Raw genomic sequence first — 57,098 nt, 5'->3', positions numbered from 1 at the left:
CCGCGACCTCGGCCAGCACCGTGTCGACCTGTGCGGGCAGGAAGATCACGCCGCGCACCTTCACCTGGTCGTCGGAGCGGCCCTCGATGCGCCCGATGCGCGGATACGGGCTCCCGCACTGACACGGCTCGCCGTAGCGAAAGGACAGGTCACGCGTGCGGTAGCGCACGAGCGGGGTGGCCTCCTTGGTCAGCGTCGTCACCACCACCTCGCCCGGCGTTCCGTGCGGCACCGGCTCCAGCGTCTCCGGGTCGACGATCTCGACGTGGTAATGGTCCGACCACACGTGCATGCCGTCGTGCTGGGAGCACTCGATGCCGGTGCCCGGCCCCCACAGCTCGGTCATGCCGTAGATGTCGAACGTCTCGATGCCGAGCCCCGACTCGATGCGCCTGCGCGTGGCGTCGCCCCAGCGTTCCGAGCCGATCACGCCGACGCGCAGCGACAGCTCGTCGCGCAGGCCCTCGCGCTCCACCAGCTCCGCGATGAGCAGCGCGAACGACGACGTCGCGCCGAACACCGTCGTCCCGGCCTCGCGCATCAGCTCGAGCTGCAGGTCGGTATTTCCCGGCCCGCTCGGCACGGTCATGGCTCCGAGCCGCTCGGCACCGGCCTGGAAACCGACACCGGCGGTCCACATCCCGTAGCCGACCATGAGCTGCACCCGGTCGGCCTCGGTCACACCCGCGAACGAGTAGCAGCGGGCGAACATCTCGGCCCAGTCGTCGAGGTCCTTGGCCGAGTAGGCGCAGATCGTGCGCCTGCCCGTGGTGCCGGACGACGAGTGGATGCGCACGATCCGCTCAGCGGGCACGGCCGCGTAGTCGAGGAACGGCGTCTCGCGCAGCTCCTGCTTGGTGGTGAACGGCAACCGCGCGAAGTCCTCGGCCCCGCGGACCGGGAGGTCACCGAGCTTCTCGCGCAGGAACGCCGAGCCCGCACGAGCACGATCGACCGCGTCGGCCAGCTCGGCCACCGGCGTGTCGACAACGTCCACCCCAGTCATGCGCTCACCTCACCAGCAGGCGGTTCGGACCACGGAAGTCGAGCGTCGGCTGCCATTCGATGTGCTCCTCGGCGAGCCGCAGCCGGGGGAACCGCTCGAACACCAGCGGCAGCACCACTTCCATCTCGGCCCGCGCGAGCGCGGCACCGAGGCAGAAGTGCATGCCGTGCGAGAACGCGAGGTGCCCCTTCGGCGCGCGGGTGATGTCGAACCGGTCCGGCTCGGGGAACACCTCGGGGTCGCGGTTGGCGGCGCCGAGCAGCAGGATCACGGCCTGCCCTCGCTTGAGGTCAAGTCCGCACAGCTCGCGGTCGCGGTCGGCGATCCTGGCCGCGATCTGCACCGGCCCCTCGAAGCGCAGCATCTCCTCGGTCGCGGAGCCCAGCAGCGAGAGGTCACTCCGCAGCAGTTCCAGCTGGTCGGGGTGACGCAGGAGTGCGAGCAGACCGTTGCTCAGCATGTTGGTCGCCGTCTCGTGGCCCGCGGTCATGAGGAACAGCGCGTTGGCGTACAGCTCGTTCTCGGTGAGCCGCTCACCCTCGTCGACGGCCTCGATCATGGCGCTGAGCAGGTCCGGACCAGGCGCCTTGCGCCGCTGCTCCACCAGCCGTGACAACAGCTCCCGCATGCGCAGCGCGCTGTCGGAGGCCCGCCGCGCCAGCTCGGGCGTGATCCGGCCGGAGCCGACCACGAGCACCAGGTCGAGCGCCCAGCCCTGGAACGCCTCGTGCTCCTCCTCGGGGATGCCGAGCAGCGCGGACACCACGAGCGCCGGCATCGGATACATGAGCCCCCGGTGCAGGTCGAACGCGTCGCCGTCGGCGGGCAGCGAGTCGAGCAGCGAACGCGTCAGCTTCTCGATCTCGGGCTTGGCCTGTGCCACCATGCGCGGTGTGAACGCCTTGAGCAGCAGCCTGCGCAGGCGCCGGTGGTCGGGCTGGTCGGAGAACACGACGATGTCGCGCATCGTCTCCTCCAGCGGCGCGGCCTCGCGCCTCGCCTCCTCGGGCAGCGGCCGCAGGATCGCGGAGACGCGGTCGGAGCTGAGGTCACGGTCGTAGAGCGCCTCGCGCACGTCGGCGTAGCGGAACAGGAACCGCCCCGTCGGCAGCCCCGCGTCGGCGGCGGCCCGGATCTCGGAGTAGATCGCGTACGGGTCGGCGAGCCCCTCCGGACTGAGCAGCCTGCGGATCACCGAGGTGACGGACCAATCGTCGCTCATTCGCAAACCCTTCAACTACTGGTGCGGCGGCGTCAACCACGCGGGTCCGCGCACCGGACCTGCTCAGCGCGTCGCGCGCAGCGTGCGGGCGATGCCGTTCGCGGCGGTGCGCAGGGCCCCGGCCACCTGGGCGGCGTTCATCCGTGTGGTCGGCGCGGTCACCGACAGCGCGCCGATGGGGCTGCCGTCGACGTCCGGGACGGGTACCGCGGTGCTGGCGTAGCCGAGCCGGGTCTCCTCCCACTCGGTGGCGATGCCGCGCTCGCGGATCTTGTCGAGCTGCCCGCGCAGCACGGCGGGCGAGGTGATGGTGTGCCTGGTCAGCGGGCGCAGGCCCTTGCCGACGACCTCGGCGAACAGCTCGTCGGGGGCGTGGGCCAGCAGCATCTTGCCGGTCGCCGTGCAGTACATCGGCAGCCTGCCGGCCACCCGCGACTGCTCGCTCAGGCCCCGGTGCACCACGATCTTCTCCAGGTACAGCACCTCGGTGCCGTGGCGGATCGCGAAGTGCACGGTCTCCTGCGTCGCGAGCAGCAGGTCCTCCATGTACGGCAGCGCGGCGTCGCGCACGATCCGCTGCCTCGGCACGCGGTGGCCGATCTCGAACAGCTTGAGCCCGAGCCGGTAGCCGGTGCCCGCGCGTTCGAGCAGGCCCCACGCCAGCAGCTCCTGCGCCAGCCGGTGCACGCTGGCCTTGGCGACGCCGGTGCGGCGCACCAGGTCGGTCAGCGACAGGGACACGTCGTCGACCGTGAACGCCTCGATGATCAGCTGTGCCTTGCCGAGCACCGAGTTCATCGTGGTGGTGGGGCCCGGCGGCGAAACGACAGTCATGTCAGGAACCTCGCGATCACTCGCACGACCTCTTCGGCATGCTCCTCCATCAACGGAACCATGCCGCCCTCGACAATCACCACCTTCGCGTTGTTCAGGCGCGATGACAATGCGTCGAGCTGAGGAAACACGTGCGGATCGGCCGAGGCGCCGATACAGAGCGCGGGTGCGGAGACCTTGCCGATGCGCTCCTCCATGCGGTAGCGGCCCACCGCGTGGTGCCCGGCCTCGACGTCGTCGCCGAGCACGAGCGCGTCGCGCACGAACCGCGTGAGCAGGTCGGGCCTGCCCTTCGGGTAGAAGCCCTGCCTGCGCTGCCAGAGCGTCGTGAGGTGCTCGCCGTCCTCGCTCACCGGCACGTGGTCGATCGGGGGCCGCTTGGCGCGGGCCTCTCGCGAGGCCGCGTCGACCCACGGCGTGGACGAGAGCACGAGCCGGTCGACCCGTTCCGGCGCCGACGCCGCGACCTCGATCGCCACGACCCCGCCCGTGTGGTGGCCGACGAGCGAGACGCGATCCAGACCGAGCGCGTCGAGGAACTCCAGCACCGCGGCGGCATAGTGCTCGATGCCGTGCTCGGCGGGCGGGGCCGATCGCCCGAACCCCGCGGTGTCCATGGCGATCGCGCGGTGCGTGACGCCGAGCAGCGGCAGCACCTCGCGGTACTCGTCCCACGAGCGCGGCGTCTGGTGCAGCAGCACCACGGGCGCGCCCGTGCCGCACTCGGCGTAGTGCAGCTGCCCGAGCGAGGAGTCGGCGTAACCGAACCGGATTCCGGTCACGACGCCTCGGCGAGGAACTCGAGGCTCAGCGGGTTGTAGCGGTCGGCCTGCTCGTGCTGGGGCCAGTGCCCGCACTCGGGGAAGATCTCCAGCCGGGCGCCGGGGATCGCGTCGGCGATGGCGTGCGCCTCGGGCACGTCGCCGAACGGGTTCTTGTTGCCCCACACCACAAGCGTCGGCGCGCTGATCCGGGCCATGCGCTCAGGACGCAGCAGGTTGCGCTCGCGCGTCTCGGTCTCCTGCAGTGCCAGCAGGTTGTGCAGGTTCTTCTGGAACTCCGGCCGGTGGTAGATGTCGTAGCGCACCTCGGTGAGCTCGTCGCCGAGGTCGTCGTCCCACTCGGCCCACAGCAGCCGCAGCCGTTTGCGGGTGAGCTCGATGTCGTCCTCCAGCGACGCCGCGGTGGTGGACGTCTTGAGCCGCTGCATCACCTCGGGGTTCACCTTCGTGCCGCCCATGCACAGCAGCTGCAGCGTCGCGACGCGCTCCGGGTGCTCGCTCGCCGTCCACGCCGCGACCCAGCCGCCGAGCGACTCGCCGACGAGGTGGGCCTTCTCGGCTCCCACGGCGTCGAGGTAGGCGAGCAGGTGCTCGACGTAGGCCGGGATCTCACCGGGCTTGTCGGGCTTGTCGGTGTAGCCGTGGCCGAGCATGTCGATGGCGTGGCAGCGGTAGCGCCGCGCGTGCGGCCCGATGTTGCGGACGAACGCCTCGAGGTGGCCGGTGGTGCCGTGCAGGAACACCACGTGCTCACCGTCCTCGGGCCCGGCCTGCAGCGCGCGCGTGCGGATGCCGCCCGCGTCCACATAGGCCTGCCGGAAGTCCACATCGGCCAGTTCGGTCCAGATACTCACGCGTCACTCCTCGTTGCCGGGTCAAGAACGGCGACCCCCATGCCCGTCAGCCACTCCGGGATCACCTCGTACGCCAAGCGCCGTGCCGGCACATGGTCGAGCGCGGCGGCCATGGCGAGCCAGGTGCGGATCTCCTGAGCGCCGTTGCCCGCGACCTCCTCGAGCCGCTCGGTGCTCCAGTCGGTGAGGCGGTGCGCCTCGCCCTTCTCCAGCAGGCTCAGGAACTCGTCGTCGAACTCGGGGTTGACCGCAGCGCTGGCGGCGCGGATGATCTCGCGCCTGCGTGCGTCGTAGTCCTGCCAGTTGTCACGCCCGTCGAGCCACGCGCGGACCATGAACTCCTCGTCGTCGCCCTGCGGAGCACGCCAGTCCGGCCACGGCAGACGGTGCGACAGCCCACCGGAGGCGATCACCGCGACGCGGCGGTCGCCCGCGAAGCCGAGCACGGCCTCGCGCACGGCGGAACCGAGGTCGGCGCACCGGGCGAGCGTGGGCAGCGGGTGCGCGAAGACGTTCACCACCACGGGCACGATCTCCACGTCGAGCCCGGCGAGCAGGTACTGGATGGCGTGGGACTGGCCGTGGTCGATCTGCAGCCGCGCCGAGAACGCGGCGTCGAACCGGCCGCTCTCCACCAGCGAGTTGGCGACGTGCCGGGCCAGCGGCACGTCAACGGGCTGCGGTCCCTTGGGCGTGCCGGACTCACCGCTGGCGACGCACTCACCGACGCCGATCGTGAAGCTCGGGATCAGATCGAGCCAGAAACCGCGGAAGTGGTTGGAGCCGATGATCACGGCCGTGTCGGGCGCTGCGGCGGCCAGCTCGTCCCGCGCCGTGCCGAGCGCGTCGCGGAACCGCTCGGCCTCTGCCTTGTGGACCGTCTGCTCCCAATGGGTGTTCATGAGCGTGCTGTGTGACGCGCCCACGCCGAGCACGATCTCCGTCATAGCCCCACCTCGCTTCGCGTCCTCGTCGTCGTGTCCACGGCCGTCCGCACCAGCAGGCGAGTCAGCCGCACCATCTCGTTGACGTCCACGGTGTTCATGCCGAGGGAGAAGTCCTCGGCGGCGTGGGCGACCTTGGGCATGCCGACGCGCACGGTCGGGATGCCCCGGTTGCGCAGGATGTTGGCGTCGGTGGCGCCGCTGTTGCCCCGGATCACCTCGTGCGGGCGACCAGCGATCTCCTCCCACGCCGCGATCGCGCTGCGTGCGACCCACGAGTCCGGCGGCGTGCGCGTGCCGGGGATGGCGAGCACCAGCTCAGCACGGATGTCCGGAACGGACAGTTCCTTGCCGATCTCCTCGAGTGCGGCGAGGAGTTCCCGTTTGGCCGCCATGGGCGAGAATCCGGGCGGTAAGCGCAGGTCGGCCCGCATCCGGCACGCGGAGGGCGTCGTGGCCGCCATGCGCCGCCAGCCGCCCTCGATCGACGAGACCACCCCCTGAGGGCTGACCGTGCCGCCCGTGTGCCGCTCGGCGAACTCGGCGAACCACCGCTCCAGCCGCACCGCGACCTCACCGGCACGGGCGATCGCGTTGGCGTAGGGCAGGCGGTGGCGGGAGCCGACGTAGGTGTGGGTGCCGCCGACCTCGATGTCGAACCAGGCGAGGCCCACCTCCTCCCACGACACGGTCCAGCCCGGCTTTGCGATGACGGCGAAGTCGGTCCAGCCGCCCTGCTCCAGCAGGAACGAGCAGCCGACGCCCTGCCCGGTGTTGCGGCGGGTGCTCGCGGGCAGCGCGTTGGTGGGCATGCCCCCGGCACCGAAGGCGACCACGAGGTCGCCCGTGAGCGGCACGCCCGCACGCGCGATCGCCTCGGCCGCCATGGCCACGCACGCGGCGTGGCCCTTGGGGTTGGAGGCGCCGAGGCCGGTGACGAAGTCGCCGTCGTGCCGGGCCTCGGGTCGCATGTCGGGGCGCAGCTCGGGGCCGATCCACGGCACGTCCTGCTCGGGGTCGCCGGTGGTGAGCGTGTCGATGGGCGCGTAGAGCATGAGGTCGGGCCCGGTGCCGTCGCCGCGAAGGCGGCCGAGCGCGTTGGCCTGGTGCTCGTCGATCGGCTGGGCCGCGGCGGGCACTCCGGCCGCGGTGAGCGTGCGCGCGAGGTGCTCGGCCAGCGGCGCCTCGAACCCGGTGGGGCTGGGCACGTCGACGATCCCCGCGATCAGCTCGCGCAGGCGTTCCGGGGTGATGTGCCGGGACGCCTCGGCGACCCAGCCGTCCCGCTCGCTCACTGGTTGATCCGCCTGACCTGGGTGTTGGAACGGCGGGCCAGTGCGCGCCACGCGAACGGAGCCGCCACGGCTGTGCCGCCCAAGACCAGCACCAACAGGATCCTCACGACGGCTCTCCCTTCAGCGCGGCCAGCTTCTGCCTGGTGGTGGACTCGGCGAGGTTGCGCCACGACGTGAGCGACACGTCGGGGCGGTACAGCTTCTCGGGCGGCGCGTCGGTGACGTCGACCATCCACGCGTCCTGACCGGAGAACTGCCCGTGGAAGAGCCACCGGATCGCACCCAGGTACTTCGCGTAGAAGCGGGCGGTCGCCACGCCCTTCAGGAAGTTGACCATCACGCCCACGTACCGGTGGTTGTCGGCGTCCACGGGCACGTAGAACTCGTAGTGGATGAACTTCGGGTACACGATCCGCAGCACACCCGGCATGGACAGCGACGCGAACCCGGGGAAGCCCTGCTTCTCGATCACCGGGTCCACCTTCTTCGGCGTGCCGGTGTTGCCGACGTTGAACGTGCCCTTCGGCGGGCGCAGCTTCCACCACCGCTTGCCGGTCCAGTGCCCGACGCCGGGGAAGTCGGCCTCCCAGTGCACCTCGTCCTGCACGCGGTAGATCCAGCGGCCCTCCGGGACCACGCGCGTGATGTTCCAGACCGGCATGGGCTTGAACAGCCGCCACAGCGACGTGCGGTGCAGGTACTTCGCGTGACCCTCGTCGAAGCCGTTCTCGCAGGCGAAGCGCCAGTTGCCCGCGCGAGGGTCGATGCGCCCGCCCATGACGAACGCGTTGTCGACCAGCTCCTCGGGCAGCTGCTCGTCGATCGGCGGCGCGGCCTCGCCCGCCAGCGGCACGTACACCCACACCATGCCGAGCCGCTCCGCCACGGCGTAGGTAGGCACCCCGACCTTGCCGCGGATGGGCGAGTCGGGGCCGTCGGTGATGACCGCGCAGAGCTTGCCGTTGGTGAGGTCGAACGTCCAGCCGTGGTACGGGCAGCTCACGGTGCCGGGGAACTGCTGGTTGCCCAGCGAGAGCGGCACGCCGCGGTGCGGGCAGCGGTCGTGCAGCGCGTACGCGGTGCCGTTGTCGCGGATCAGGGTGATCTTCTCACCGCAGATCGTGAACGCCTTCGGCTTGCCGGTGACGTGGCTCGACCACGTCACGGGGTACCAGTAGCCCCGGAAGCCCTCGGCCGCGGCGTCGTAGTTCGGCCATGACGACCAGTCCTGGCGGCCCGGCAGCTTCGGCCGCGTGCGGGTGGCGCCCTCCTCCAGACGTCGTGCCATCGCGTCGTCCTCCAGAACTCTCCACGCCGGTGTCCGGGCATGATGGGCTCGCCGGTGCCGCCGTGACTACGCCTTCGGTTCGCTGAGCAGACCGCGGCCGTTGGAGCTGGGGCGAGTGCGACGGCACGATCGGCCACCATGACGTCCACGGAGCCGTTCCAGAGTCGTTGCGCCGAGGCCGACGGGGTGAAGTACCACTACCTGGAGGCCGGAGAGGGCAGCAGGCCCGCGGTGTTCCTGCACGGCGGCGGTCCCGGCTGCACGGGCTGGTCCGACTTCGGCCCGGTGGCGCCGCTGTTCGCCGAGGACCGCAAGTGCTACCTCGTGGACATCCTGCAGTACGGCCGTTCCGAGAAGTGCGTGATCACCGGGCCGATGTGGGACTTCCACGCGGCCAAGACCGTGGCGCTGCTGGACACGCTCGGGATCGAACGCGCCGACCTCGTCTGCAACTCGTGGGGCGGCACCATCGCGCTGAACCTGGCGGCGAAGTACCCGTCGCGGGTCCGTTCGCTCGTGGTCACCGGGAGCATGCCGGTGTTCCACGGCCCGCTCGCGCCGCTGCCCGAGGGCGGACGGCGCGGCCGCAACGCGCGCGACGCCTACTACGGCGGCACGGGCCCGTCGTGGGAGAAGATGCGGGAGCTGATGGCGCGGCTGGAGTGGTACGACGCCGAGGCCATCCCTTCGTCGACCGTGACGATGCGCTACGAGCAGAGCCTCGACCCGGAGGAGATGGCGCTCGCCGCGGCGTCGGACAACCCGCGTGGCGAATGGCAGGACCTCTCGGCCGAGCTGGGCCGCATCGAGGCGCCGGTGCTGTTCGCGTGGGGCATGCACGACGCGTTCCTCACGCCCGACTACCCGCTCATGCTGGCACGCATGGTGCCGCGCGGGCAGCTCTACGTCATGGACCACGCGGGCCATCACCTCCAGGAGGAGCGGCCGCACGAGTACTACTCGGTGGTGACGGGCTTCCTCGACGCGCAGTACTAGGCACCCGCAGTACCAGGCACCCCTTCTGCAGTGAAGGCCACCTTCACTGCGTGGAATCAAACGCAGCGGCGCGGAGCGCCTCCGGTTGGGTGGTGGTGGGAGACGGGCGGGCGCAGGCAAGGTGGCCTTCACTGCGGTTGGAGGGCACCTTGTGGTTCGCTGGCGTCCGGAGCTTCCTACTGGACCCGAGGAGACCCGGATGGCCGCATCGGTGGACCCCGATCGCACGGAGTGGGACGTCATCGTTCTCGGCGGCGCGGCCGCCGGGGAGAACGCCGCCCAGTACGCGACGCAGTTCTCCGGCCTGAGCGCCGTGCTGGTGGAGGCCGCCCTGCTCGGCGGCGAGTGCTCATACTGGGCGTGCATGCCGAGCAAGGGTCTGCTGCGGCCCGTCGAACTGCGTGACGCGGCCCTGCATCTGCCCGGCACCGCAAAGCTCGCCGAGGCACCTCTCGACATCAGCGAGGTGCTGGCCAGGCGCGACGCGATCGTGCACGACCTCGACGACACCTCCCAGATCGACTGGGCCCTCGGCGCCGGGATCGACGTCGTGCGCGGCTACGGGCGGCTCACCGGCGAACGGACGATCACCGTCACCGGCGAGGACGGAACCACCAAGAACCTCACCGCCCGGCACGCCGTGGTGATCGACACCGGTTCCTCCGCGGCGATCCCGGACACCCCCGGCCTGCGGGACGCGCTGCCGTGGACGTCCCGCGATGTCACGAACCTGCACGAGGTGCCCCGTCGCGTCGTGATCGTCGGCGGCGGGGTGGTGGCGTGCGAGGCGGCCACGTGGCTGCGCGGGCTTGGCGTCGCCGAGCTGAGCGTCGTCTACCGGGGCGAGCGGCTGCTGCCGCGACAGGAGCCGTTCGCCGGTGAGCTGGTGGCCGACAAGCTTCGGGCCGACGGGGTGCGCCTCCACCCGAACGGGCAGGTCACCTCAGTCGAGCGCCCGGACGCCCGCGACACGGGCGTCGGCCTCACGCACGGCGGCGAGGTGCGGGTGACCCTCGACGACGGCACCGTGCTCGTCGCCGACGAGATCGTGGTGGCTGCGGGCCGCGCCCCGAACACCAGCGACATCGGCCTCGACGCCGTGGGTCTGAGCGCGGGCGGCTACCTGGCCGTGGACGACCGGCAGCAGGTGACCGGAGTCGACGGGCAGTGGCTCTACGCGATCGGCGACGTCTGCGGCAAGGCGTTGCTCACCCACATGGGCAAATATCAGGCGCGCATCGCAGGCGAGGTGATCGCCGCCCGCGCGGACGGCAAGGAGCCCGACGACGACCTGAGCACCGCGACGGGCCACGCCGCGACACCACAGGTCACCTTCACCAACCCGGAGGTTGGCTCGGCCGGGCTCACCGAACGGCAGGCCCACGAAGCCGGCGTCGACGTGGAGACGGTGGAGTACGACATGGCCGCTCTCGCGGGCACATACGTGCAGCGCGAGGACTATGCGGGCCGCGCCAAGCTGGTACTCGACCGCGCCACGGACACGATCGTCGGAGCCACGTTCGTGGGGCCGGGCATCGCGGAGCTGGTGCACTCGGCGACGGTCGCGATCGTCGGCAAGGTGCCCCTGTCGGCGCTCTGGCATGCCGTGCCCAGCTACCCGACCGTGAGCGAGACCTGGCTGCGCCTGCACGAAACGCTCAACGCCGCTCGGCGTTCGCCCGGAGCGTGATGCTGGTACAACCGTCCGAATGAGACGAAGACCCCTCCGTTCGCTCCTCTGTGCATCGCTCGTGGCGCTGCTGCTCGGCGGTGCCACGCCAGGGTTTGCCGCCGACGGGCTGATAACCCACCACGACCTCACCGCCAGCGCGTTCGCCAACTGGACCCACCGGCACCAGGACGAGGGCTATCGCCTGGTGCGCGTCGAGAGCCGCGAGACGCCGCGGGGCACGCGCTACACCGCCACCTGGCAGGTGCGGGGCGAGCGCAGGGACTGGCCGCTGCGCGAGCAGGTCGACGCGCGCATCTCCCACGAGCTCGCCACCACCGGCGTGCCCGGCATCGCCGTCGCCGTGATCGAGGACGGCCGGCTGCGGTACCTGCGCGGGTTCGGACACGCGGACGTGAACGACGACGTGTGGATGGACGGCACGATCGTCGGCCCGTACAACTCCGTGAGCAAGGCGATCGCGGGTGCGCTGACCTTCGACGTCGCCGAGGCGAGCCGGGGCGCGCTCGGCCTGACCGACAGGACGCGCGAACACCTGCCCGGGCTGCCCGCCCACCACACGCACACCGTCGGCCAACTGCTGAACCTGCGCGGCTGCGTGGGCCACTACGCGCACATCCCCGCGGCCACGTTCGACGAGCCGCCGTACGAGACGGCCGGCGCGGCCGTCGCCGAGTTCGCCGAAAGCCCGCTGGTGTGCGAGCCCGGTGAGCGCTGGCACTACAGCACACACAGCTACGCCGTGCTCGGCGCCGTGCTGGAGGCCCACCTCGGCGAACCGGTCGGGGCCATTGTGGACAGGTGGGTCACGCGCGGGTACCGGCTGCCGAGCGTCCGGCCCATCGACCTCTCCGACACCTCTGTCCGTCGGATGACCCTGTACACGGGCGACAACCGGGAGCTGCGGCCCGCCGACTCGACGTACAAGGTGCTCGGCGGCGGACTGGAGGGATCGGTGCTCGACATGGCCCGGTTCGGACAGCGCATCGTGGACGGTGACGTCGTCGGCGCGGCGGCACTCGATCGGATGCTCTCCCCGCCGGATCGGCTGAGCACCTACGCCTACGGCTGGACCACCGGAACCGAGGGAGGCCACCGGTTCGCCGACAAGGACGGCGCGTGGCCCGGAAGCCGCACCTACCTGCGGATCTATCCGGACGACGACGTCGTGGTGGCGGTTCTGTCCAATCGCGAGAGCGGCGGGCACAGCCCCGTGCGGCTCGGCCGGGACATCGGCGCCCTGGTGCTCGGCCAGTTGGACTGAAACCCCGCGGGTGCTCAACATGTAGCGATGGGCGTCCTCGAAGGCAAGGCGGTGGTGATCACCGGCGCCGGGCGCGGGCTGGGCCGGGCCTACGCGATGCACGCGGCAGGCCACAGGCGCGGCCGTTGTGGTGAACGATGTGGACGGTGAGCTGGCCGAGAAGGTCGCGGCCACCATCGTCGCATCGGGCGGGCTGGCACTGTCCAACGGCGACTCGGTCGCCCACTACGCCGGGGCGCGCGCGATCGTCGAGGCATGCGTGGAACGGTTCGGCGCACTCGACGGCCTGGTGAACAACGCGGGCCTGAACTACCAGGTGCCACCGTGGGCCGACGACCCTGACCGGGTGCGGGCGCTGGTCGAGGTGAACGTGCTCGGCCCGCTGTACTGCGGCATGGCCGCGATCCCGGTGATGCGGCGGCAGGGTCACGGCGTGATCGTCAACATCGTGTCGGGCTCGATGCTTGGCAAGAGCAACGGGGCGGCCTACTCGGCGTCGAAGGGCGCCACGGCCGCGGCCACCTACTCATGGGCGACCGACCTCTCCGCCGAGGGCATCCGGGTCAACGCGGTGAGCCCGCTGGCGTGGACGCGGATGGTGGAGGCCGACGCCGTGGAGCGCGAACGGCTCAGCCGCGACCACACCCCGGAGCGGGTCGCGCCGCTCGTGACGTACCTGCTGAGCGACCTGTCCGCTGGCATCACGGGCCAGGTCGTGCGCTCCACGGGCGACGCGCTGCACCTCGTGCGCCAGCCCGCAGTGAAGGAACCGGTGCTGCGCCGCGAGACGTGGGAGGTGGAGGACATCGCGAGGGCGTTCCAGACCGAGCTCGCGGACGTGCTCGAACCGCCGCCCGCGCAGCGCTGGCGGCTGCCCCGCTGAGGGGCTGATGCTCAGGCCGGCGTGTGGCCGCTCTCCTCGTCGTCGGAGGGCACGATGTCCCTGGCGGCCTGCCGCTCGATCAGCTTCTCGTCGTCCCTCGCGGCGGCCTTGGCCTCGTCGATCAGCCGCTGCGACTCCGCGAGCTTGCTCTCGTCCGGTCCCCTCTTCTCCTCCGGCACGTCGCGCTCCCTTCCGAACCGGCGTCTGCCGTTCCGGGGCTTACCAGCGCGCGGCGTGGGCAAACCTTCAGCGCACGAGGCGGCTGGTGAAGCCGGCGTCCACCAGCCGGGCGCACGCGCGCGACACGGTCGGGGGCACGTCCTGGGCGATGGCGAAGCCGCGCCGGGCGTACTCGGTGATGCGCTGGGTGTCGCCGACCAGCATGTCGATCACGCGGTCGGCGTCGCCGATGCTCTCGATGTACTCGTCGAGTGACAGCGGCCGGGACGCGCACCGCACCTCCACTCCGGGCCAGCGCTTCCTCGCCGTCGCGTACGCGCGGCGCTGCTGGTAGGGCTTGCACACGAGCAGCACGGAGGAGACCTCGATGCCCTCGTCGGCGAGCAGGCGCCTGCTGAGGTCGATGTTGTCGCCGGTGTTGCGGGCGGCGGGCTCCACGAGGATCACGTCGTCGGGCACGCCGAGCTCGAGCGCGTGCTCGCGGTAGTGCACGGCCTCGCCGCGCGGGAACCGGTCGATCGTGGTCGGCGCGTTGGCCCCGGTGAACACCAGCAGCGGGAACATGCCCTGGTGGAACAGCCGCGCGGTGTGGGTGGCGACGCCGAGGTCGTGGCTGCCCAGCCCGATGCCCACGTCCGAGGGGCGCAGCTCGTGGCCCAGGTCGTGATAGTCCCACAACGTCCGCACATCGGCCCGGAGCGAGTCCGGGAGCATCGGCGTCGACATCGGGGTCCTCTTGGTCGGTGGCCGGGGTCCGGCCCAGTGTGGCAGGGCCGGACGGTCGCCGAACGCTCAGGCGGCATCGCCAGGAAGGTTGCCAGGAGCACGGCAAGAGATTGCGGCCGAGAGTACCCCCGTCGACGATTCGCCCAATTCGCCATCAATACGCGTTCGGCGCAGCGCACGACAGAAAGTCGTTCCCGGGTAACCAACGCGAAACCCCTGGTCACTCGGGGTGGTGACGCGGGGCGAGCAACCGCGCGGTTCGCTGCTCCGTTGGTGTTCACGGGCACCCGAGACCACAGCGGTTCGCAACATCGAGCCTCTAAGCTGTTGCAGCCCGCGTTCGGAAGCTACGCGATTTTGGGGAGAACATGGCATCGGTCCCGGTTTTCGGACATCGCGAGCCATTGACGCGTAGGGATCTGGAGTCGATCGCGGATGAAGGACACCGCTACGAGTTGGTGGACGGGGTGCTCTTGATGAGCCCATCGCCTCGCCCTCTCCATCAGCGCGTCGTGGCTCGCGTGCTCGCCGCAGTGAGCGTGAACTGCCCCCGGGACTGCGAGGCGCTGCCGGCACCGGTGGACGTGGTGCTGGCCGACGACACGGTGCTCATTCCGGACGTCGTGGTGGGTCGCCGCCGCGACTACACCGAACGCGCGCTGGTGGGGGTTCCGGTGCTGGCGGTCGAGGTGATCTCGCCGTCGAGCAGGCTGATCGACACCGAACTCAAGCGCGCCCGCCTCGCGGGTGCCGGCTGCCCGAACTACTGGCTCGTCGACCCGTACGTGCCGAGCGTGCTGTGCCTCGCCCTGCGCGACGGCGCCTACGTCACGCTGGAGAAGGCCGAGCGCGACCAGGCCGTCGCCGTGACCGAACCCTTTCCCGTCACCCTCAGCCCGGCCGACCTCGTCTCCGAGTACTAGCTCCGCAGGGCCTCGAACGCCGACCGCGCCGCGGCTCCGATCGCGAGGTCGATGTCGTGGGCGATGCTGGCCCGGCGCGCGGAGCGGGTGAGCGCGGCGATCGCCACGCGGTCGCCCGATTCGGCGGTCACCACGCCGATCTCGTGACGAAGGTGCAGGAAGGTGCCGGTCTTGCCGCTCACTCGCACCGTGTCGGCCCGCAGGTCGCTGGAGAGCCGCTGGTTGAAGACCTGCAACGCCATCAACCTGCGCAGCTCGGCAGTGGCGTCGGGGCGGGAGACCTCGTCGAGCCAGCAGCGTTGCAGCAGCTCGACGAGTGCCGTCGCGCTGCCGACATTGGCGTGGGCGGGATCGAGCGTCTCGATCGAGTGCTGCCCGGCGGCGTCGTCGCGGATCGCCAGTTCGAGTGCGAGACCGAAGTCGTCGCCCGCGACGCCCGCGGCGCACTCGTACATGCGGTGCATGCGGTGCCGGATGCGGATCCCTGTGCAGCCCCAGTCGCGCAGCCGCCGGTCGACGTGCTCCACGCCGACGAGATCGAACAGCGCGTCGGCGCTGGCGTTGTCGCTGACGGTGAGCGTCAGGTGCAGCAGGTCCCCGACGGCCAGCGTCGCGGGGTAGCGGAACGCGGCGACGCCGCTCGGGCCGAGGCTCTTGGTAGCCGGGTCGATGGTGATGGCCAGCGCCGGGTCGAGGTCTCCCTCCGCGATCCGATCCAGCACCACCAGTGCCAGCGGAACCTTGGCAACGGAGGCGAGCGGCACGGGGGTGTCCACGTCGAAGCCGAGGTGCTCACCGGTGTCGAGGTTGCGGGCGAGCAGGTGACCGGTCGCGCCGACCTCCCGCCAGTGCTCGGCGATCGACTCGGCGACGGGGAGCAGGTCGGCGGTGCTGGCGACGAAGGCGGGCCTGCGGGAGCTCATCCGCGGGCCGCCAGCCGCGCGCGGGCGTCCGGAATCTCGACGTCTCGGTCCACGGCCTTCCCCGCGGGCTCGGCCCCGGCTCCCACCGCGGCGACGAGCAACGGTTCGAGCCACGCGGGCACGTCGCGGTTTCCCGTGCTGGCGAGCTCGTATCCGCGATGGAGAGTCGCGTCCGCCAGTGGCGACCACGCCAGCCCGTGGCGCCGCGCGAACGGTTCGGCACACAGCAGCATGGCGTGTCCCGCAAGGGTTTCCGCCACGGCGGTGGCGGTGGAGGCGGCCCGGCGGACGCGTCCTTCCGCGAGCCCGGCACGGGCGGCGGCCTTGTCGAACCGCTCCGCAGCGAACCCCAGCCCGTCCTCGGCGGTGAGAAGGATCGGCGGTGCCTGCTCGGCGACCGCGCCGCGCCGGGGCCGCAGGCTCTCCAGGTGCACCGCACGCCTCGACGTGGGAGCGGCGGTGGCCAGCCCGAGCGGAACACGGTGGGAGGCGGACTCCGGCGGCACCCGCAGCAACGCGAAGGCCAGGGAACCGGCGGCAATCCCGTCCGCCCGCTCCTCGGCGGACAGCTCCCGCACACTGATCGTCACCCCACGCCCGGCCCCGGCCCTGATGACGCGGGCGAGTCCGGCCGGATCGCAGTCCGGCGGCACGCCCACCGGCTGCGACGCCGAGGCCAGCGCGGCGCTGGCCACCTGGCGCAGGTGCTCGACACGGCTGAGCACGTCCTTCGCGTGCGGAAGGAGCTGGATTCCGAGGTCGGTGCTGGTGATCTGGCGCCGGGACCGGTCGAACAGCTCGCCGCCGAGGTGCTGCTCCAGCGTCTTGATCCGCCTGCTGAGCACGGGTTGTGCGACGTAGAGCAGGTCCGCGGCCCTGGAGAAGCTGCGCTCCTCCGTCACGGCGACGTACGCCTCGAGGTGCGCGAGCAGGTCCACCAGCAACGAATATCAAAAAGCTATAGCTCGTTCAAATCTAACTCTTGGACATACGAGCTCTTCCGCTGCTTGGCTCGAAGCAGATCCTGGCGAACGGAGTGCCGATGACCCCTGCCATCCGAACCCACCGCGCGGTGCTCGGCGCGTACCTGGCGCTGGCGCTCGCGGCAGCCGTGGTCCTTACGGGCGGGCCCGCCTTCGCGAAGGAGCGCGTTCCGGGGCGGGCATCGGTGATCCTCGACGAGGTCGTGGGACCGGAGACCGGGCCGGTGTGCGCACTCGACGAGCGGTACGTGAACGAGGAACCACGCGGCCTGCGCCCTGACGTTCTCGCCGCGTGGCATCGGCTGCGCACCGAGGCGGGGAAGCACGGCGTGCGGCTGTGCCTGAACGACGGCAAGCGCAGTGCGGGCCAGCAGCGGCGGGAGTTCACCGACGCGGTGCAGCGGTTCGGCACCGAGGAACTGGCGGCCCGGTACGTCCTGCCGCCGGAGAAGTCCATGCACGTCAAGGGAATCGCGGTGGACGTGCAGCCGCACGCCTCCGCGGGCTGGGTGGAGCGCAACGGGCACGCCCTGGGCTGGTGCCGCCGCTACGAGAACGAGTACTGGCACTTCGAGTACAGCCCGGACCACCGGACGTCGGGCTGCCCCGCGATGCTGCCCAGCGCGACGGGACTGTGAAGTCTGGACAAACCGGACCGACCCGGTCGGAAGTCGCGCGACGCCTGGTCGCGCGAGCTAAGTTGTCGGGCATGACTTACGGGGGTCCCGGACAGGGCTATCCACAGCAGCAGCCCGGCTGGCAGCCGCAAGGCCCGCAGCAGAGTCCGCAGCCGCAGCACGGCTGGCAGCCGCAGGGTCAGCCACCGCAGCAGCTGTACCCGCAGCAGCTGCCACCACAGCTGCCCCAGCAGGAGCCGCCGCTGACGCTGCCGGGCTGGGGCGCCGTTCCGGCCGTGCTGGGCATTGTGCTGGCCGCACTCGGCATGTTCGCGCTGAACTGGATCGACGAGGCGAGCTTCGCGGAGGTCACCAAGTCGATCGACCAGGCCGCCAGCAGCGCGACCAACCTCGACGGCAACGGCAAGCTGGTGGACATCTACTTCCCCATAGGCGCCATCATCGCCCTGATGCTGGCCGCCGTTCCTCCGGCGATGTGGTCGCTCGGCGTGCTTCGTTCCCGGGAGAGCATCCGGAAACGCGGCGGCATCATGAAGAAGAGCCTCAGCGAGGGCAACACCACGCCCACCCGGATCATGATCACCGTCATCGCGGGCCTCTGCCTGCTCTACCACGTGATCAGCCTGCTGATGCTGACCGACAGCGGCGAGCACCTCGACCAGCTCGGCCCCGGCCCATGGCTCCTCGTGGCTGGCGCCGCAATGTCGACGCTGGGCGCCGCGATCGGCCCGCGCGTCGCGCGCCGCCCCGGCTACCAGCCGCACTGATCCGGTCCACCGGTGAGCGACGTCGCGCTCTGCTGCCCGTACGTCAACCTGCCCGATGACGCGTGGGGCAAGGCCGCTGCGACCCACTGGCCCGCTACGGCTCGGCGATCACGCCGACGAGCTGTTCTACGGCCCTCTCGACCGGCCGTTCACCGGATGACACGGCGACGGCGACAGTGATATCCACTGTGGACGATCAGGGGCAGCTGCGTTCGAATGTGAGCCGGCCAGTGCACAGGTAGAACGGCGAGGGCGGTGGCAGTGGCTTGCGGTCTCGTAGCCGGGTCAGAACCAAGCGCCACCAGGAGGTTTTCGCGTACGTGCCCGTGGCGAAGATGTGCATGAGGTCTTCGTCGTCGACGATGGCGGGACCGCACAGTCCTGCGGCGTACCACGGCTGCGCGGCGTTGTCCGTGTTGAGCAGGCGGGCCATGGGGCGCCATGAGTCGCGGCCCGCTGGCGGCGTAGGTGTTTCGGTGATCCAGAGTCCCTGGGAGGGGAAGGGGTGGGTGCCGTGCAGGTTGGTGCCGCGGGCGAGGATCATCCGCCATCCGCTGCCGGTGGGGGCGACGCAGTTGTCGAAGAAACCCTCCTCGGTGGAGGCGAAGGCCTCTGGTGCTGCCCAGGAAACGCCGTCGGTGCTTTCGGTGTAGCGCAGCTGGTAGTCGGGTTGCTCGCCACGGCCGACCTCTCCGGGTGAGGAGAGGAACCACATTCGCCATCGGCCGTCGGTGTGGAGGACGAAGGGTTCGAACACGCTCGGCCGCTGCTCGTCTCCCTCGACCACGGGTTCCTCGTGACGCCGCCAGGTCCCGTCTTGTCCGCGTTCGAGGAAGCCGATCGCGTAGCGGCTCCGCCGTCCGCTCGAAGCCCGCGTGCGCTGCCCCGCGTAATAGACGCGCTCGACTTGCTCGCCGTCGACCGTGCCGACGACTCGGCTGGGGGTGTGCATTCCACCGCGGTCCCAGGCGCCGCGCCCGCTCGGTGCTCCCAGTAATGCGGCGCGACCCCGTCGGTCGGTGACGAACTCCCAGCGGTCGTCGTCGATGTTCGCGCCGACGGGGAGGCGCGCGTGCACGATGCTGACCTTGAAACGTGTGGTGACGGCGCCGAGGAGCATGTTCCAGCGCCCGTCGGCGTAGAACACGTCGGGATCGCTGACGCCGAGCACGCCGTGCCCGATCCGTTTCTCACCCAGCATGTCCAGCAGTGGCCGCTGCTCACGCAACCGCCAGCCCGGCCCCAGGGCCTCCTGATCGTGATCAGTCCGCATGCGTCTCCTCCCGTCGATCGGATGTGACCGGATTTCCGGATTCCGGACTGGACCGGTCGCCGCCCAGCCTTCACGCCGTCTCTGCTTCGGTCGGCAGAGATTCAGGTTCTGTTCCCGGAACGTCGCGCACGCCGACGGCGATGAGCAGGAGCACGCCGAGGCAGATGACACCGGCGATGCCCAGTCCGGCTTGAAGGCTCAGCCCCATGGACTCGGTCACTGACGCGAGGAACGGCTCGCGCGTTGCTCCGTCCAGCTGTGCGATCACGTCGACCGCGGCACCGGGACTGTCGACCGCTGCTTCGGCCTCAGCGTTGCCGAGCATTGTGGGCGTGGTGAGCGTGTTCCGGTAGGCCAGTGCTCCGACAGTGCCGACCAGGGCGATACCGGTAGCGGAGCCGAGGGTGCTGCCAAGATCGCGCAGGGCGCCCATGCTCCCGGACCGTTGCAGCGGCGCGCTGGCGACGAGAAGCTCGCTGAGCAGGGTGATGACCGGTGCTCCGGCCCCGACGAGCACCAACCCGACGATGAGGACCACCAGGGCGGTCGTCTTCCCTGCGGCGAGCAAAGACAGTGCCGCTGTGATCAGCCCGACGATGGCGATGGCCAGCGAGAGGATCATCGCAGCGCGCGAGCCGAGACGGCGCTTGAGCCGCGGGGTGACCAACGTGACGGGAACGGTGACCGCGGCGGGAACGAACAGCACGAGGCCGGCTTGTACGGCGGTGAGTTCAAGACCAATCTGCAGGAACGGGGCGATGAGCACGTCTGGGCCCGCGAAAGCGACCAGGACCAGAAACACCGCGGGGAGAGCGATGCGCACCTCCCGGGAGCCGAGCAGCGAGAGGTCCAGCAGCGGATGCGCCAGAATGCGCTGGCGGCGGATGAAGGCGTATCCGGCGGCAACACCGGTCAGGGCGATCACCACGTGGTGGGCTTCAACGGTTCCACCGGAGGCTTGCTGGACCCCGTAGATCAGTCCCATCACCGCGATCACGGACAGGGCGATGCTCAGCGGGTCGAGGCGAACCCGCCGGTCGTCGCGGAACTCGGGCAGCGTCCAAGGTGCGAGCGCCAGCAGGATGACGGCAGCGGGGACACAGGCGAGGAAAACGGCTCCCCACCAGAAACGGTCGACCAGGAAACCACCCAGAGGCGGGCCGAACGCCATCCCCGCGGTGAAGGCAGCCATGAGGATGGAGAAGGCTCGGGTGAACTGGCCGGCGTCGGGAAACATCGAACGCAGGAGAGCGATCGCCGACGGCGTGATGGCCGCGGTGGAGAGCCCGATCAGCGCACTAGCGCCGATCAACGTCTCGACGTTCGGGGCGTAGGCAGCGATGAGGGATGCCGCGCCGTAGCCGGCCATCCCGTACACGAGCAGCCGCTTGCGCCCCAGTCGGTCGCCGAGTCTTCCCATAGTGATGACCAGGCTCGCGGCGAGGAACTCACCGACGTGCACGATCCACAGCGCCTGGGTGACGCCGGGCCGCAGGTCGGCTCCGATAGCGGGTTGGGCGATGAACAACATGGTCAGGTCCGTGGAGACCGTGAACAGCGCGAGGGTCATCGCTGCGAGCCCGCACCAAGCTCTCCACGAAGCCATGCCAGTGGGGTGGTCCGAAGAAGGCATAGCATTTCAGAATCAGGTGATCGAAGTGCCGATGTCAATTCTATTGTGGAGCTGATCACGCTGGTCCTCGCCGGTCGGTGACCGCCTCTCTGCCGTGAACGGCGACGGCGGCTCGTTCGTCCGGTGTGTCGATGCGCGGCGGCGCGCACGCGCAGGATCGGTTGTCGACTGGCACATCCGTCGCGATATGTTGAAGGGCTTGTCTGCAAGACGGTGATTGAGGTGGTTAGTGGTGACGGCTGGGAACTCGGCCCCGGTTGACGATTCCCGTGGCAAGCCTGATGTCGGCGGTGCGATGGTCCGTGTGCTCGACTACGACCCGGGATGGCCGCAGGCGTTCGAACGCGAAGCCGAGCGCATCCGCTCCGCCCTGGGGCGTCATGCGCTGAGTGTCGAGCACGTCGGGTCCACCGCCGTGCCTGGATTGGCTGCCAAACCAGTGATCGACATACTCCTCGTCGTTGCGAACTCCGCCGCAGAATCCGACTACCGGGCCGCTGTGGAATCGGCAGGTTTCGTTCTCAGGGCACGCGAACCGGAATGGTTCGAACACCGCTTCTTCGACAAGACGCCCGCAGGCTCCAACGTCGGCATAAACCTGCACGTCTTCAGCGCCGGATGCCCCGAGATTCAGCGAATGCTCGCATTCCGCGACCACCTCCGCGCCCATGCCGAGGACAGGGAACTGTACGCACGGGTCAAACGTGAACTCGCGCAACGACCCTGGCGAGACATCGAGGAATACGCTCAAGCCAAGAACACGGTCGTCGACACGATCCACTCCCGGATCGACACCGGCGCCTGACCGCGGTGAGCGAGAGGACCTCGGCGAGGCTGCCGCTACCGTACCGGAACGGCGGCCGCGTGACCCCGTGGTCGTCGTAGCGGGTCGCCTCGCCGAACTGTCCGTAATAGACGGTGCCCGTCAGCGGCGACCCCCACTCACGGCCGCGCGAGTCTGGTCGAGTGCGCCCTCGGGCCGCTCACCGCACTCATGACCGCACACTCACGCGGCCGACGCCCGTCGTCGGCTCCACGCCCGCGACGCCGCTGCCGTCAACGCAGCCGTGCGCTGAACCGGTACCGGCCCGGGCCCGCGGCGAAGACCGCGTAGCCTTCCCGGAACGCCGTGAACCGCACGGACCGCGACGTCTGCGCGGACCGGCCGTCGAGCCGGACGCTGCTCGGCCGGACCGTCGGGACGTGGATCACCGCGTCCGTGTTGGCCGGGATGGTGACGTCGAGGTCGACGTCCCGGCCATCGGGCCCGGAGATCCGCCAGGCGCTGCTGATCCGCCCACGTGGGCCGTCGTAGTAGCCCTCGACGCTCGTCAGCGGATGCTCCGGAGTGCCTACCAGCTTCGGCTTGACGACCACGCGCTCGTAGGCCAGCGAATCGGGCTCCTGCTGGATCCCCGCGAGCCCCATGCTGAACCATTCGTCGATCTGGAGCAGGATCATGTGGTTCAGCGACGAGTTGTTCTCCGGCGCGTACCAGTGCTCGGGCACCGTGGTCATGCCGTGCGGGTTGAAGACCGTGGGGAGCAGGAAGGATCCGTAGCCCGGCCGCGTGTCCTCGTGCAGGACCTCCCAGATGACGTCGTCCCGGCCGGCGTTGCTCAGCGCCCGGAAGGTGGGGCCGAGCGAGATCGTGCCGCCGCTGAGGTGCGGTCCCCCGCCGTTCGGGTGATAGTCACGGATCCGCCGGACCAGGTCGTCCAGGACGTGCCGTTCGCTGCCCGCCGGGACCAGGCCGGCCTCCAGGGCGAGGGCGTTCGCCGCCTGCGTGCCGACCGTGCCGGCGTCACCGTCGTTGGTGTATGTGCGGAGGCGGCGGTTGAAGAAGCGGTTGTTGAACGCGGTCCCGATCTCCCGCGCGAGCGCCCGGTACCGTTCGGCATCGGAGCGCTTGCCGAGGGCAGCCGCCAGCTGCGACATCCGTTCGGTCATCACGTAGTAGCCATACGTTCCGACCAGCAGTCCCGGGGTGCTGTCGTCGTGCGCGACCCAGTCCTTGAGCGGCCCGTCGACCAGATGCTCGTCGGCGCCGGAGCCGGCCTGCACGGTCCGCACGAAGTCGTGATAGTCGGTCATGGCCGGGTAGTAGGCGGCCATGGTTTCGGTGTCCCCGTGGTGCCGCCACAGCCACCACGGCGTGATGACCAGCGCGCTGCCCCAGTTGATGTCGTCGCGGTACATCGCCCACTGGCCGTCGAAGATCGGGAACTCCGGCGCGTGCGCGGGAACGAGTCCGGCGCTGGGTCCGTCGACGAGCTGGGCCTCCTTCATCACCCGCTGCATGTGAGCCAGGTAGGCGGTCATCTCGAAGTTGCGGTCGATGGCGTGGATCGAATGGAGCATGTCGGCGAGCCAGCCGAGCTTCTCCCGGTTGGGACAGTCCGTGAAGATCGACAGCATGTTGCTGGAGATCGAGAAGCGGCTCATCCGGTGAAGCCGGTTGACGCGGTCGCTGGAGGTGGACACGTCGCCGGAGATCGGCATCGACGCACGGATCTGGTGCATGGTCACGGAGCGCGCGTCCGCCCGGTAACCGGCGGGCAGGCCGGTGACCTGGACGTACTGGAAGCCGTGGTAGACGAACTCCGTCCGCCACGTCTCGCCGTCGCGGTTGCCCGCGGTGGTGTAGGTGTCGAAGATGTCGTCGTCCGAACCCATGCTCCCCGCGTCGACGGTGCCGTCGGCACGCAGCGACTCCGCCGGCTGCATCCTGATCACGGTGCCGGCCGGGAGCGTCCCGTCGATGTGCAGCTCGGGCAGCGCGGCGGCGTTCTGCCCGAAGTCGAACACCCAGGTGCCGGGGACCGGCTCGGTGACCGAGACGGGCGAGACGGTGTCGACGATCTCGATCGGCTGCCCTCGGCGCCAGGTGATCTCGGTGGCGAGGCTCGGCGGCGGGGCGATCCCGGGCCGAACCCAGCCGGCCGGCGTGCCGTCGCGCCGGGTCGCCGCAGGGGACAGGTCCGCCCCCGGGCGATCCCAGCCCGGCTGCTCGCGCTGGGCGTCGTAGTCGCTGCCGGCGTACCAGTTGTCGGTGACCGTCGGGCCGAGCGTCGTCCACCAGTCCTGGTCGGTCACGATCGTCTCGGTTCGGCCGTCCTGGTAACCGATCTCCAGCCTCGCGATCAGGCGCGGGCTGATCGCCGTGGTCGTCTCGTTGGCCGTGCCGGACCGCGTGACCACCGCGTCGGCCGCGTGCGCGTTGGCCAGCGGTTCGGAGAAGCTGATCACCCCGTCGGCTCCGATGGCCGTGATGAGCCGGCTTTCGAGGTCGGTGCCGTTGTTCCCCGTGTCGATGTTCACGGTGCCGCCGACGCCGAAACCACTCGCGTCGGCGACCGTGACGCTCGTGTCGCCGGGCGCGGCCGGTACCGCCAACTTCGTGGGGGCGGGAACCTCGCTGGTGAACTTGCGGTACACGCCCGTCCGGCCGACGGCGGCGTTCTTGACGGAACGGACGTTGGAGATGCCGTTGCCGAGCCGGACGCCGAGCGTGTTCGTCCCACGCTCGAGAAGCGCCGTGACGTCGTAGGCGCCGACCTCCACGGACTGCTGCGGGTTGGAGTTGCCCGGCACGAGCACCGCGTCGGTCACCGGGCGGCCGTTCACGGTGGCGACGTAGATCCCGAGGCCGACGATGTAGAGGCGCGCGCGCTCGACGTTCCCGCCGATCGTGAACGTTCGGGCGAAGATCGGCAGTGGGTCGGCGTCGGTCCGGGTGGGATGCTGGATCCACCGTGCCGGTGACCAGTCCTTCCGGTCGAGCAGGCCGGCCTCCCAGAACGACGGAGCGCTCCAGTCCGAAACCCTGCCGTCGGCGTCGCGGACCCGCACCTGCCACACGGCCCGCTGACGCGAGCGCAGGGCCTTCCCGGTGTACGCGACTCCCGTCGAGGTACTGGACCTGACCCAGCCGGTGTCCCACAGATCCGGTGAAGACAGCCGGTGCGGCGAGCTGGCGACGCGGATCTGATAGGCACTCTGCCGCCCGCGTTCCAGCCGCCAGGCAAGGAGCGGTGAACGGTCGTCCACGCCCAGCGGCCGGTCGAACCTGCCCGCCATCGACAGGCCGTCGATCGTGGTCGAACCTCCCGGTGACGCCAGCGCCTCGGCACCGAGACCGACCCGCGACCCCACGACCGCCAGGCCGGTGACCCCGATGGCCGTCGACTTGAGGAACCGGCGACGGGGCATGCCCGTCGGTTCGGACCGCATCTCAACCATGAAGCAAGCTCCTCACCTCGAGCGCACGACCACCGCGGGCGATCATTGAATCGTTTCATCCCGCCGGGGTGACAATAGGTGTTCCAATGCCGTCAGCCAATGCCTGTGCCGAGACTTGGCCGATTGCGGAAAGACACTGGATCTCCGAACCGGCCCGCACTAAGCTGCCGCCTTCGCCGCGCCAGCCACATCGCGTTGCCCGACGCCTACGAGGGAAATCTGTCGACGAAGCTGGTACCGGACACCCCGCGCCGACCACGGCGGCAGCGTCGCGCCGCGGGCCGTGGCCGGGCGCAAATGGCTTGCCGTGCCCTAATCCGCACACATGTCGGGGGCCTGCGGTGCTCAACGCGCCGGGCAAGGACGGCAGCAGCAAGGCGGCACCATGATCAACCTGGGAATCTGGCGCACCTGCCCTGAGCTGGGACTTTGGTGGGCCGCCAGGGACTCGAACCCTGAACCCGAAGATTAAAAGTCTCCTGCTCTGCCAATTGAGCTAGCGGCCCGCGCCACGCAGTGTATCCGGCGCCTCGGGGGGCGGTTCAGCGGCGGTCTTCCAGCTGATCCGTGATGTGCGAGCCCAGCACGTCGGCGATGCCGTAGAGGGTGTCCAGTTTCGTGTTCTCGCCCCGGCTCCCCGCCTCGGTGATCACGTTCGCGCGCCCGCGACCATGGTGACCGGAGGGTACTGGCTCTACCGCGCTCGAAAAGGTGCCGAACTGCCGCAGGAGTCCACAGTGGACTATCTGATTCGGAGGCGGCGGCGATCCGTCACCGGGTCGTCCGTGACCACCACGTGCAAGTCGCGCTTGTCGACCTCCCAGTGGTAGTATCCCACCAGCATTCCGCGCCGCACCGCGTGCACCGTTCCCTGGGCAGCAATTGCGCTCATTGAACCCGGCACCAAAAACTCAGGCACGTCAAGGGAAACAATTCAACGACCGCGTGCGCCAATTCCCTTTCTATCGCACATGCGGCGGCCGCCGCGAGCCGTCAGGGCTCACGGCGGCCGCCCGCCGGGTCAGCACTTGCCGCAGCAGCCACACCCCGGTCCGGCGCAGGAACCACAGCAGTTGCATCCACCCATGACGACACCACCCTTTGCTCAGAGGTCGAACGTCCGTCTCACCAGCCACGCTAAGTGCTGACCGATGGCGACAAAACCACTGGCCGAGTGACATATGCCGATCTCGCTATGTAACGAAAGAGCTTCGCGCCCGCTCCGGACGAGCTCAGCGAGATCGGCGCCACCGCACTCGTGGCAAGCCGGACCTCCGTTGCCGGAGTCTCCGCACCACGCCGCCGCCTCGGACGGCTCCCGGCTGTGGCTACCGCGCCTCCGACGAGCCCACCGCCGCGGTACACGTGCTGGAGCTGGGCGACTGGCGGGCGGCTCTCAGCGACCGGCACGGTGACGGTGCGGGACAGCCCAGTCACGTGACAGATGCCAGTGCCCGCCCGCGGTTCCTAACGTCATGGCCATGTCCAACAACTCGCTGAAGCTCGCAGTCATCATCGGCAGCACCCGCTCCGGGCGGTTCGGCCCCGTTCCCGCGTCCTGGTTCGCGGAACAGGCCCGCGCGCACGAGGCGATGGACGTCGACGTGATCGACCTCGCCGAGCTGACCTTGCACAACTCGCTGGATAGCTCCGCCGACGCGGGCAGCCTCGCGCAGCGGCTGGCGTCGGCGGACGCGTTCGTCGTGGTGACCCCCGAGTACAACCACAGCTACCCGGCCTCGCTGAAGACCGCGATCGACCACTACGCCAAGGAATGGCAGGCGAAACCGGTCGGCTTCGTGTCCTACGGCGGGATGGGCGGCGGCCTGCGAGCGGTGGAGCACCTGCGCACCGTCTTCGCCGAGCTGCACGCGGCCACCGTGCGCGACACGATCAGCTTCCACAACTTCTGGGAGCGCTTCACCGAGGACGGCGTCCCGCACGACGCCGACTCCGCCAACGCCGCCGCGAGGGGCATGCTCAACCAGCTCGCGTGGTGGGGCTCCGCGTTGAAGCAGGCCCGCGCGACGCGCCCGTATGCCGCCTGACCAGCGCCCCAGCGTGCATGCTTGACCTCGACCAAAGTCGAGCTTGCACCCTGGGGCGCATGACGTTGACGGCGACCTCCGCACTGTTCGGCCGCACCGGGGAAACGACCCTGCTCGGCAGGCACCTCGACGACGCCCGCGCCGGGCGCAGCACGGCGCTCGTCGTTCGCGGTGAGACAGGCATCGGGAAGTCGGCGCTGCTCGGCCAGGCCGCGAATGCCGCGACCGACTTCCTGGTGCTGCGCGGTGCGGGCATCGAGACCGAGGCGAAGCTGCCCTTCGCGGGTCTGCATCTGCTCCTTCGCCCCGTGCTCGCCGAGATCGACGCGCTGCCCGAACCACACGCGCGGGCCCTCGGCTGCGCGCTCGGCACGGGCTCCGGAGAGGCGGCCGGCCGGTTCACGATCGGGCTCGCCGTGCTGGGGCTGCTCACGCGGCTGGCGAGGACGCGGCCGGTCCTCTGCGTGGTCGACGACGCGCACTGGCTCGACGAGGCGTCCACCGACGCGTTGTTGTTCGCCGCGCGGAGGCTCGGCACCGAGGGCGTGATGCTGCTGTTCGCGGCCCGCGACCTGTACGCGCCGCCGTTCCCGGCACCGGGTGTCGCCGAGCTGCGGCTCGGCGGTCTCTCCCCGGAGGCGGCCGACGAGCTGCTCACCGAGCGGGCGGGCGACCTGCCCCGGCACGTCCGCGACCGGATCGCCGAGGAGGCGTGCGGCAACCCGCTCGCGCTGCTGGAGCTCGCGGCGGCCCAGCGCGATGGCCGCGCCACGGAGTCGCCGTACGACGTGGCGAAACTGCCCACCCACAGCAAGATCCAGCACACGTTCGCGGACCGGATCGCGGCACTGCCGGAGAGCACGAGGACGCTGCTCCTCGTCGCCGCCGCCGACGGCACGTGCGACACGGGAACCGTCCTCGCCGCGGCGGGCCTGCTCGGCGCGTCTGCCGAGGACCTGCACGTCGCCGAGGACGCCGAGCTGCTCATGTTCACCGACAACTGCATCGGCTTCCGGCACCCGCTCGCGCGCACGGCGGCGTACCGGACCGCGAGCATGTGGCGGCGGATCGCGGCGCACCAGGCGCTCGCGCAGGTGCTCGAGGACCACGGCGACGCCGACCGGCGCGCGTGGCACCTGGCGGCGGCGAGCACCGGGCCCGACGAGTCGGTGGCGAGCGCACTGGAGAGCAGCGCCGAGCACGCCCGCGCCCGAGGCGGGTACAGCGCGGTCGCGGCGGCGTACGAGCGGGCCGCCGACCTCAGTCCGGACCGTCGGGAACGCGGCAGGCGCCTCACTGAGGCCGCCCGCGCGGCGGCCGACGCCGGCCAGCTCGACCGCGCGTGCTCGCTGGTCCGGCAAGCGGCGGCCCAGCTCACCGACCCCGTGGAGAGCGCATGGCCCGCGCTGATCCACGCGACGCTCGCCGAGGACTTCGCCCGCCCCGCCGAGGCCCAGCAGATCCTGGTGGACACGGCAACGTCCGTGGCGGAGCGGGAGCCCGAGATGGCGGGCAAGCTGCTGTTCTGGGCCGCAGCCTCGGCGCTCGCGGCGGGTGAAGCCGGTGCGGCCGCCAGGGCCGCGGAGACGGCGGAAGCCCTCCAGCTGCCCGAGTCCCGCGGTGCCCGCGCTCTCGCCACCGCCGCGAACGGAGCCGTACCCGACGCCATCCGGGCACTGCGCGAAGTGCTCGATGACGCGGAGCTGCCGCTCGCCTGCACCGACCAGCCGCTGGCGCTGCGCGGGCGCACCGCTGTCGCGGGCTGGCACCTCCTGCTCGGCGACCACACGAAGGCGCACGAACTGGCGCTGAGCGTCACCCGGGACAGCAGGGGGGAGGCCGCGGCCGGGGTGCTGCCGCGGGCACTCGCCGTCGTGGCGCGAACGGAGCTGCACCTCGGCGACCACGGTGCCGCGCTCGCGAGCGCCACCGAGGGCAGGCGACTCGCGACCGACATCGGGCAGCACCAGAGCGCCGCGGAACTGGCGGGGGTGCTGGCCACGCTGGCCGCCATCGAGGGCGACGAGCCCAGGACCACCGCGCTCGCCGGTGAGGCACCGCCGGTCCAGGCCGCCGTCGCGCTGAGCCTGCTCGACCTGGGACTCGGCAGGCCCGACGCCGCACTCGACCGGCTCGCCGCGCTGCTGCCCGGCCCCGAACGGCTGGAGACCGTGGAGGCCGTGCCCACGATGGTCGAGGCAGCCGTCAGGGCGGGCAGGGCCGACCAGGTCGGCGACGCCGTCGTGGCGTTCACCACCTGGGCCGAGCGGAATGGGCAGCCGTGGGCCCTTGCCGTCGCGCTGCGCTGCCGAGCGCTGCTGGGCGAGCCACGGCTCTTCGCGCGCGCCGTCGAGCTGCACCACGCCGAGCCGGGCAGGCCGTTCGAGCGGGCTCGCACTGAGCTGCTCCACGGCGAGTGGCTGCGCCGGGAGCGGCATCCCGGCCAGGCGAGGACACTGCTGCGGTCGGCGCTGACGATCTTCGAGCGGCTGGGCGCGCGGCCGTGGGCCGAGCGCGCGCGCACCGAGCTGCGCGCCACCGGCGAGAGCCTCGGCGCCAAGGCGCACGCGCCCGAGCTGGCCGAACGCCTGACCCCGCAGGAGCTGCGCATCGTCCGGCTGGCCGCCACGGGACTGAGCAACCGTGATATCGGCGCCCAGCTGTACCTCAGCCCGAGGACCGTCGGCTACCACCTCTACAAGGCGTACCCGAAGCTCGGCGTCGCCTCGCGGGTCGAGCTGGCCAAACTCGGCCTGACGAGCTGACGCCGCGCCCGGCGTGCCAAACTGCGCACGTGGAGTACCAACTCACGGCCGAGCTCACCTCTCCGGCAGGCGCCCCTGACCTGGACCCGCTCCAGCAGATCGGCGTCGTCGCGCTGCTGGACACGAGGTTGAGCCGCCTCGCGAGCATCGAAGGCCCCGACGGGGTGGAGATCAGCCCCGTCGAGCATTCCGTGCACGCCCACCTGGGCGGCGCCAACGTGAGCTGGCTGCTCGACGCGCCCGCGCTGGTGTTCGCCGAGGACGCGACCAGGGCCGTGCTCGAGCAGCTGCTGGAGGAGACCGAGCTGCTCGACGGCTGGCAGGTCAAACACTGCGCGGTGACCGCCACCGACGACCAGCTCGAGAGCGCGCTGGCCGCCGAGGAGGAGCCTGAGGACGAGGCCGGGCCCGAGCCGCTCACCGAGTACGAACTGGCCGAGCGAAGGGAGCGGCTGCTCGAGGCCGCCGCCTACGTGCGCGCCTTCGGGCCCGAGGCGTTCGGGCACACCGACGGTGGTGACGTCACCGAGGAGGAGGCGCGCTACGTCGCCGGTGCGATCGCGCACGGCGTCGAGATGCTGATCGACGAGCTGTTCGGCGACATCCAGCTGCTAGAGGACGAGGACACGACAGCGGACGAGGTCGACGTGCTGTGGGCGCTCGACGAGCTGCCGCAGCAGTACGCCGACCAATACACCGCGCTGTTCGCCAAGCAGTTCCTCGTCGCCGCCGCGATACTGGGGCACCGCCTGACCCAGGCGGAGTGGACGGCGCCGCTGTCCATGGCCGAGGCGCTCGCGCTGCACATCGCCAAGTCGCGAGCCGAGCTGGAGCTCGACATGGCCGAGGTGATGGACGAGGACCGGATCGCCGAGATTCTCGCGATCTTCGACGACAAGGCATTCGAGGACGGCGACCACGAGGCCCTCTACGACGGCACGGGCGCGACCGAGGCCGACCCGATGGCGTGGTTCCGGCCCTACGCCCACCTCACCGACGCACAGGCGCTGCACCCGTACCTCGCGGACGAGGGTCCGTCAGCGAACTGACGCCTGCAACGCTCCCCAAGGCCACCTTTGTTGCGCTCAACGCAACAAAGGTGGCCTTGGGGAGCGGCTTTTGCGGCGACGCCGAGCCGCCGTACCGGGCGATCACGCTCGCCGACCACCCGCACCGACCAACCGCACCGACCAACCGCAGTGAAGGCCACCATGCCTGCGTTGAACGCAGTGATGGTGGCCTTCACTGCTGTTGGCGCACCGCGCTGGCCGACGAGGTGGTCGACTGGTATGCCGAGCGCAACCTCTTGAAAGGGATCGACTGAAAGTTTCTGCAAGTTCTTGCAAGAACCTGCAACTCCTCGCTAACGTTCCGGACATCCCCCGGTCTCAACGAGGAGAGCCATGAACAGAGCACTCCGTCGCGCCTGGTCGACGCGGCAGAACAGACCTGTCCATCGCAGGTGCACGGCACTGGCCGCGGTCGCCGCCGTCTCGCTCACGCTCGCAGCGTGCGGCGGGGACGGTGGCGCCGACCAGGCCGACGCGGCCAGGCAGGCCGCGGAGAACCCGCAGTCCGTCACCGGCACCGTCACGTGGTGGGACACCTCCGACGCCACCAACGAGGCACCCGCGTTCAGGGAGCTGGTGGCGCGCTTCGAGCAGAAGTACCCGAACATCGACGTCAACTACGTCAACGTGCCGTTCGACGGTGCCGACGACAAGTTCAAGACCGCCGCGCAGGCGGGTGACGGCGCACCCGACGTGATGCGCGCCGACGTCGGCTGGACCCCCACCTTCGCCGCACTCGGCTACCTCCAGCCCCTCGACGGCACGCCCGCGCTGAAGGACTCCGACGACTACCTGCAGACGCCGATGCTGAGCAACACCTACGAGGGCAAGACCTACGGCGTCCCCGAGGTCACCGACACGCTCGGCCTGCTCTACAACAAGGAGCACTTCGCGAAGGCTGGCATCGCCGAACCGCCAAGGACGTGGGACGACCTGCGCACCGCCGCCCGCAAGCTGGAGCAGGCCATTCCCGGCACGACAGGGGTGTTCGTCAACGCCGACGCCTACTTCCTGCTGCCGTTCATCTACGGCCAGGGCGGCGACGTCGTCGACATGGACAGCCAGCAGATCACCATCGACAGCCCCGAGGTGACGGCCGCGATCGAGACCGTGCGGGACCTCACCGCCGAGGGCACCGGGGCCACCGACACGAGCGCCAACAAGTACACGAACATGCTGAACGGCTTCAAGGCCGGCACCACCAGCATGATCATCAACGGCCCGTGGGCGGTTTCCGACGTGCTCACCGGCAAGGCGTTCGCCGACCCGGAGAACCTCGGCGTGGCAACGGTTCCCGCGGGACCGAAGGGCCAGGCGGGACCGGTCGGCGGGCACAACCTGGTGGTCTACGCTGGCTCGCCGAACCTCGCGGCGTCGTACCTCTTCGTCGAGTTCATCAACTCAGCCGAGAGCCAGGCGTACGCGGCAGCGGAGAACAACACGATGCCCACGCGCAGGTCCGTGTACGAGCGGCCGGAGATCGCGCAGAACACCGTGATCTCGGCGTTCCGGCAACCGCTCGAGGGCGCGGCTCCGCGCCCGCCCGCTCCCGGCGCCGGGGACCTCTACGACATCTTCACCCCGTTCTACGAACGGATCATCGGCGGCCAGGTGTCCATTGCGGACGGTCTGCGGCAGGCGCAGCAGAAGGCGAAGGGCGCCGTGCCGGGCTTCGAGTCATGACCACCACCCTTTCGGCCCGCGCCGAGGCGGCACCCGCGCCGGTGCCGCCCCGGCGGCCGGTTCGCGGTTTCCTCGCCAGGCACTGGTACGCGTGGGCCATGGTCACGCCGGTGGTGCTGGTGCTGGCGGTGCTCGTGCTTTACCCGCTGGCCCACGGCGTCTACCTTTCGCTCACCAACGCGACGGAGATGAACAGCGGCCGCACGATCGGCGTCAACGAGATCCCGGCTACCTACGAGTTCATCGGCCTGGAGAACTACTTCTCCGTGCTCTCGGGCGCCGACGGCGCGTTCTACCCGAGGCTACTGTGGACGGTGCAGTGGACGGTCATCTGCGTCGCACTGCACTACACGATCGGCCTCGGGCTCGCGCTACTGCTCAACCGGGCGCTGCGGATGCGCACGCTGTACCGGATGCTGCTCATCCTGCCGTGGGCGGTGCCGCCGTTCGTCGCGGCGTTCGGCTGGCGGCTCATCCTCAACGACGAGGGCGGCCTGCTCAACGCCGTGCTGAACGTGGTCGGCATCCCCGGCGTCGACTGGCTGGGACAGCCGCTCGCCGCCAAGGTCTCGGTGATCATGGTCAACGTCTGGCTCGGCGTGCCGTTCATGATGGTGGCGCTCCTCGGCGGGCTGCAGACGGTGCCGAAGGAGCTCTACGAGGCCGCCGAGATGGACGGCGCGTCACCGTGGCAGCGGTTTCGCGCCGTGACCTTGCCCGGCCTGCGACCGGTGTCGGGCACCGTGATCCTGCTCGGCACCATCTGGACGTTCAACCAGTTCCCCGTCATCGCACTGCTCACCGGCGGAGGCCCCGGCGGCGCGACGAACATCCTCGTCACCGAGGCCTACGAACGGGCGTTCCAGGGTATTCGCGACTACGCGGGCGCGGCGACGTACGGCGCGATCATCGCGTCGATGCTCGTGGTGTTCGCCTTCCTGTACCGCCGCTGGCTGCAGCGGCAGACGAGCGAGGTGCTGGGATGAGGGCGCGCGACCAACGGAGCAGGCTCGCCTCCACCGGCCTGCACACCGCACTCGTCGGCGCGAGCGTGATCGCCGTCTTCCCGATCGCGTGGGTGGTGCTGACGTCGCTCAAGACCGACCGCGACACCTGGGCGCGGCCGGGTGAGCTCGGCGCGCTGGGCCTCGGCAACTACGGCCAGGTGCTCGGCGACACGCAGTTCCTGACGTGGTTCGGCAACTCGCTGATCGTCGCGACGGGCACCACGCTCATCGGCGTGCTCATCTCGGCGACCGCGGGCTACGCGGCGTCACGCATGCGGTTCCCGGGCCAGCGCCCGCTGATGTGGCTGTTCCTCGTCACACAGATGTTCCCGGCCGCGGTGCTGATCGTGCCGCTCTACAATGTCCTGTCCGACCTCGGCCTGCTCAACTCATACGCGGGACTGATCCTCGCGCAGTGCACCATCGCTGTGCCGTACTGCGCGTGGATGCTCAAGGGCTACTTCGACACGATCCCGGTGGCGATCGACGAGGCGGGCCGCATCGACGGGCTGAGCCCGTTCGGCACGTTCTGGCGGCTGATCGTGCCTCTCGCCCGGCCCGGCATCTCGGTGACGGTGTTCTACGCGTTCGTCACGGCGTGGGGCGAGGTCGCGTTCGCGGGCGTGTTCATGCAGAGCGAGGACCGCTACCCGTTGCCGGTCGGTATGGCCACGTTCGTCAGTGACTTCAAGGCGGAGTGGGGACTGCTCACCGCGGGCTCGGTGCTGGTGATGGTGCCCGCAGCGGTGGTGTTCTTCCTCGTCCAGCGCCATCTCGTCGCCGGTCTGACGGCCGGCGGAGTCAAGAGCTAAGCGGAGAAAGGAGCCTCATGGCCCAGCAGTGGTGGCGGAACGCGGCGATCTACCAGGTCTACGTGCGCAGCTTCGCCGACGGCAACGGCGACGGCGTCGGGGATCTCGCCGGGGTGCGCGACCGGCTCGGACACATCGCCGGGCTCGGCATGGACGCCGTGTGGCTCACGCCGTTCTACGCCTCGCCCATGGCCGACGGCGGGTACGACGTGGCCGACTACCGCACCGTGGACCCGTTGTTCGGGCAGCTCTCCGACGCCGAGGCGCTGATCGCCGACGCACACGGGCTCGGCCTGCGCGTGATCGTGGACATCGTGCCCAACCACACGTCCTCGCAGCACCCGTGGTTCGTCGAGGCCCTCACCGCGGGGCCTGGCTCGCCCGCCCGCGAGCGGTACATCTTCCGCGAGGGCCGGGATGGCGGGCCGCCCAACGACTGGGAGTCGATGTTCGGCGGCCCGGCATGGACACAGGTCGACGACGGCCAGTGGTACCTGCACCTGTTCGACCCCGGGCAGCCCGACCTGAACTGGCAGCATGCCGAGGTGCACGCCGAGTTCGAGAGCATCCTGAGGTTCTGGCTCGACCGCGGCGTCGACGGCATCCGCATCGACGTGGCACACGGGCTGGTGAAGGCCGACGGCCTGCCCGACGCCCAGTGCACAGATCAGGGCGGCCTGCTCACGGTCGTCGAGCTGCCCTACTTCGACCAGGACGGCGTGCACGAGATCTACCGGGAGTGGCGCAAGATCCTCGACTCCTACCCCGGCGAGCGGATCGGTGTAGCGGAGGCGTGGGTGCGCGGCGCCGACCGGCTCGCGCTCTACCTGCGGCCCGACGAGCTGCACCAGGCGTTCAACTTCCACTACGCGCAGGCCGGGTGGTCGGCCCACGAGTTCCGCACCACGATCGATGACTCGCTCGCCGCGGTCGCGGGTGTGGGAGCCGCGAGCACGTGGGTGCTGTCCAATCACGACATCGAGCGGCACGTGACCCGCTTCGGTGGCGGGGAACCGGGCCTGCGCCGGGCCCGCGCCGCCGCGCTGCTCACGTTCGCGCTGCCCGGCTCGGCCTACGTCTACCAGGGTGAGGAGCTGGGCCTGCCCGAGGTGACGGACCTGCCGGAGGAGGTGCTGGCCGACCCGAAGTGGGAACGCTCCGGGCACACCGAACGCGGCCGCGACGGCTGCCGGGTGCCGATCCCGTGGTCGGGTGGCGAGCCGCCGTTCGGCTTCGGCGCGTCGTCGTGGCTGCCGCAGCCGAGGGATTGGGCGGCACTGACCGTCGAGGCGCAGCGCGACGATCCCGCGTCGACGCTGTCGCTCTACCGCGAGGCGCTGCGGCTGCGCCGCGACCTGCCCGTGGACGGCCTGGAATGGCTGGAGTCGGAGCCGGACGTGCTGGCGTTCCGGCGCGGACCGTCGTTCACGTGCACCGTGAACTTCGGCTCTTCGCCGGTCCAGCTGCCGCGACCAGGCCGGTTACTGTTGTCGAGTACGCAGGAGCCCGAGCTGGAAGCGAACGAGCAGACCGTCACGCTGCCGCCGTCGAGCGCGGCGTGGTGGACCGGAGAAGAAGACACCCATGCCCGATAGAGGTCTCGACGCCGTGCGGCACGCGGACATCGCCGAGCTGGCCAAGGTGAGCGAGGCGACGGTGAGCCGCGTGCTCAACGGCAGGCCGGGCGTCGCCGCGTCGACCCGGCAGGCCGTGCTGGCCGCGATGGACCAGCTCGGCTACGAGCGGCCGTCGCGGTCCCGGCAGCGCAGCGCCGGGCTGATCGGCCTGATCATCCCCGAGCTGGACAACCCGATCTTCCCGGCGTTCGCGCAGGTCATCGACCGGACGCTGGCGATGCGCGGGTACACGTCGGTGTTGTGCACGCAGACCCCTGGCGGGGCCACCGAGGACGAGTTCATCGAGACGCTCACCGAGCGCGGCGTCGCCGGGATCGTGTTCGTCTCGGGCCTGCACGCCGACACCACCGCGCGCCACGACCGCTACACGCGGCTCATCGAGAGCGGGCTGCCCGTGGTGTTCCTCAACGGGCACGCGCCGGGCGTGCGGGCGCCGTTCTTCTCCGACGACGACGGCACGGCGGTGCAGCTCGCGATCACGCACCTGCGGGAGCTGGGGCACGAGCGCATCGGGCTCGCGGTGGGGCCGCAGCGGTTCGTGCCCGCGCAGCGCAAGGCCGCTGAGTTCCGGCGGCTGATGGCACCGGTGCTCGGCAGCCCCGACGACGCCGACAAGCTCATCGTGCACTCGCTGTTCTCCGTGGAGGGCGGGCATTCAGCGACGTGGTTCCTGCTCGAACAGGGCTGCACCGCGGTGGTGTGCGGTAGTGACCTGATGGCGCTCGGCGCGATCCGGGTCGCGAGGAAGCGCGGGCTCGCGGTGCCGAGGGACTTCTCGGTGGTCGGCTACGACGACTCGCCGCTGATCGCGTTCACCGATCCGCCGCTCACCACGATCCAGCAGCAGGTGCCCGCGATGGCGACGGCCGCCGTGCGCACGCTGCTGGACGAGATCGCCGGCGCCGAGGTGCCCACGGGCGAGTACCTGTTCCAGCCAGAGCTGATCGTGCGGGGCTCCACGGCCGCGTGCGCAGGACGCGAGAGCGTCAAAGGCGCCGCGGGATGACGAACCACACCACGGCGAAGAGCACGCCGACGAGCACCCCGAACACCGCCATCAGCACCGGGCCGTAGATCACCTTCGCGATCAGGGCGACCGTGAGCGTCACCGCGATCGACAGGCAGATCAGGCCCGCGATCACCATCCGGTTGCCGACGCGCAGGATCTCGCTGCGCCTGCCCTCGCGGAACAGCACCCGGTGCCAGGCCGCCGGAGCCGTGAGCAAGGCCGTGCTGGCCACGGTGAACAGAACGGTGACGAGGTGGACGGCCTTCTCGAACCCACTCGCGTCGCGGAACGGCCCGGTGAACGCCACCGCGAGCAGGAAGCCGAAGAGGATCTGCACGCCCGCCTGCGCCACGCGGAGCTCGCCGAGCAGCTCGTTGACGTTGCGTGCGAGCTGCTGGTGCCGGGGCTCGTTGTCGGTGGCACTCATGGCGCGGCACCGGCTGGTTGCCGTTCCACCACGACCGGCTTGCGACGTACGCGTTCGTGCCAGCCGAGGCCGGTGACGGCGATGACCACTACGCCGAGGCCGAGCCACTGCGTCGGAGAGAGCGTGGCGTCCAAGAAGGACACCCCGATTACGGCTGCGGTGACGGGGAACGCGAGCTCGGCAAGCGTCGCGCGGGCGGCCGGAGTGGAGCGAAGGCCCACGTAGTACAGGCTCAACGCGAGCAGCCCTGGCACGAACGCCAGCAGCGCGAGTCCCCATGCGTTGTCCCAACTCACCGCGTAAGTATCCCCCTGATAGGCGACGATCAATCCCGCGAACGGAAGTCCAACCGAGAAGCGCAGCGTGGTCACGTCGCGTGAGCTCAGCTTGGCCGAGACGAGCCTGCCGAGCACGGTCCCGGCCGCCCACAGCGCCGCGGCCCCGACGGAGAACAACGCCGCTTTCGCCGCGGCGATCTCGACGTCCAGCGGCTCGCGAAAAGCCAGCAACCACGCGCCGAGCAGCGCGGGAACGGCGAACAGCAGGTACCCGGCCCTCGTCCGCTCGCCGAGCACCACCCACGCGGCGAGCACCGCGAACACCGGCTGCAGCTTCTGCAGCACCAGGGGTGTCACCGGGTCGCCGACCTGGAAGGCGGCGGTGAACAGCGCGGTGGCGAGCGCGGACGCCCCGCCGCCGATCACGAGCACGGCGATCCACTCGCGCGGCCCGCACCTGGCGAGGGCACGCAAGGCCGAGGGCAGCAACGGCAGCAGCACCACCGCGACGAGCAGGTGCTCCCAGAAGACCACCGTGCTCGCGGGCAGCTGCTCGGCGAGGCCCAGCCGCAGCAATCCGTCCGTTCCCCACAGCGCGGCCGCGAGCGCGACCAGCCACGTCCGGTCGGTCCTGGCCCCCTCTGTTGTTGTCACCGGTCCAGGCTACGAGCATTGCCGATCAGGTGGTCCACACCGTGAGATCACTCGACAGTGTGATCGGGTTGCGGCCCGCCCAGCGCGCTGGATAAGCACGAGGCATGAAGCCCCGAACCCCATTCGCACTGTTCACCACCACCGGCGCGCTCGCGGCCATCCTGCTCGCCGGGGGAGGCCAGGCCGCGGCGGCACCGGCGCACAACCCCGTGGCCACCGCGCACGGCACGTTCGGCCAGTACACCGAGGGCCGCACCGCGTCGACCTACGACCCCGAGCTCGTTCCCGAGGGCGCGAGGGCGGGCGTGTTCTCACTGTCCACGCCAGCGCTGGGCACCACCACGAAGCTCGCCGTCACCGGGCTCGTGCCGGAACGGCACTACGGCGCGCACGTCCACACCAAGCCGTGCGGCGCGACGGGCACCGATGCCGGGCCGCACTTCCAGCACGTGCAGGACCCGGTGAGCCCCTCGACCGACCCCGCGTACGCCAACCCGGACAACGAGGTCTGGCTCGACTTCACCACCGACGCCCGTGGCACCGGGCTCGCCCTGTCACACGTGGACTGGTCCTACGGCGAGCGGCGGCCCGCTTCGGTCGTGATCCACGAGCACCACACGTCGAGCGCCCCGGGCGAGGCGGGCGGTGCCGGCGCGCGGCTGGCGTGCGTGAACGTGAACTTCTAGGCGGCGTCGTAGGCCGCGGTGTAGGTCCGTCGGCGCTTGCAGTGAAGGCCACCATGCCTGCGCCCACCCGTCTCCCCCAACTACCACCCAAACGGAGACGCTGCGCGCCGCTGTGTCTGATCAACGCAGTGAAGGTGGCCTTCACTGCGGTAGGCCTGGCCGAGGCAAGTCAGGTGATCAGGTCGAACACGCACCGTGCACCCGAAGCGGCCGCCAGCTTCGCGTCACAGGTGATCAGCGTGCCGTCCAAGCGTTCGGCGAGCGCAACGTATGCCGCGTCGTACGCCGTGACGTTGTCGCGTAGTTCCCACATCCGCTCCAGCAGCGGCGCGATGGGCATGCGGCGGACCGGGAAGTGCGCCAGATGCCGAAGGGCTCCGGGCACTGCGCTCGACAACACGGCGTTACCTCTGGCCATGCCTCGCAATGCCGAGATGACCTCGGCGTCCAGATGCGCCGGTGCGAAGAGCGCGTTCCCAGAGGACAGGTGAGCCGCCGTCTCCGGGCGACGCACGTCGTCAGCCGCGTAGAAGGCGACCAGCACCGAGGCGTCGACAACCGCAAGGCTCACGAGACCTCTCTCACATCGCGCACGGCCGCGGCCGCGTCGTCGAGCGAGACACCGGTTCCCCGCACCGGCTCGTAAGACGCCACGTAGTCGGCAACGTTCAGCACCTGGGCGACCTCGGCCAGGCGATCCACCACGAAGGCGTTCAACGACTGCCTCCTGGCCGCCGCTCCTACGGCCAATGCGTCGTAGACCTCGTCGGGCACGTCGCGAAGGTTCATGCGTTTCATGGTGCCATTATGGCACCAATCCCACCCAACCGCCGTGAAGGCCACCATGCTGCGCCCACCCGTCCCCTCCGACACCAAACGGAGCCGCTGCGCGCCGCTGGGTCCGATCAACGCAGTGAAGGTGGCCTTCACTGCGGATGGCCTGAGCCCGGCCCCATGTGTCGTGCGTCACCAGTGACAATGGAGGCGTGACCGCCACCCTGAGCAAGCCCGCACTGAAGATCGGCCCGTACGAGGTCGATCCTCCGGTCGTGCTCGCCCCCATGGCGGGCATCACCAACGTCGCGTTCCGTCAGCTGTGCCAGGAGTACGGCGCCGGGCTGTACGTGTGCGAGATGATCACCGCCCGTGCCGTGGTCGAGCGTCACCCCGGCACGATGCACATGATGACCTTCGCCGCGGGCGAGTACCCGCGTTCGATGCAGCTCTACGGCGTCGACCCGAAGACCATGCGCGAGGCCGTCAAGATCATCGTCGGCGAGGGGCTCGCTGACCACATCGACCAGAACTACGGCTGCCCCGTCGCCAAGGTGACCCGCAAGGGCGGCGGCGCGGCGCTGCCCTACAAGCGCACGCTCTTCGGCAACATCGTCCGCGCCTCCGTCGAGGCCGCCGAGCCGGCCGGGGTACCGGTGACCGTGAAGTTCCGCGTCGGCATCGACGACGAGCACCACACCTACCTCGACGCCGGGCGCATCGCCGAGGCCGAGGGCGCCTCGGCCGTCGCGTTGCACGCCCGCACCGCCTCCCAGCGCTACTCGGGGCAAGCCGACTGGTCCCACATCGCGCGCCTCAAGGAGGCCGTCACCACCATCCCGGTGCTGGGCAACGGCGACATCTTCACCGCCGACGACGCGCTGCGCATGGTGGCCGAGACCGGGTGCGACGGCGTTGTGGTGGGCCGGGGCTGCCTCGGCAGGCCGTGGCTGTTCGGCGAGTTGGAGGCCGCCTTCGCGGGCAGGCCGCTGCCCGAGGGACCGAACCTGGGCGAGGTCGCCCGCGTCCTGCGCAGGCACGCCGAGCTGCTCATCGAGCACGACGGAGCCGGCAAGGCCATGCGCGACCTGCGCAAGCACATGGCCTGGTACTTCATGGGTTTCCCGATCGGCTCGGAGCTGCGGCGCTCCTTCGCGATGGTCAGCAGCCTCGCCGAGCTCGACGACCTCATCGCCCGCCTCGACCACCAAGCGCCGTTCCCCACCGACGCGCTCGGGCCGAGGGGCCGCCAGGGCTCGCCGGGCAAGGTCACCCTGCCCCACGGCTGGCTCGACGACCCCGACGACCCGTGCGTGCCCGAGGGCGCCGACCTGATGCACTCAGGCGGCTGAGCCACCCCGCCGGATCGGCATGATCGTCGGCACCGTCTCGCCGGTGAGGAACTCCGCGACGATCGCCTTGCACTGCGCTGGCTTCTCCAGCAGCAGCACATGCGAGGTGCCCGGCACCACCGCCAGCTCCGAGTCCCGGATCCCGCGGTACAGCGCGATCGTGTGTTCCAGCGTCACCAGGTCGTCGTCGCCGACCAGCACGAGCGTCCGGCAGACGATCCTGGCCAGGTCGGCCTCGGTGAATCCAGGCTCCTCCCTCGCCGCCCTCGCGATCTTCTCCATCACCACGGGCAGGTGGTCGACGCCGTCGGGCGACACCTCCGCGTACATCCGCACCAACTCCGGTGGCAGCTCACCGACGCCGTCGCGCGGGCTGTAGATCATGCCGTCGAGGTCGTACGCCCCGCTGACCAGCACCAGCCGCTCCACGAGATCCGGCCGCCGCAGCGCCACCGCGAGTGCCACCGACGCCCCCGCGCTGTACCCGGCGAGCCGGGCGGACCCGTCCACCACCTTCTCCAGGAATGCGATGGTGTCCTCGGCCATCACGGAGACCGTGAGCGGACCCTCTACGTCGGGTGTGTGCCCGTGCCCCCTGCGCTCGGGCAGGTAGACGTGGAAGCGGTCGGCCAGCGCGTCGAGATTGCCGCTGAAGGTTCGCGCGTCGCCGAACCCGCCGTGCAGCAGCACCAGCGGCTCCCCGTCACCGCGCTCGTCGTACCAGGTGCGCACCCCGTCGAGATCCACGTACTCGGCCATCGTCACCAGCTCCTGTTCCGGCCTGTTCCGGTCGTTGCTCAGGTAGTACGAGCCGGCTCCGGAAAACTCATCGGCAGCCCGAACAACGGGAACAGCCTCGGCGCGTCGAGGAACGTCGTGGTGTTCGCGATGCGCTCGCCCCGCAGCTCCAGCACGACCAGCGCGAAACCCGTGCCGTCGCGGTACTGGCCGAACGCGGGACAGCCGTTGGCCATGGTCGGCAGCAGGCGGTCGTGCTCGCACGGCTGGCCGGGCACGCGCAGCACGGCGGAGATGTCGTCCCTGCCGCTGAGCCACCACGTGAACGGCGGCATCGACATGGTCGCGTCCTCGTGCAGCACCGCGACCAGCGTCTCGATGTCGTGTCTCTCGAACGCGGCGACGTAGCGGTCCAGCAGGTCCCGCTGCCGCTCGTCGAGCGGATCGAAGCCTCCCGTTGCGTCGAGATCGACGCGGCCGAGCGTCGCGCGCGCCCGCTGCAGTGCGCTGTTGACCGAGGCCGTGGAGCTCGTGAGGAGCGCGGCGACCTCGTCGGCCCGCCAGCGCAGCACGTCGCGCAGGATCAGCACGGCCCGCTGTCTCGGCGGTAGGTGTTGCAGGGCGGCGACGAACGCGAGCCGGACGCTCTCGCGAAGCACAGCCAGCTCTGCCGGGTCGCCCTGCGGCGGCAGGATCCTGCTGTCGGGTACCGGCTGCACCCACGTGTGCTCGGGCAGCGGCTGTCCCAGCGCGGACCCTGGCCGGGCAGCGGGCACGAGGTCCATCGCCCGCGCCCTGCGCTGTGGACTGCGGAGCATGTCGAAGCAGACGTTGGTGGCGATCGCGTACAACCACGACCGCAGCCCAGAGCGGCCCGCGTCGAACCGCTCGCGGTGGCGCCAGGCGCGCACCAGCGTCTCCTGGACGGCGTCCTCGGCCTCGAAGCCGGAGCCGAGCATGCGGTAGCAGTAGGCCGTCAGCTCGACCCGGTGTTCATCGAGTTCGATCAGCACGCCGCTACCCGCTTCAGTTGCCGAAAACAAGCACGATCCAACAAGAGCATGTTGCACTAGAATTCATACCATGGGTAAGCGACACTACGGGCAGTTCTGCGGACTGGCACATGCCGCCGACCTCGTCGGGGAGCGGTGGGCACTGCTGATCATCCGGGACCTTCTGGTAGCGCCCAAACGCTTCACTGACCTCAGGCGTGGGCTGCCCAAGATCCCAACCAACGTCCTCTCGGCCCGGCTGAAACAGCTCGAGGGCGAAGGCGTAGTCGAGCGCCGCGTGCTGCCGAGGCCCGACGGTTCGGTGGTGTACGAGCTGACCGAGTACGGCAGGGACCTCGAGGACATCGTCCTGGCACTCGGCCGGTGGGGTGCGCGCACGCTCGGTGAGCCGGGACCCGACGACATCGTCACGCCCGACTCGATGGTGATGGCCATGCGCTCGACATTCCGCGCCGAGGACGCCCGCGACGTCGTGGCCGGCTTCGAGTTGCGACTGGGCGACGTTGTCGTCGGCGTGCGCGTCGACAACGGCAAGCTCGACGTGGCCGAGGGCGAGCTGACGGGTGGCGCGGACGTCACGATCAGCACCGGCCCCGCGATCAAAGCGGTGATGGCGGGTGAGCTGACGCCCGAGGAGGCAGTCGCCAACGGCAGCGTCCACGTGGACGGGAACGAGGCCCTGTTCCCCACGTTCGCGAAGATCTTCCGGATCTAGACCAAAGTCTATTGACAAGCTTGGTTGTTTTTAGAAAGCTTACTCCCACCAGCAAGGGGACACCAACCAAGAAAGGCCCGAACATGGTCAAGCAGATCTTCGTGAACCTCCCCGTCAAGGACCTCGCAAAGTCCACCGAGTTCTACGCGGGACTCGGGTTCACGCAGAACAAGGACTTCAGCGACGAGAACGCGTCGTCGATGGTGATCACCGACGACATCGTCGTGATGCTGCTGGCCGAGCCGTTCTTCAAGACGTTCACGCAGAAGGACATCGCCGACGCCACGAAGACGACCGAGGCGATCATCGCGCTGGGCACGGAAAGCAGACAGGAAGTGGACGAACTGTGCGACAAGGCGCTCTCGTCCGGTGGCTCGGCAGCGAACGAGCCGCAGGACCACGGCTTCATGTACGGCCGCAGCTTCGCTGACCCCGACGGTCACCTGTGGGAGGTCACGTACATGGACCTCTCCGCAATGCCCCAGTAACCGTTAGGTCACTCTCGTAGTCCGGTTGAGCGATATTCGCTTTCCAGCCGTATCCGACCGCTAAAGCAAACCCTCCCTCGAGACGACAACCCCTCACACGGGGGCTGAGACGAGGAGACTGGACGCGGTGGCTTCGAACCGGACAGCCCCGGCAACGGGGGCGCTCGACCCCCAGGGGCTGCTGGCTGCCCACGAGTCGATCGCCAACGAGCTCGCGGCGCAGGGGGACTGGCGACGCGCCTACGAACACCTCCGGTCCGCACTGGAGCTGGCCCGCTCGGGCCAGCTCCAGTGCGCGCACCCGCACATCCCCGAGCAGTACCGGCTGGAGGTCGAGCGGTTGCGCCGCGAACGGGCGCAGGCCCGGCACGAGAGCCTGACCGACGCGCTCACCGCCACCTACAACCGGCGCTACCTCGACCGCAGGCTCGCCGAGCTCACCGCACCATCGGTGGCGCTGGTCGATCTCGATCTCTTCAAGCACATCAACGACCGCTTCGGTCACCGGGTGGGCGACCAGGTGCTGCAGCGGGTCGTCGGCCTGCTGCAGGAAACACTCCCACCTGATGCGTTCTGCGCGCGCTACGGCGGCGAGGAGTTCGTCCTCGTCACGCCCGGCGTACGGCCGGAGGAGGCCGTCACACTCGCGGCGCGCGCACGCGCGCGTGTGGCGGAGTTCCCTTGGTCCCACGTGCGGCCAGGACTCTCGGTGACCGTGAGCATCGGGGTCGCACCGTTCCGCCGTGACCCTGGGCGGCGCCATGATCCACAGGAACAGCTGGTGGAGGCCGACGTGATGCTCTACGCGGCCAAGGGCGCGGGACGCAATCTGGTCGCCCATCGTCAGCACGGTCAGGTCCGCTTCGTTCCCACTCTCCGTGCTCGCACCACTCGGCCATGCCCGTGAAGGGTGTGGAGGCTTGATCCCTCGCCGGTGGTTGTGAATTCAGCCAGGGCAACTCTGCGTAAAAAAGTCACGGCATGGTGTCGTCACGAACGGCGGATATCCGTACGATAACGAACGCTGTCCGCCGGACGATCAAGCAAGAGATCCGTGGGTGTCCAAAGCCAGAGTGTGAAGGGAGCGTGCGTGTCCGAAGACCGCGACGATCCCGGCGGCACATCCCAGGCCGACGAATGGCGAGCGCGCGCCCAGCTGAACCGCAAGGCCGCGGAGCGCAAGCGCCGTCGCTCACTGGACACGCACGGCGGTATCAGCGTTTCCGAGGTCGTCGCCCGCCACACCGGCAGGCGGCCGCAGTTCGAGACCGGCGAACGGCCGCTCCCCCCGAGACAGACGAGGTCGCCGGAATCACCGCCTGCCGCCGAAGCTCCGGCCACCGCGGCACGGCCCCGGCGACAGGTATCGCCGCGTCGAGAGGAACCCCCTCCTCCCGCGCCGCCCCCGGCCCCGAAGCACACCCCGCCACCGGCGGCGCCACGACGGGAGCCGATGGGCTCGGGCCCGTACCCCCGACCGGCCCAGCGCCCCCCGGCGGCCATGCCCCGCAGGCAACCCGCACCGCCTCCGCCCCGCCAGGAACCCCGACCCGAACCCACCCGCCTCGACGAGGCTCGGCAGGAACTCCGCGCCGAGGCCACGAGGCGGGCGGAACTCGTACGCCCCGAGCCCAGGCGCGGCCAAAGCGCGGACGCGCACGGCACCGACGCGCTGCGCCCGGAGGCGCTGGCACCGGAACCGATGCGCCCCGAGACGCTGCGAGCGGAACCCCAGCCGCCGGAGCCTATGCGCCCCGACGCGCTGCGGGTCGATCCGCAGCGAACGGAGCCCCCACGGCCCGAGCCAGCGCGAACGGAGCCCCCACGCCCCGAGCCCCCGCGAACGGAGCTGTCACGCCCGGAAGCGCTGCGAACGGGCCCCTCGCGCCACGATGCGCTGCGAGCGGAGCCCACACGAACGGAACTTCCACACCCCGAACCGCCGCGAACGGAGCTGTCACGCCCCGACGCGCTCCGAACGGAACCGCCACGGCCGGGCCCGATGCGTCCGAAGCCTCAGCGTCCGGAGGCGATAGCGGCGGAGCTGTCGCACCCCGAACCGGCGCGAACGGAGCCCCCACGGCCCGACGCGGCGCGAACGGAATCGTCACGCCCGGACGCGGCGCGAACGGAATCGTCACACCCGGAGACCGCGCGAACGGAACCGCCGCCACACCCCGACGCCCTCCGAGCGGAGCCCACACGAACGGAACTTCCGCGCCCCAGCGCGGCGCGAGCGGAGCCACGGCGGCCTGAACCGTCCCGAACAGAGCCACCGGCGGACCTCCCCACGAAGAACGTGGCCGCGGTGCTCGAGGGCGGCCTGCGGTCGGGCAACACGCCGCCGCCCCCGCCGAAGCGTCCCGTCGCGCCGCCCCGGCCTCGGCGCCCCTTGCAGCCGCCCCCCGAGCGCTCGCTCGAGGACCGGCTGACGATGACGGACCAGCTGGAGCCCGTCGACGAGACCACGAAGTACAAGCGCAAGATCGACGACTCGCTCGCCAGGTTCTCCGCCGCGCACGACGAGCTCGAGGCCGAGGAGCGCGAACGGAGAGAACGTCGCGACAAGCTCGTCGCCCGCTTCGAGCAGACCCGCACCAGGCTGCACCGGGTGGTCACCGTCGCCACCTCGGTCGTCGGTCAGCGCGGTTCGGCGCCAGTGCAGGACGAGGCGGAAGCCGACGAGGACGCGAGCAAGGCCGCGCCGCAGACCCGCCTCCAGGAGAAGAAGGAACGGCGCAACCACCGCACGCTGCTGGCCGCCCGCATCACCGCGATCACGCTCGCCGTCCTGGTGTTCGTCGCGACCGGCATCGCGTGGGGCGCGAAGACGTGGTTCAACTCCCAGTTCAACGAGATCGCCGCGCTCGACGAGAACTCCGACGCCATTCGCAACGCGCCCGGCCAGCTCGGTGACGAGAACTTCCTGATCATCGGCTCCGACACCCGCGAGGGCGCCGAAGCCGAGGAGAACGTGGGCGACACGAGCGGCATCCCCGGCGCCCGCTCCGACACGGTCATGCTCGCCCACATCCCTGAGGACCGGAAGCGCGCGGTCGTGATCTCGTTCCCGCGCGACCTGGAGATCTCCCGGCCCGAGTGCGAGCGCTGGGACTCCGCGACCGGCGAGTACGGCGAGGTCGTCGAGGCCGCTGACGGCGTGAAGCTGAACTCGGCGTTCACGGTCGGCGGGCCGCGCTGCGTCACCAAGGTGATCCAGCAGATCAGCGGGCTGGCGATCAACCATTTCGTCGGCATCGACTTCCACGGCTTCAAGGGCATGGTCGACGCGGTGGGCGGTGTGACCGTGCATGTCGACGAACCGATGGAGGACCAGGAACTCGGCCTGATCATCGCCGAGACCGGTGACGTGGTGCTCAAGGGCGACCAGGCGCTCAACTTCGTCCGCGCCCGCAAGGTCTACGGCGACCCGACCTTCTCCGACTACGGCCGCATGCAACGCCAGCAGGAGTTCATGGCGTCGCTGCTGCGAGCCACCCTCTCCCGCGACGTGCTGCTCGACGTCGGCAAGCTCACCGGTTTCGTCAACGCCTTTGCGGCGTCCACGTTCGGCGAGAACATCGGCGTCGACCAACTGCTGACGCTGGCCCAGTCCATGCAGGGCCTCAGCGCCGGTGCGGTGGAGTTCATGACCGTGCCGACGGTCGGCGAGGCCAACGAGCAGGGCAACGAGGTGTTGCTCGAAGCCGACACCCAGGCGCTCTTCCGCGCGCTGATCGACAACACCCCGCTTCCGGGCGACGAACCCGAGGCGCCCGCTCCCGGCGCCGGTGAGCAGCAGGTCGCCGACGGCACGGAGGCACCCGAACCGGCGTAGAAGATCGCCCCGAAAGTGTTAAGCGGGGTTCACCCCCGGTTCATTTCCGAATTCGGCGAGCGTGCCGCCCGGGTCGTAGAGTCTGCAGCATGCGCGAGGCTTACCACGTAGAGCTCGACAACCTGGCCGATCGGCTGGCCGGCATGTCGAGCCAGGTCGCTGACGCCATGGAGCGGGCGACCCGAGCACTTCTCGATTCCGACCTCGAACTGGCGGAACAGGTGATCAGCGACGACGTCAAGGTCGACGAAGCGCGCGCCGACTGCGAGGAGAAGGCCTACGCCCTCCTGGCACTGCAGGCGCCCGTGGCGACCGACCTGCGGATCGTCGTCGCCGCTCTCCACGCCGCCGAGAGCCTGGAGCGGATGGGTGACCTGGCGTTGCACGTCGCGAAGGCCGCGCGGCGGCGGCACCCGGATCCCGTGCTCCCCGAGCAGGTCCGGTCCGCCTTCGCGCGGATGGGCGAGGTCGACGTCCGGCTGGCCCGCAGGGCCGAGGAGGTCATCCGCACCAAGGACATCGAGGCGGCTCGCAGCATCGAGGCCGACGACGACGAGGTGGACGACATCCACCGCAACCTCTTCACCGTGATCATGGACAAGGACTGGCCGCACGGCGTCGCGGCCGCGGTCGACGTGACCCTGCTCGGCAGGTTCTACGAGCGTTACGCGGACCACGCGGTGTCGGTGGCCCGGCGCATCGTGTTCGTCGTCACCGGCCGGATGCCCGGGTACACCGGCAGCGAGATCTGACCGGACACGGCCAACGGGTGGCGGCGATCACCGGCAAGACATGTTCTGTATGGCGGCGCTCACTCAACCGGACAACACACAGTCACGTCCCCGTTATGTCGCTGTGATGTCGTTTCTTCGTCGGGTTTCATTCATGCTTCGTTCACCCGCGCTGCCCTGCGGTGTCATGTGCCGCCCATAGCGTCCGGACACGTGAGCATCCCCCAGCGGCGGCCTCTGCCTGCCGCGGAGAATCGGAAGAGGTTAACTGTGAAGCGTACCACCCTGGGCCGCGTTTTCGCCCTCCCAGCGGCAGCCGCGCTCACCTTCGGCTTGGTGGCCTGTGGTTCCGCGAACGAGCAGGGTGACAACTCGGGTTCCGGCGGCGAGGGCTCGGGCCTCTCGGGCACGATCTCGGGCGCGGGCGCCAGCTCGCAGGAGGCCGCGCAGCAGGCGTGGCAGGCCGGCTTCATCGGCCAGCACCCCGACGTGACGGTCAACTACGACCCGATCGGCTCCGGCGGCGGGCGTGAGCAGTTCGTGAGCGGCGGCTCCGACTTCGGCGGCAGCGACGCCTATCTGGACGAGGACGAGCTGGCCAAGGCCAAGGAGCGCTGCGGTGAGGTCGTCGAGATCCCGACCTACGTTTCGCCCATCGCCGTGATCTTCAAGCTCGACGGCGTGGACCAGCTGAACCTCAAGCCGGCCACGATCGCCAAGATCTTCAACCAGCAGATCACGAAGTGGAACGACCCGGCCATCGCCGCCGACAACCCCGGCGTCCAGCTGCCCGACACCGCGATCACCCCGGTGAACCGCTCCGACGAGTCCGGCACCACCGAGAACTTCGTCGAGTACCTCAAGGCCACGGCCGCCGCCGACTGGCCGCACGAGGTCAGCGGTGACTGGCCGGTGCAGGGTGGCGAGGCCGCCCAGGGCACCTCGGGTGTGGTGCAGGCCGTCTCCAACGGCAACGGCACCATCGGCTACGCCGACGCCAGCCAGGCCAGCGAGCTGAGCACCGCCAAGGTCGGTGTCGGCGACCAGTTCGTCGAGTACTCGCCCGAGGCTGCCGCCGCGGTGCTGGACGTTTCGCAGCGGCACGAGGGCCGCGGTGACTACAGCTTCGCCTACGATCTGGCCCGCGACACCACGGAGGCGGGTACCTACCCGATCGTCCTCGTGTCGTACGGCATCGCCTGCGCCAACTACGACAACGCCGAGAAGGCCGAACTGGTGAAGTCGTACTTCAACTACATGATCAGCGCGGAGGGCCAGAAGGCCTCGGCCGACGCGGCCGGCTCGGCCCCGATCTCCGACCAGCTGCGTCAGCAGATCAAGCCCGCGGTCGACGCCATCTCCGCGGCCGGCTGAGCACGATAGACGGCTAGCGTCCGGGTGGTCACCTGATCGGGTGACCACCCGGACACACGCGTTAGAAGGGTAAGAAGGGAAATCCAAGTGCCCCCCAGCACAGACCGGCCGCAAGCACAGAAGGTGCCGCTTCGGCCTGGGGACCGCATCTTCTCCGGCGCCTCCACGGGGGCGGGCGTACTGATCCTCGTGGTCCTCGCCGGGGTCGCCGCGTTCCTGATCGTCGAGGCCTGGCCCTCGCTGACGGCACCGGCCGAGGACATCCCCGGCGGCAAGGGAGTCGCGGTCTACGTCTGGCCCCTGCTGTTCGGCACGCTCATCTCGGCCATCTTCGCGCTGCTCATCGCCAGCCCGCTCGCGGTGGCCATCGCGCTGTTCATCACCTACTACTCGCCGCGCCGGATCGCGCAGGCACTCGGCTACCTCATCGACCTGCTCGCCGCGGTGCCCAGCATCATCTACGGCCTCTGGGGCTTCACCGTGCTCGCGCCGCTGACCGTGGAGCCGGCCAACTGGCTCTCCGAGAACCTCGGGTTCATCCCGCTGTTCGCCGGCCCGCCTTCGGCCACCGGCCGCACGATGCTCGTCGCGATCATCGTGCTCGCCGTGATGATCCTGCCGATCATCACAGCGGTCGTGCGCGAGGCGTTCCGGCAGACGCCGCGCCTGCACGAGGAGGCCTCGCTGGCGCTCGGCGCCACCCGCTGGGAGATGATCCGCATGGCGGCATTGCCGTTCGGCCGGTCGAGCATCGTCGGCGCCTCGATGCTGGGCCTCGGCCGCGCGCTCGGGGAGACGATGGCCGTGGCCATCGTGCTGTCGGTCTCCGGTGGGGTCACGTTCAACCTGATCAGCAGCGCCAACCCGTCGACGATCGCCGCGAACATCGCGCTCCAGTTCCCCGAGTCGTCGGGCGTCGCGGTGAACACCCTGATCGCGTCCGGTCTGGTGCTCTTCGCGATCACGCTGGCGGTCAACATGGCGGCTCGCGCGGTGATCAACCGCCGCAAGGAATTCTCGGGAGCCAACTGATGCCGACTCCGACGACTTCGCAGCGCCCCGAATCCGACCTCTACACCCCGCTGTCGGGTGTTCCACTCACCGCGGGCCAGCTGCCGAGGGGCGCCGCGCCACTGACCCTGCTCGTCGTGGCCCTCGCCGCCCTTGGCCTCTGGCAGTTCGCCGACTGGAGCGCCGCCGCGTGCGCGGTGCTCGGCGCGTTGGTCTACACCCTGCTGATCTACGTTTGGTCCCGCGCCGTCGAGGGCTCACGCAAGGCGACCGACCGGTTCGTCACCGCCGTGGTGACCTGCGCTTTCCTGCTCGCACTGCTGCCACTGATCTCGGTCGTGTTCACGGTGCTGTCCCACGGTCTCGCCCGGTTCGACACCGAGTTCTTCTCGTACTCGATGCGCGGAGTGGTGGGCGAGGGCGGTGGTGCCTACCACGCCATCATGGGCACGCTGATCATCACGGCGCTCGCCACCCTGATCTCCGTGCCGGTCGGCATGCTGAGCGCGATCTACCTGGTCGAGTACGGCAGGGGCAGGCTCGCGAAGGCGATCACGTTCTTCGTCGACGTCATGACCGGCATCCCCTCGATCGTCGCCGGCCTGTTCGCGTACGCGCTGTTCGCGCTGATCTTCGGGCCGGGCGTCCGCATGGGCATCATGGGCGCGGTCGCGCTGAGCGTGCTGATGATCCCCGTGGTGGTCCGTTCCACCGAGGAGATGCTCAAGCTCGTGCCCAACGAGCTGAGAGAGGCGTCCTACGCACTGGCCGTGCCGAAGTGGCGCACGATCACGAAGGTCGTGCTTCCCACGGCACTGGCCGGTATCGCCACGGGCGTGACGCTCGCGATCGCCCGTGTCATCGGGGAGACGGCCCCGTTGCTGATCACGGTCGGCATCACGTCGAGCGACAACTTCAACCCGTTCGACGGCCGGATGGCGACGCTGTCGGTATTCTCGTACTACGAGTACGTGAACCCGGGTGTTCCGCCTCAGTTCTCCCTGGACCGTGCGTGGGCGGCGGCGTTGACGCTCATCATCATCGTGATGGTGCTCAACCTCATCGCCCGGCTCATCTCCCGACTGTTCGCTCCGAAGACCCGCGGGTGAGCGGGACACCTGGATAGGAAAGCACTGTGGCAAAGCGCATCGAGGTCAAGGACCTCGACATCTACTACGACAAGTTCCTCGCCGTGCAGGGCGTGTCGATGACGATCCAGCCACGGTCGGTCACCGCGTTGATCGGGCCTTCCGGCTGCGGCAAGTCGACGTTCCTGCGCACCTTGAACCGGATGCACGAGCTCGTGCCCAACGCCAGGGTCGACGGCAAGATCTTCATGGACGACGACGACCTCTACGGTCCCGGCGTTGACCCGGTCAACGTCCGCAGGCAGATCGGGATGGTGTTCCAGCGGCCCAACCCGTTCCCCACCATGTCGATCTACGACAACGTGGCGGCCGGCCTGAAGCTCAACAACAAGCGCATGCGCAGGTCCGAGATGGACGACGTCGTGGAGCGCGCGCTGCGGTCGGCCAACCTCTGGGAAGAGGTCAAGGACCGGCTCGGCAAGCCCGGTTCGGGCCTCTCCGGTGGGCAGCAGCAGCGGCTCTGCATCGCCAGGGCCATCGCCGTGCAGCCGGACGTGCTGCTGATGGACGAGCCGTGCTCGGCGCTCGACCCGATCTCCACGCAGGCCATCGAGGACCTGATGCTGGAGCTGAAGGAGAAGTACACGATCGTCATCGTCACCCACAACATGCAGCAGGCCGCCCGCGTCAGCGACATGACCGGGTTCTTCAACCTGCAGGGCGTGGGCAAGCCCGGTGAGCTGGTGGAGATCGACGAGACCACCAAGATCTTCTCCACACCGAGCAAGAAGGCCACCGAGGACTACATCTCAGGCCGCTTCGGTTAGCAGCCGACTGCAGTGAAGGCCACCTTCCCTGCGTGGAATCAAACGCAGCGGCGCGCAGCGTCTCCGTTTGGGTGGTGGCGGGAGACGGGTGGGCGCAGTGAAGGTGGCCTTCACTGCACGGTGGCGCCGGGGCGGGAAGCCGCCGGGGCGCGCACGAACCGGACGTGCGGGTGCCCCTCTGGTTCCTTTGTGACCGCGGCCCGCACGCCGTAGACCCGTTCGATGAGCTCCTCGGTGAGCACGTCCTCCGGGCTTCCTCCCGCCACCACCCTGCCCTGGTCGAGCACCACGAGCTGGTCGCAGTACATCGCGGCCAGGTTCAGGTCGTGCAGCGCCACCACGGTGGTGACGGGCAGTCCGACCAGCAGGTTCAGCAGGTCGAACTGGTGCTGGATGTCGAGGTGGTTGGTCGGCTCGTCGAGCAGCAGCTCCCGGGGCCGCTGGGCGAGCGCGCGGGCGATCTGCACGCGCTGGCGTTCGCCGCCGGACAGCGTCTGCCACCGCCTGTCGACCTTGTCGGTGAGCCCCGCGTGCTCGAGCGCGTCGCGCACGGCCTCGTCGTCCTCGGCCGAGGCTGGCAGCCACGTCTTCCGGTGCGGGATCCGGCCGAGACGGACCACGTCGAGCACGGTCAGCGGCACCTGCGTGTCGGTGTGCTGCTCCACCACGGCGATGCGGCGGGCCAGCGCGCGGCGGCCGACGTCGTCGAGCGGGTCGCCGTCCAGCGTCACCACGCCCGCCGTCGGCGCGAGCACGCCCGCGAGCAGGCGCAGCAACGTCGACTTGCCCGAGCCGTTGGGCCCGAGCAGGCCCACCGTGGCCCCGGCTTCGGGTGCGAGGCTCACGCCGTCGAGCACGAGCCTGCCGCCGAGCGTGCGGGAGACCCGGTCGGCGCTCAGGCCGTCGCGAACGGTCATCGGGCACCTCGCGCGCGGTAGAGGATCAGCACGAAGGCGGGCACTCCGATCAGCGCGGTCACCACGCCGACGGGCACCTCCTGCGGGTCGAGCACCGTCCTGGCGAGGGTGTCGACCCACACCAGGAACACGGCACCGGCCAGCGCGGTCACCGGCAGCAGCCGCGCGTGGCTCGGCCCGGCCAGGGCGCGGGCCGCGTGCGGCAACACGAGCCCGACGAAGCCGATCGCCCCGGCCGAGCTGACCAGCACGGCCGTGAGCAGTGCCGTCGCGCACAGCAGGATCAGCCGCGTGCGCGCCACGGCGACGCCGAGAGTGGCCGCGGCGTCCTCCCCGAACGCGAAGGCGTCCAGCGAGCGGGCGTACCCGCCGCACACCAGCAGCGTCGCGACGAGCACCGCGAGGCACGTGCCCACCTCGGCCCAGCCCGCGTTGCTCAGCGAGCCGAGCAGCCAGAACAGCACCCCGCGCGTGGTCTCCGCGTCGGCCGAGGTGAGCACGACGAACGACGTCAGCGCCGAGAAGAGCTGCATCACGGCGACGCCGGAGAGCACCACGCGGTCGGTGGTGCCGCCGAGCGTGTGGCTCAGCAACAGCACGAACGCGAACGAGACCACCGCGCCGAGGAACGCCCCGCCCGACAGCGACAGCACACCGCCGCCCGCGCCGAGCACCACCACCAGCACCGCGCCGGTCGAAGCCCCGGAGGACACCCCGAGCACGAACGGGTCCGCCAGCGGGTTGCGCAGCAGCGACTGCATGATCGCACCGCAGACGGCGAGCCCCGCGCCGCACACGGCGGCCAGCAGCGTCCTTGGCAGCCGCAGGTTCCACACGATGCCGTCACGGATCACCGACAGTCCCGACTCACCGAAGCCGAGCCGCGCGCCGACCGATGCCCAGACGTCACCGACCCGGATGTTCGCGGGCCCGATGGTGATCGCGACCGCGATCGAGGCCACCAGTGCGGCGGCTCCGCCGAGCAGCACCAGCGGCAGCCGCGAGCGCCGGGTCAGCGGCTCGACGCTCACCCGGTGAGCCCGAACTCACGCAGCTTGGCCGCGAGCTCCTCGATCCCGGCCACCGTGCGGATCGTGGGGTTCATCGCCTGTCCGCTGAGCAGGACGTAGCGCTTCTCGCGCACCGCGGTGAGGTTGCGGGTCACCGGATGGGACTCCAGGAACTCGATCTTCTTCGCGGCGGTCTCCGCGGTCTGCGACCTGCGCGTGAGGTCGCCGATCACGAACACGCCTGGGTCGCGCTCGGCCACCGTCTCCCAGTTGATCTGCGGCCATTCTTCGTGGGTGTCAGCGAAGACGTTCTCCGCGCCGACGGCCCGGGTCATGACGCCGGGTGCGCCGCAGCAGCCGGCCAGGTACGGCGCCTCGGAGTTGGCGAACCAGTAGAGCAGGGTCACGCCCGAGGCGTCGAGCCCGTTCGTGGCACGTTCGATGCGGTCCCGCAGGTTCGCGACGAGCCGCTCGCCACGCTCCTCGACGGCGAACAGCTTCGCGAGGTCGCGGACCTCGGCATAGATCGTCTCCATCGTCAGCGGCTGGTCGCGGCGGCCGTCGCCGGCACCGCTGTTGTCCTTGAGGCAGTCGGACGGCGACAGGTAGCTGGGCACCCCGAGCTCGGCGAACTGCTCCCGCGTGGCGACGCCGCCGGTGCCGAGCGTTGAGACGAAGGACGCGGTGACGAAGTCGGGCTCGGCCGCCAGCACGGCCTCGAAGGACGGCATGTTGTCGGCCAGCCTCGGCACACCCTCGTTGGCCTCGACGAGGTCGGCCGGCAACGGGTCGGTCCAGGTCGCGGTGCCCACCAGACGGTCGGCCAGCCCCAGCGACAGCAGGATCTCGGTGGTGCCCTGGTTCAGCGAGACGACGCGCTCGGGCGGTTCGTCCACGACCGTCCGCACACCACAGTTGTCGACCGTGCGCGGATAGCCGGGCGCAGCCTCCCGGTCCTGCGTGGCGGCGGTGCCGCCACATCCGGCCAGCACCAGGCAGAGGGACAGGGTGAGGAAGCGGGAGGTACGCGGCACCGACGTTCCCTTGCGTCGAGGGCCCATGCGCGGAGCCCGAGCGGACAGCGACTCCCGGCCGAAAGCCGGGTGCCAGCAGGTCTTCGGACTCGGGGTCATCCGGACGGAACGCCTTCCCGGACCTGGTCCAGTGGCAACGTGTCCCGCCCGTCGCCCTCACCGCTGCGCGTCAGTTCCGGATTCGCACCGGATTTCCTGACTCACGTGGTTCGTGAGTACGACTGGCCGCGAAAACGTATCACGTACGCGCGTACTGGACGTCCACCTCGTGACGCACGAAACCGAGCCGCTCGTACACCGCGATGGCGGGCGCGTTGTCACCCTCGACGTAGAGGATCACCTGGCCGAGGCCGCGTTCGCGCAGGTAGCGCAAGCCCGCGAGGGTGAGCGCCTTGCCGAGCCCGCCGCCCTGCGCTCCGGGGTCGACACCGACGACGTACACCTCGCCGACGGGCTGCCCCCCAAACCGCTCGGGGTTGGCGGGGTGCACCTTGGTCCAGTGGAAGCCGACGACCTGACCGTCGGCGTTCTCGGCGAGGAAGAAGCCCTCGGGGTCGAACCAGCTCTCGTTCTCGGCGGCCCGCAGGTCCTCGACGCTGAACGTGCCCTGCTCGGGGTGCCAGTCGAAGGCGCGCGCGTTGACCGCGACCATCGCCTCCTCGTCCCGCCCCGGCACGAACGTGCGCAGCGAGACGCCCTCGGCGGGCTTGGGCTCCGGCCAGTCGGCTCCCTCGACGTTCACGTGCATGACCAGCAGCTCACGGGC

53 protein-coding genes, 1 tRNA gene and 1 riboswitch (2 of these 55 only partly in view) are annotated in these 57,098 nt (G+C 70.1%); of the genes, 28 read left to right on the top strand and 26 right to left on the bottom strand.

What is annotated here, in order from left to right; genetic code table 11:
- The 8 genes from DI005_RS32090 to DI005_RS32055 all read right to left on the bottom strand — a co-directional run.
- Window positions 1-1,006, bottom strand: partial view of a phenylacetate--CoA ligase family protein gene (locus DI005_RS32090; RefSeq protein ID WP_113644580.1) — the 5' portion only. It extends 224 nt beyond the left edge of the window; the window shows 1,006 of its 1,230 coding nt (coding positions 1-1,006); it begins with the start codon at window positions 1,004-1,006; its stop codon lies off the left edge, out of view.
- 4 nt (window positions 1,007-1,010) lie between these two features.
- Window positions 1,011-2,228 (bottom strand): cytochrome P450, encoded by a 1,218-nt coding sequence (locus tag DI005_RS32085; protein WP_112265256.1) that lies wholly within the window; start codon window positions 2,226-2,228, stop codon window positions 1,011-1,013.
- A 63-nt stretch (window positions 2,229-2,291) separates the two neighbouring features.
- Window positions 2,292-3,062: an IclR family transcriptional regulator gene (locus DI005_RS32080; protein WP_199543385.1), complete on the bottom strand. Its 771-nt coding sequence runs from the start codon at window positions 3,060-3,062 to the stop codon at window positions 2,292-2,294.
- Window positions 3,059-3,844 carry an alpha/beta fold hydrolase gene (locus tag DI005_RS32075; protein ID WP_199543383.1) on the bottom strand — a complete coding sequence of 262 codons (786 nt, stop codon included), beginning with the start codon at window positions 3,842-3,844 and terminating at the stop codon, window positions 3,059-3,061. Before DI005_RS32075 ends, DI005_RS32080 begins: the two co-directional genes overlap by 4 nt.
- Window positions 3,841-4,698 carry an alpha/beta fold hydrolase gene (locus DI005_RS32070; RefSeq protein WP_113644579.1) on the bottom strand — a complete coding sequence of 286 codons (858 nt, stop codon included), beginning with the start codon at window positions 4,696-4,698 and terminating at the stop codon, window positions 3,841-3,843. The genes DI005_RS32075 and DI005_RS32070 overlap by 4 nt, the downstream gene beginning before the upstream one ends.
- Window positions 4,695-5,645 (bottom strand): catechol 1,2-dioxygenase, encoded by a 951-nt coding sequence (locus DI005_RS32065; protein ID WP_113644578.1) that lies wholly within the window; start codon window positions 5,643-5,645, stop codon window positions 4,695-4,697. Before DI005_RS32065 ends, DI005_RS32070 begins: the two co-directional genes overlap by 4 nt.
- Window positions 5,642-6,937, bottom strand: a complete 1,296-nt coding sequence (locus DI005_RS32060) for a M20 family metallopeptidase (RefSeq protein ID WP_113644577.1) — start codon at window positions 6,935-6,937, stop codon at window positions 5,642-5,644. Before DI005_RS32060 ends, DI005_RS32065 begins: the two co-directional genes overlap by 4 nt.
- Before the next feature lie 103 nt (window positions 6,938-7,040).
- Window positions 7,041-8,225, bottom strand: coding sequence for a Rieske 2Fe-2S domain-containing protein (locus tag DI005_RS32055; protein WP_112265263.1), 1,185 nt, complete (start codon window positions 8,223-8,225; stop codon window positions 7,041-7,043).
- A gap of 138 nt (window positions 8,226-8,363) precedes the next feature.
- On the opposite strand from DI005_RS32055, the gene DI005_RS32050 reads away from it, so the two are divergent.
- From DI005_RS32050 to DI005_RS32035, 4 genes are all read left to right on the top strand, one after another.
- A complete protein-coding gene (locus tag DI005_RS32050) occupies window positions 8,364-9,221 on the top strand; it encodes an alpha/beta fold hydrolase (RefSeq protein WP_113644576.1) in 858 nt (285 codons plus the stop codon).
- Window positions 9,222-9,420: 199 nt separating this feature from the next.
- On the top strand, window positions 9,421-10,911 hold the full coding sequence (locus tag DI005_RS32045; RefSeq protein ID WP_199543382.1) for an NAD(P)/FAD-dependent oxidoreductase: 1,491 nt from the start codon (window positions 9,421-9,423) through the stop codon (window positions 10,909-10,911).
- Window positions 10,912-10,930: 19 nt separating this feature from the next.
- Entirely contained in the window at window positions 10,931-12,175 is a 1,245-nt protein-coding gene (locus DI005_RS32040) for a serine hydrolase (RefSeq protein WP_113644575.1), read from the top strand.
- Window positions 12,176-12,305: 130 nt separating this feature from the next.
- Window positions 12,306-13,058 (top strand): SDR family NAD(P)-dependent oxidoreductase, encoded by a 753-nt coding sequence (locus tag DI005_RS32035; protein ID WP_369973641.1) that lies wholly within the window; start codon window positions 12,306-12,308, stop codon window positions 13,056-13,058.
- An 11-nt stretch (window positions 13,059-13,069) separates the two neighbouring features.
- On the opposite strand, the gene DI005_RS38375 is transcribed toward DI005_RS32035, so the two are convergent.
- On the bottom strand, window positions 13,070-13,237 hold the full coding sequence (locus tag DI005_RS38375; RefSeq protein WP_158303200.1) for a hypothetical protein: 168 nt from the start codon (window positions 13,235-13,237) through the stop codon (window positions 13,070-13,072).
- Between the two features lie 67 nt (window positions 13,238-13,304).
- On the bottom strand, window positions 13,305-13,964 hold the full coding sequence (locus tag DI005_RS32030) for a YdcF family protein (RefSeq protein ID WP_112265273.1): 660 nt from the start codon (window positions 13,962-13,964) through the stop codon (window positions 13,305-13,307).
- Between the two features lie 476 nt (window positions 13,965-14,440).
- On the opposite strand from DI005_RS32030, the gene DI005_RS32025 reads away from it, so the two are divergent.
- Window positions 14,441-14,887, top strand: a complete 447-nt coding sequence (locus DI005_RS32025; RefSeq protein WP_369973640.1) for a Uma2 family endonuclease — start codon at window positions 14,441-14,443, stop codon at window positions 14,885-14,887.
- On the opposite strand, the gene DI005_RS32020 is transcribed toward DI005_RS32025, so the two are convergent.
- Both DI005_RS32020 and DI005_RS32015 read right to left on the bottom strand, forming a co-directional pair.
- Window positions 14,884-15,810, bottom strand: a complete 927-nt coding sequence (locus tag DI005_RS32020) for a serine hydrolase (RefSeq protein ID WP_113644573.1) — start codon at window positions 15,808-15,810, stop codon at window positions 14,884-14,886. The genes DI005_RS32025 and DI005_RS32020 overlap by 4 nt on opposite strands.
- The gene (locus DI005_RS32015; protein ID WP_112265279.1) at window positions 15,807-16,748 is read right to left on the bottom strand and encodes a LysR family transcriptional regulator; all 942 of its coding nucleotides are present in this window, start codon (window positions 16,746-16,748) and stop codon (window positions 15,807-15,809) included. Before DI005_RS32015 ends, DI005_RS32020 begins: the two co-directional genes overlap by 4 nt.
- Before the next feature lie 104 nt (window positions 16,749-16,852).
- Here DI005_RS32015 and DI005_RS32010 point away from each other — a divergent pair, with 104 nt between their 5' ends.
- Together DI005_RS32010 and DI005_RS32005 are read left to right on the top strand one after the other, a co-directional pair.
- Window positions 16,853-17,431 (top strand): D-alanyl-D-alanine carboxypeptidase family protein, encoded by a 579-nt coding sequence (locus tag DI005_RS32010; protein ID WP_113644572.1) that lies wholly within the window; start codon window positions 16,853-16,855, stop codon window positions 17,429-17,431.
- 71 nt (window positions 17,432-17,502) lie between these two features.
- Window positions 17,503-18,198: a hypothetical protein gene (locus tag DI005_RS32005; RefSeq protein WP_113644571.1), complete on the top strand. Its 696-nt coding sequence runs from the start codon at window positions 17,503-17,505 to the stop codon at window positions 18,196-18,198.
- Window positions 18,199-18,394: 196 nt separating this feature from the next.
- Here the strand turns inward: DI005_RS32005 and DI005_RS32000 are convergent, their stop codons facing one another.
- Window positions 18,395-19,471, bottom strand: a complete 1,077-nt coding sequence (locus DI005_RS32000; RefSeq protein WP_113644570.1) for a hypothetical protein — start codon at window positions 19,469-19,471, stop codon at window positions 18,395-18,397.
- A gap of 70 nt (window positions 19,472-19,541) precedes the next feature.
- Entirely contained in the window at window positions 19,542-21,041 is a 1,500-nt protein-coding gene (locus tag DI005_RS31995; protein WP_158559932.1) for an MFS transporter, read from the bottom strand.
- Window positions 21,042-21,336: 295 nt separating this feature from the next.
- Between DI005_RS31995 and DI005_RS31990 the strand changes: the two genes are divergently transcribed.
- Window positions 21,337-21,909: a GrpB family protein gene (locus DI005_RS31990; RefSeq protein ID WP_233520389.1), complete on the top strand. Its 573-nt coding sequence runs from the start codon at window positions 21,337-21,339 to the stop codon at window positions 21,907-21,909.
- 251 nt (window positions 21,910-22,160) lie between these two features.
- Here the strand turns inward: DI005_RS31990 and DI005_RS31985 are convergent, their stop codons facing one another.
- Together DI005_RS31985 and DI005_RS31980 are read right to left on the bottom strand one after the other, a co-directional pair.
- Window positions 22,161-25,346, bottom strand: a complete 3,186-nt coding sequence (locus tag DI005_RS31985; protein WP_113644567.1) for an alpha-L-rhamnosidase — start codon at window positions 25,344-25,346, stop codon at window positions 22,161-22,163.
- A gap of 430 nt (window positions 25,347-25,776) precedes the next feature.
- Window positions 25,777-25,852, bottom strand: a tRNA-Lys gene (locus DI005_RS31980).
- A 969-nt stretch (window positions 25,853-26,821) separates the two neighbouring features.
- Here DI005_RS31980 and DI005_RS31975 point away from each other — a divergent pair.
- The 9 genes from DI005_RS31975 to DI005_RS31940 all read left to right on the top strand — a co-directional run bounded on the left by DI005_RS31975 (window position 26,822) and on the right by DI005_RS31940 (window position 37,374).
- Window positions 26,822-27,394: an NADPH-dependent FMN reductase gene (locus tag DI005_RS31975; RefSeq protein ID WP_199543381.1), complete on the top strand. Its 573-nt coding sequence runs from the start codon at window positions 26,822-26,824 to the stop codon at window positions 27,392-27,394.
- Between the two features lie 59 nt (window positions 27,395-27,453).
- On the top strand, window positions 27,454-30,159 hold the full coding sequence (locus DI005_RS31970) for a LuxR family transcriptional regulator (RefSeq protein ID WP_113644566.1): 2,706 nt from the start codon (window positions 27,454-27,456) through the stop codon (window positions 30,157-30,159).
- Window positions 30,160-30,188: 29 nt separating this feature from the next.
- Window positions 30,189-31,208: a hypothetical protein gene (locus DI005_RS31965; RefSeq protein WP_113644565.1), complete on the top strand. Its 1,020-nt coding sequence runs from the start codon at window positions 30,189-30,191 to the stop codon at window positions 31,206-31,208.
- A gap of 50 nt (window positions 31,209-31,258) precedes the next feature.
- Entirely contained in the window at window positions 31,259-31,483 is a 225-nt protein-coding gene (locus tag DI005_RS38060; RefSeq protein WP_147263923.1) for a hypothetical protein, read from the top strand.
- A gap of 79 nt (window positions 31,484-31,562) precedes the next feature.
- The gene (locus DI005_RS31960; protein ID WP_112265301.1) at window positions 31,563-32,912 is read left to right on the top strand and encodes an extracellular solute-binding protein; all 1,350 of its coding nucleotides are present in this window, start codon (window positions 31,563-31,565) and stop codon (window positions 32,910-32,912) included.
- Window positions 32,909-33,898 (top strand): carbohydrate ABC transporter permease, encoded by a 990-nt coding sequence (locus DI005_RS31955; RefSeq protein ID WP_112265303.1) that lies wholly within the window; start codon window positions 32,909-32,911, stop codon window positions 33,896-33,898. The genes DI005_RS31960 and DI005_RS31955 overlap by 4 nt, the downstream gene beginning before the upstream one ends.
- Window positions 33,895-34,731 carry a sugar ABC transporter permease gene (locus DI005_RS31950; RefSeq protein WP_112265305.1) on the top strand — a complete coding sequence of 279 codons (837 nt, stop codon included), beginning with the start codon at window positions 33,895-33,897 and terminating at the stop codon, window positions 34,729-34,731. Before DI005_RS31955 ends, DI005_RS31950 begins: the two co-directional genes overlap by 4 nt.
- 17 nt (window positions 34,732-34,748) lie before the next feature.
- A complete protein-coding gene (locus tag DI005_RS31945) occupies window positions 34,749-36,326 on the top strand; it encodes a glycoside hydrolase family 13 protein (RefSeq protein WP_112265307.1) in 1,578 nt (525 codons plus the stop codon).
- A complete protein-coding gene (locus DI005_RS31940; protein WP_112265309.1) occupies window positions 36,316-37,374 on the top strand; it encodes a LacI family DNA-binding transcriptional regulator in 1,059 nt (352 codons plus the stop codon). The genes DI005_RS31945 and DI005_RS31940 overlap by 11 nt, the downstream gene beginning before the upstream one ends.
- On the opposite strand, the gene DI005_RS31935 is transcribed toward DI005_RS31940, so the two are convergent.
- Both DI005_RS31935 and DI005_RS31930 read right to left on the bottom strand, forming a co-directional pair.
- On the bottom strand, window positions 37,355-37,804 hold the full coding sequence (locus tag DI005_RS31935; protein WP_112265311.1) for a DUF6328 family protein: 450 nt from the start codon (window positions 37,802-37,804) through the stop codon (window positions 37,355-37,357). The genes DI005_RS31940 and DI005_RS31935 overlap by 20 nt on opposite strands.
- Window positions 37,801-38,736: a DMT family transporter gene (locus DI005_RS31930; RefSeq protein WP_112265313.1), complete on the bottom strand. Its 936-nt coding sequence runs from the start codon at window positions 38,734-38,736 to the stop codon at window positions 37,801-37,803. The genes DI005_RS31935 and DI005_RS31930 overlap by 4 nt, the downstream gene beginning before the upstream one ends.
- Before the next feature lie 104 nt (window positions 38,737-38,840).
- Between DI005_RS31930 and DI005_RS31925 the strand changes: the two genes are divergently transcribed.
- Window positions 38,841-39,422, top strand: coding sequence for a superoxide dismutase family protein (locus tag DI005_RS31925; RefSeq protein WP_112265315.1), 582 nt, complete (start codon window positions 38,841-38,843; stop codon window positions 39,420-39,422).
- Window positions 39,423-39,591: 169 nt separating this feature from the next.
- Here the strand turns inward: DI005_RS31925 and DI005_RS31920 are convergent, their stop codons facing one another.
- On the bottom strand, window positions 39,592-39,993 hold the full coding sequence (locus DI005_RS31920) for a type II toxin-antitoxin system VapC family toxin (protein WP_158559931.1): 402 nt from the start codon (window positions 39,991-39,993) through the stop codon (window positions 39,592-39,594).
- Entirely contained in the window at window positions 39,990-40,220 is a 231-nt protein-coding gene (locus DI005_RS38370; protein ID WP_158559930.1) for a hypothetical protein, read from the bottom strand. Before DI005_RS38370 ends, DI005_RS31920 begins: the two co-directional genes overlap by 4 nt.
- Window positions 40,221-40,408: 188 nt before the next feature.
- Between DI005_RS38370 and dusB the strand changes: the two genes are divergently transcribed.
- Window positions 40,409-41,548, top strand: coding sequence for a tRNA dihydrouridine synthase DusB (dusB, locus tag DI005_RS31915; RefSeq protein WP_113644563.1), 1,140 nt, complete (start codon window positions 40,409-40,411; stop codon window positions 41,546-41,548).
- Here the strand turns inward: dusB and DI005_RS31910 are convergent.
- Window positions 41,537-42,307, bottom strand: coding sequence for an alpha/beta fold hydrolase (locus DI005_RS31910; RefSeq protein WP_113644611.1), 771 nt, complete (start codon window positions 42,305-42,307; stop codon window positions 41,537-41,539). The two genes, dusB and DI005_RS31910, sit on opposite strands and share 12 nt — an antisense overlap.
- A gap of 38 nt (window positions 42,308-42,345) precedes the next feature.
- Window positions 42,346-43,299 carry a sigma-70 family RNA polymerase sigma factor gene (locus tag DI005_RS31905; protein WP_369973639.1) on the bottom strand — a complete coding sequence of 318 codons (954 nt, stop codon included), beginning with the start codon at window positions 43,297-43,299 and terminating at the stop codon, window positions 42,346-42,348.
- Window positions 43,300-43,369: 70 nt separating this feature from the next.
- Between DI005_RS31905 and DI005_RS31900 the strand changes: the two genes are divergently transcribed.
- From DI005_RS31900 to pstB, 9 genes are all read left to right on the top strand, one after another.
- Window positions 43,370-44,014, top strand: coding sequence for a winged helix-turn-helix transcriptional regulator (locus DI005_RS31900; protein ID WP_112265325.1), 645 nt, complete (start codon window positions 43,370-43,372; stop codon window positions 44,012-44,014).
- An 83-nt stretch (window positions 44,015-44,097) separates the two neighbouring features.
- Window positions 44,098-44,502 (top strand): VOC family protein, encoded by a 405-nt coding sequence (locus DI005_RS31895; RefSeq protein WP_112265327.1) that lies wholly within the window; start codon window positions 44,098-44,100, stop codon window positions 44,500-44,502.
- A 127-nt stretch (window positions 44,503-44,629) separates the two neighbouring features.
- On the top strand, window positions 44,630-45,409 hold the full coding sequence (locus DI005_RS31890; RefSeq protein WP_112265329.1) for a GGDEF domain-containing protein: 780 nt from the start codon (window positions 44,630-44,632) through the stop codon (window positions 45,407-45,409).
- A 1,527-nt stretch (window positions 45,410-46,936) separates the two neighbouring features.
- A complete protein-coding gene (locus tag DI005_RS31885) occupies window positions 46,937-48,340 on the top strand; it encodes an LCP family protein (RefSeq protein ID WP_113644610.1) in 1,404 nt (467 codons plus the stop codon).
- Window positions 48,341-48,429: 89 nt separating this feature from the next.
- Complete coding sequence (gene phoU / locus DI005_RS31880; protein WP_112265331.1) at window positions 48,430-49,092, top strand: phosphate signaling complex protein PhoU; 663 nt, start codon at window positions 48,430-48,432, stop codon at window positions 49,090-49,092.
- A gap of 249 nt (window positions 49,093-49,341) precedes the next feature.
- Complete coding sequence (gene pstS, locus DI005_RS31875; protein WP_112265333.1) at window positions 49,342-50,445, top strand: phosphate ABC transporter substrate-binding protein PstS; 1,104 nt, start codon at window positions 49,342-49,344, stop codon at window positions 50,443-50,445.
- A gap of 123 nt (window positions 50,446-50,568) precedes the next feature.
- Entirely contained in the window at window positions 50,569-51,477 is a 909-nt protein-coding gene (gene pstC, locus DI005_RS31870; protein ID WP_228713523.1) for a phosphate ABC transporter permease subunit PstC, read from the top strand.
- On the top strand, window positions 51,477-52,565 hold the full coding sequence (gene pstA / locus DI005_RS31865; protein ID WP_112265337.1) for a phosphate ABC transporter permease PstA: 1,089 nt from the start codon (window positions 51,477-51,479) through the stop codon (window positions 52,563-52,565). Before pstC ends, pstA begins: the two co-directional genes overlap by 1 nt.
- 26 nt (window positions 52,566-52,591) lie before the next feature.
- Window positions 52,592-53,371 carry a phosphate ABC transporter ATP-binding protein PstB gene (gene pstB, locus DI005_RS31860; RefSeq protein WP_110334002.1) on the top strand — a complete coding sequence of 260 codons (780 nt, stop codon included), beginning with the start codon at window positions 52,592-52,594 and terminating at the stop codon, window positions 53,369-53,371.
- Between the two features lie 110 nt (window positions 53,372-53,481).
- Here the strand turns inward: pstB and DI005_RS31855 are convergent, their stop codons facing one another.
- The 4 genes from DI005_RS31855 to mshD all read right to left on the bottom strand — a co-directional run.
- A complete protein-coding gene (locus DI005_RS31855) occupies window positions 53,482-54,288 on the bottom strand; it encodes an ABC transporter ATP-binding protein (protein ID WP_112265339.1) in 807 nt (268 codons plus the stop codon).
- Window positions 54,285-55,319, bottom strand: a complete 1,035-nt coding sequence (locus DI005_RS31850; RefSeq protein ID WP_170200486.1) for an iron chelate uptake ABC transporter family permease subunit — start codon at window positions 55,317-55,319, stop codon at window positions 54,285-54,287. The genes DI005_RS31855 and DI005_RS31850 overlap by 4 nt, the downstream gene beginning before the upstream one ends.
- Complete coding sequence (locus DI005_RS31845) at window positions 55,316-56,332, bottom strand: ABC transporter substrate-binding protein (RefSeq protein ID WP_233520388.1); 1,017 nt, start codon at window positions 56,330-56,332, stop codon at window positions 55,316-55,318. The genes DI005_RS31850 and DI005_RS31845 overlap by 4 nt, the downstream gene beginning before the upstream one ends.
- Window positions 56,333-56,388: 56 nt before the next feature.
- A riboswitch (cobalamin riboswitch) is annotated at window positions 56,389-56,573 on the bottom strand.
- Window positions 56,571-57,098, bottom strand: the 3' portion of a protein-coding gene (gene mshD, locus DI005_RS31840; protein ID WP_113644560.1) for a mycothiol synthase. 381 nt of this gene lie beyond the right edge of the window; only the last 528 of its 909 coding nucleotides appear in the window; the start codon falls outside the window, past its right edge; its stop codon occupies window positions 56,571-56,573. Its footprint overlaps the riboswitch before it by 3 nt.

The sequence above is a fragment of the Prauserella sp. PE36 genome, from assembly GCF_003311655.1.
Lineage (GTDB): Bacteria > Actinomycetota > Actinomycetes > Mycobacteriales > Pseudonocardiaceae > Prauserella_A > Prauserella_A endophytica.
Note: the sequence above shows the minus strand (reverse complement) of the source record. Positions and strands in the feature narration are given on the sequence as shown.

Bases quoted from the DNA above. Each gene is read 5' to 3' on its own strand.
- DI005_RS32085 (WP_112265256.1), bottom strand. From the start codon at position 2,228: ATGAGCGACGATTGGTCCGTCACCTCGGTGATCCGCAGGCTGCTCAGT.
- DI005_RS32050 (WP_113644576.1), top strand. From the start codon at position 8,364: ATGACGTCCACGGAGCCGTTCCAGAGTCGTTGCGCCGAGGCCGACGGG.
- DI005_RS32000 (WP_113644570.1), bottom strand. From the start codon at position 19,471: ATGCGGACTGATCACGATCAGGAGGCCCTGGGGCCGGGCTGGCGGTTG.
- DI005_RS32065 (WP_113644578.1), bottom strand. From the start codon at position 5,645: ATGACGGAGATCGTGCTCGGCGTGGGCGCGTCACACAGCACGCTCATG.
- DI005_RS32005 (WP_113644571.1), top strand. From the start codon at position 17,503: ATGACTTACGGGGGTCCCGGACAGGGCTATCCACAGCAGCAGCCCGGC.
- DI005_RS32025 (WP_369973640.1), top strand. From the start codon at position 14,441: ATGAGCCCATCGCCTCGCCCTCTCCATCAGCGCGTCGTGGCTCGCGTG.
- DI005_RS32040 (WP_113644575.1), top strand. From the start codon at position 10,931: ATGAGACGAAGACCCCTCCGTTCGCTCCTCTGTGCATCGCTCGTGGCG.
- DI005_RS31970 (WP_113644566.1), top strand. From the start codon at position 27,454: ATGACGTTGACGGCGACCTCCGCACTGTTCGGCCGCACCGGGGAAACG.
- DI005_RS31885 (WP_113644610.1), top strand. From the start codon at position 46,937: ATGACGGACCAGCTGGAGCCCGTCGACGAGACCACGAAGTACAAGCGC.
- DI005_RS32010 (WP_113644572.1), top strand. From the start codon at position 16,853: ATGACCCCTGCCATCCGAACCCACCGCGCGGTGCTCGGCGCGTACCTG.
- DI005_RS31895 (WP_112265327.1), top strand. From the start codon at position 44,098: ATGGTCAAGCAGATCTTCGTGAACCTCCCCGTCAAGGACCTCGCAAAG.
- DI005_RS31960 (WP_112265301.1), top strand. From the start codon at position 31,563: ATGAACAGAGCACTCCGTCGCGCCTGGTCGACGCGGCAGAACAGACCT.
- DI005_RS31940 (WP_112265309.1), top strand. From the start codon at position 36,316: ATGCCCGATAGAGGTCTCGACGCCGTGCGGCACGCGGACATCGCCGAG.
- DI005_RS31935 (WP_112265311.1), bottom strand. From the start codon at position 37,804: ATGAGTGCCACCGACAACGAGCCCCGGCACCAGCAGCTCGCACGCAAC.
- DI005_RS32030 (WP_112265273.1), bottom strand. From the start codon at position 13,964: ATGTCGACGCCGATGCTCCCGGACTCGCTCCGGGCCGATGTGCGGACG.
- DI005_RS32045 (WP_199543382.1), top strand. From the start codon at position 9,421: ATGGCCGCATCGGTGGACCCCGATCGCACGGAGTGGGACGTCATCGTT.
- pstA (WP_112265337.1), top strand. From the start codon at position 51,477: ATGCCGACTCCGACGACTTCGCAGCGCCCCGAATCCGACCTCTACACC.
- DI005_RS31945 (WP_112265307.1), top strand. From the start codon at position 34,749: ATGGCCCAGCAGTGGTGGCGGAACGCGGCGATCTACCAGGTCTACGTG.
- DI005_RS31925 (WP_112265315.1), top strand. From the start codon at position 38,841: ATGAAGCCCCGAACCCCATTCGCACTGTTCACCACCACCGGCGCGCTC.
- DI005_RS31855 (WP_112265339.1), bottom strand. From the start codon at position 54,288: ATGACCGTTCGCGACGGCCTGAGCGCCGACCGGGTCTCCCGCACGCTC.
- phoU (WP_112265331.1), top strand. From the start codon at position 48,430: ATGCGCGAGGCTTACCACGTAGAGCTCGACAACCTGGCCGATCGGCTG.
- DI005_RS31985 (WP_113644567.1), bottom strand. From the start codon at position 25,346: ATGGTTGAGATGCGGTCCGAACCGACGGGCATGCCCCGTCGCCGGTTC.
- DI005_RS31910 (WP_113644611.1), bottom strand. From the start codon at position 42,307: ATGGCCGAGTACGTGGATCTCGACGGGGTGCGCACCTGGTACGACGAG.
- DI005_RS32055 (WP_112265263.1), bottom strand. From the start codon at position 8,225: ATGGCACGACGTCTGGAGGAGGGCGCCACCCGCACGCGGCCGAAGCTG.
- DI005_RS31950 (WP_112265305.1), top strand. From the start codon at position 33,895: ATGAGGGCGCGCGACCAACGGAGCAGGCTCGCCTCCACCGGCCTGCAC.
- DI005_RS32020 (WP_113644573.1), bottom strand. From the start codon at position 15,810: ATGAGCTCCCGCAGGCCCGCCTTCGTCGCCAGCACCGCCGACCTGCTC.
- DI005_RS31900 (WP_112265325.1), top strand. From the start codon at position 43,370: ATGGGTAAGCGACACTACGGGCAGTTCTGCGGACTGGCACATGCCGCC.
- DI005_RS31975 (WP_199543381.1), top strand. From the start codon at position 26,822: ATGGCCATGTCCAACAACTCGCTGAAGCTCGCAGTCATCATCGGCAGC.
- DI005_RS32080 (WP_199543385.1), bottom strand. From the start codon at position 3,062: ATGACTGTCGTTTCGCCGCCGGGCCCCACCACCACGATGAACTCGGTG.
- DI005_RS31955 (WP_112265303.1), top strand. From the start codon at position 32,909: ATGACCACCACCCTTTCGGCCCGCGCCGAGGCGGCACCCGCGCCGGTG.
- DI005_RS31995 (WP_158559932.1), bottom strand. From the start codon at position 21,041: ATGACCCTCGCGCTGTTCACGGTCTCCACGGACCTGACCATGTTGTTC.
- DI005_RS38370 (WP_158559930.1), bottom strand. From the start codon at position 40,220: ATGAAACGCATGAACCTTCGCGACGTGCCCGACGAGGTCTACGACGCA.